Raw genomic sequence first — 57232 nt, forward strand, 5'->3', positions numbered from 1 at the left:
GTCACGGGAATACTGGCGCACAAGGGCGATAACTGTCTGGGGATCCTCGAGGGAGATGACGCTGTCGTCGGAGCACGGTTCGAGCAGGTCCGCGCCGACCCCCGGCACACCAATGTCCGCGTTCTGATGGATGAGCAGATCGTGGCGCGCTCGTTCCCGGATTGGTCGATGGCGTTCCAACCCATCGACCCGCTGATGGAACAGGTTTCGGGCTTCACCGACCTCTTTGTGCCCGGACGGCCGATTGAAGCAACAGCAGCCCGCAGTCGCGTGCGCGGGCTGCTGGAGTGGTTCCGGAAACACCCGCTGGCCCCGCTGACCAGCCGCACAGCAGACGAGGACGAAACGCCACGGACACGCGTGATCAACGGCGCGATCCTGGCGCTGCACGATGACGGCGTCTCGCGGTTCAGCATTGATGTCGCCGCCGCGCACGCGGCAATGTCGCCAGCGCAGGTCCGGGAGCTGTTTCCCACGGAGCAGGCCCTGCTCGCAGCGACGGTTGAACGGTGGTCGCAGGCGATCGCGGCGCCGCTTGTGCCGCTGATGGCTGAGAAGGGCACAGTCGCGTTCCTGCATGCGCTTCTGGCCGCGCAGGCTGAGGAGACCGGCCTCGTCGCGCTCCTGGCGCATAGCCTCGTGTCCGCGGCAGACCCGACAGTCGATGGGGCGGACTACTACCGTTCGATCTACCGGCGCTTCCGAGAGTCGATCCGTGATGGCCTGACAGCGGATGTTCTCGCTGGCCGGGAGCCCGAGACGATGGACCCGGTCCGTGGCGCACAGCAGCTCCTCGCGCTCTACGACGGCTTACGGTTGCAGGCGATGCTGACAGCGGACACGGACCTCGTTGACGCGTTCGATCGCGCAGCAAGCCGGATGCGACGCGGCTGGTCCGAGCAGTACGAGCAGCCGACCTACTGGGACATTCCCGTCGCTGAACCCCGCTAGCGGAAAAGGGCCACCCGTACCGCAGACCGGAGTCAGAGGAACCGTCGGTGCGTCACTGGGGCGTCGGGCGGCACGAGCGGACCTGCATCTGCTCCCCGACTGTTAGCAGATAGTCCACTTTGTGACGCATCCTCGACGTCGGGTGTGCGAATCAGTAGCGTGACCAGCGGACGGTTCTGGACCACGCCATGCGCGGTGCCAGCTCGTCCGGGAGCAAGGGTGTGCCGGCTGTACTGCGTCTGCATGGAGTGGTGTCAGGGGACGGGAAGCACTTGCGCTGAGGGACGCGGAGTGACCCGAACACTTCTCGTCCCTCAGCAAACACCGGGCCGAACCTCATGACGCCGCGCGTCCGTCTGCCCCTCCCGCGGGAAATACCAGCAGGGTAGGAAGAATCGGCACGCGGAACGTCGGCACGGAGTGTGCAGCAGCAGAGCAGCGTCGTCCATGCCGCCGGCCGCGTCGATGAGGTGGAATCGCCCTCAGTGCCGGCCGGTCAGTGCTCCCCACGCGCGGGCGAAGGGGTTCTTCCGACGCTGCCAGCCGTGGTCGGCGAGGACCTGCTTCATCGGGTCGGCAACCCATGAGGACTTGAAGGTGAAGTACCCGCCGTCGTCGGGCCAGTTCCTCGAGCTCATCGACGCCTTGTACAGACCCCCGTCGAGGAGTGTGACGTGCCAGCTCCAGGTGGCGTTGCCGAGGAGGGTGATGCCACCGTCGCCGGCGGGCTGCCCCGACAGGTTCGTCGACCAGGTGCCCGTGATGCGGTCGCCATCTGCGGTCATGGCAATCGGGTGCGCTCCCTGCCCGGTGAGGTCGAGGAGCGCTGCGATGACGTCGGTTTTCGGTGTGGGCTGCACGAAACTCAGTCTGCCCGCAGCGTGACGGAGCTGTCCCACCGTGATCGGCTACGCAACCGATCGACATCGAAGTGTCGTCACAGTCTCCGGGATCCGGGCTGGTATGCAGATACATCGCTCGACGCCCGTCCAACAGGGGGTGGCTATCGAGACGGTGATGGAAGCCGTTGGCTTGGGACCGTAGCTGGGCGACTCCCCGGTCTTCCGCGGACTCGATCAAGAGGGTCACATCACCAACAGCTTCTTCATCACAACGAGTCGCCATCAAGACCGCTAGCAGTACCGTCACAGGATGGAGTACTCGTTCTCGCCGCCGACCGCCTTGGAGTTCAAGACGCTCTACGACGAAACCGGGTGGGCGGACTGGGATCTCGGGCTGTTCGAGCGAGCGCTGGCGGGCAGCTGGGTGGTCTGCGCGGTGCGTGACGACGCCGGATCGCTCGTCGGTATCGGCCGGCTCATCAGCGACGGAGCACTGCACGCGTTCGTCACCGAGATGATCGTCACCGAGCGGGCCCGCGGGACAGGGGTCGGCGGAGCGATCCTCGCGCACCTCGTCGACGAGGCACGGCGCCGCGGTGTCGACGACGTCCAACTCTTCGCCGCCCGCGGTCGGGCGCGCTTCTATGAGCGCCACGGCTTCGAACGTCGCCCAGAGTCCGGGCCGGGCATGGACCTCTCCGACGCCCGGTAGTCGATCCCACGCGAGGCCGGACGTGGTCGGTTTCCTCCTGCTGCGATGCGGCTTGGTGACCTCCCCGCGCCCTGACAGGCGTCACACGGATGGTGCTCGGTCTGCGCTCGGCTCAGGCGCCGCCGCCTACAGTGCAGTAGAGAGTCAGCCACACCGGAACCTCCGGAGCAGCCACTGGCTGGTCAGGAGCACTCATGCGGCACCTCATCTACGGGTATACCTCCGTTTTAGTCAGTGATCCCGTCGCAGACGCAATCCTGGAGTACGCGGCTGCGCTCAGCCAGAGTCGGCTCAGCGACGTCGTGACTGTCCCCACATCGGACTACAGCGGCTTGTCCTCATCGGTCCGGATCCTGCTGGCTTCTGGCATCGCGCTCATGAGCGAACCGGCGCCCGACGATCTGCTGGAAACCGAGGATCGAGCATTCGTCGCTGAGCTACGTACCCGGATCGTCGCCGTCCTCGCAGAGGCTGTCGTCCCGCGCTCTCGGCCGCCGATGTGACGCTCCGGGATGACGATGACGATGACGATGACGATGACGAAACGATGACGGATGGGGAGCGTCGGCATCGCGTGGAGGACGAGCTGACCTTTCTGGAGGTTGCGCTGCGAGTGCAAGGGGCGGGTGTTGCAGCGGATGCCTTCACACGGGCGCGCCGAGTACTTGACGGGACACTGACGCCGGATGAGGCTCGTGCGCAGATCGCCGCGAAGTACGACCGCGACCTCCCCGACGACGACTAGCGCGGAGTCCGCCCTTCGGCGCGGTCCGCGCGAACCAAGGGGGAGCCGTAACGCTGTGCGGCTAGTGGGCCCGCCGACGGTTGAGGTGCGTCAGATCCCAACGTACTTTGGATAGGCCGGGTCGGGTTGGGATCCCGTCGTCACGATGGCCTCCGCGGTATGCGGAGCGCTGGCGCAACGGGACGGCTCGGTAGCGAGGAGGCGTTTAAAGCCTCACGGAAGGCCGGTCTTCAGGTGGCCGCCACAAGACTCTTTTACCCCTCCGTGCGCGAACTCGAGGGGACACCCCGCACCCCGTTTGCGCTGCGGTTCGGCGGCTGCCGCGCTCATGATGCCCTGCCCTCCGGCCAGGAGCAGATGTGACGCTCGAGCAGTCGGAGAGTGCACCACGTCCGACGGGAGCAGCCATGACGAACGAACGCCCGGCTGCTGGGCTGCGTCCGTTGGTGGCGGTCGCGGGTTCGGATACCGGCCGCGCGATCGATGACCTCGCCGGAATGTACGCCGGTCGCACCTGGCACGCAGCTCCCGTCGATTCGAACTACTGGTACAAGTACGTCGCGGTGGGCGATGACCAGATGAGCATCCGCCGCTCCCAAATGCACGGCACCCTCCGCGGCGATGTCGCGGTCGAGGGTGAAGTGGTCGTGCAGTGGATCGACTCGGGAAGCGCCCGCGTGGACGTTGGCCGGGACGAGATGCGCATGCAACCCGGGGTTCCCGTCCTGTTCCCCATCGAGCAGCGATTCGAGATGGAGTACGAGGACTGGGACCAGCGGATCGTGCACCTGAACCGCAACCTCGTCCTCGACGTCGCCGCCGAACGGTACCTTGTCGATGGAACGTTCGCGTTCGACCGGAAAACAGCGCCAACCGACGCCGCTGTGGCGCTGTGGCGGGAATCCGTGGCGACCGCGATGGGGGTCCTTCGCACTGAGGGGGCGCAGTCACTTGCCTGGCATGAGGCGCAACGGAGCGTGGTGCGATCCCTATTCGGCATGTACCGCTTCCACGGCGAGTACGTACCGGCCGGATACGGAGAGGCACGAAGCGCTCGGCTCCGAGCCGCAGTCGACGTGATCCATGCGGATGCCGGCAAGCCGCTCTCGGTCGGTGACATCGCCGAAGCTGCCGGCCTCAGTGCACGCGGACTCCAAGAAACCTTCCAACGAAACCTCGGTCGCACGCCCATGGCGTACCTCCGCGAAGTCCGGCTTCGCCGCGTCCAGGAAGAGCTTCTCCGATCCGAACCGGCTGCAACATCGGTCGCGGTAGTCGCGAGCCGATGGGGTTTCGCACACATGGGACGTTTCTCCGGCGAGTACCTGCGTCGCTTCGGGGAGTACCCCCGCGACACGCTCCGGCGCTAGTCCGGCCAGGCACCCGCTGGAATCGCGACACGTCGGCTCCGCCGGCGGGCTATTCATGCGCGATAGAGACGCAGTCAGGGACGAGACGTTACCCGACTGGCCGGACTCTCGCAGCAAGACTGTCTCGCGAGTGCTCACCGGTCGGACAGCGCACGACGGGGCAAAGCCGATGCTCTCGACCCACTTGCCCAATTTGGGATCGCTGCATGAGGAAACGGTCCCGGCCGCGAGGGCCGGGACCGTTCACTCAGCGATGCGTGATCATCCGTAGACGGATGCGCTGCTCCCGCTGACGCGCAGTCCGAATGCGCCGGAGGCGACGTTGCCGATCGGGCCGATGCCAGCCTTGAAGGTCAGCTCCGCCCATGCCGGGCCCGCCGACGATGCAGTTGCACGACGCAGCTTGGCCGAGCACGAGGCGTCGCCGACCGAGTTGTTGCAGTACGCTCCGCGGACGTCGCGGATCTTGTTGGTCGTGTAGTCGAGGTAGAAGCCGGCATTGCTGACGAAGTCAGAGATCCCGATCTTGCAGTTGGTGTTCCAGCCGCCGGAGGACTTGCACCCCGTCTTCGACGGGTTGAGCCCCAACGTCGTGACACCGCCCGGCCTTCCGGTCGACGCGGGTGCCACGGCATCGGACTCAACCCATCGTTGCGAACCGTCGGCGAACACCTCGACCGACCGGGTGCCTCCCTCGCGGAGGCTCTCGCTCCTCGTGCTGACAGGCGTCGCATCAGTCTGCGAGTCCAGCGGCTGGCCAGCGTTGAGCTTTGCGATGAGGCGATCCTGCACGTCAGCGCTGACGTTCGCACCGTTCATCGTCGCCCTGACGGTCGCCTCCTGCGACGCCGTCAGGAGCTTCGCCTCGGAGGCACTCGCGGGTGCGACGCCCATGAGCACGGAGCCCAGCAGTGCACCCCCGGCTACCGCCGCGCAGACCAGACTCTTGAATTGAGCAATTTGTGGCATGAAACCCCTCCTGAGGAATAATCCGTTTCAGCCATGGACGTGTTATTCGTTCACGTGCGAATCAAGCGAACGACGTCGACGAGCGACAAGCGCTTGCACCCCCCACGAGATGAGCGCCACGACCACGACGAGGACAACGACCGTTACAACGATGTTCAAGTTCCCAAACATGCTGCGAGCGTAGACGAACATCCACGATTTGTCGCGTCCCCTGATGACATCGAATCCGGCGATGTGGCCCCAGTCGCCGCGACTCGATGCCCCACTATTGCACGGTAGGAATGCTGTACCGCCTCCGACTATTGGCTGACTGCGTACCGTCACCTGGCCATAAAAACGCAGCCGGACGACCGCTTCTTGGCGGGCACGCTCGATTCCTGCCCAGCACCAGCGGCGCGTTTCCCCCGATGAGGAGCCCTTGCGGCCTCGTCCTGGGAGGCAGCGGGGAGACCTTGTCCTCCTTTTTGCCGTCTTGTGCAACATCGCCGGATGCGGGACAGTACTCTCCGCCTAATCAATCGGATCTGATGAACTATGTCCGGATGTGGGCTTCCCAGTACAAAGTCGGCGTCCCGCATATTTCTTTGGAGCGCAGATGGTGGGTGTTGCTGCTGCAGTGGACGTCAAGTGCTGCGTATGGGGTTGATAGCAATGCGTGTGGCTTCGCCCGCGCATGGAGGAATACCAGGGGTAGCGACTTGTCGTCGGTGAATCTGCTGACTACGTGCTGGGCCTGGATACTAGTCGCTGTCGCACTGTCATCCAGAAGGCCGGTCGGCGATGAAGATCCTCGCCAGGAGGACTGTCCACAGGTGGCCGAAGGCTGTCAGGGATCGGTGCGGTGCCGACTGATCGGACGTCGAAGACCGCAAGGCCGCAGGTAGTGATCACGACAATGACCGGGACCCAGTGGGGTCAGCTCGACGTGGGTGGGTCGAGCCGCTCCTGACGACCATCTCCGCGAGCGATGCCCAGCGCCTCCGCCGATCGAGCGTGGTGACGCCCTGGGGCGTCACGGCCGTGCACTGTCATGGGGTAGCGCGAGGCACGATACGTGGAGCGCACAACCACGCGAGCACGCAAAGTGCTCCTGCCAGGGCGAAAACCGCCGCGAACGCGCTCGTCGATGCAGCACCACCGAACGCTGCGAAGACGATAGCCATGACTGCAAGCACGATCGACGATGCGGTTGCTTCCGCGATGGTCAGCGCGGAGCTGTTGAAGCCCTGATTCGTCTTGCTTGAATACCCGAGCGTGAGCACGCCGAGCCGCGGGTAGATGAGCCCTATCCCGGCTCCGGCGAACGCCCAACCGACCACGACAACGATGGGCGTCGCGCTGGTGAGCGCCGTCACGAACAGGCATGCAACCGCGGTTCCAAGGCTTGCGGTGCCGATCCTGGCTGCGAGGACATGGCCGATCGTCGGAAACCGCCCCTGCACCCAAGATGCTGCTGACCAGCTCAGGGCAGCCGCCGTGAGCGCCACGCCCGCGAGGGCAGCTGACGTGCCGTAGTGGGAAACCAGCAGGAGCGGCACGTAGACCTCCGCTGCGAAGAAGGTGGCGGCTACTAGGGCGCGCTTGAGTACGACGCTCGGTAAGCCGCGACGGGCACGGAGTGTTCCAGCCGGTAGTAGTGGGCGAAGGGCGATCATCGCGACTACGGCTGCGAGGGACGGCACGAGCCACTGCGTCGGCCCGCGCGATTCCGCGGCAAGGGCGATCACGAGCGCGGACGACGCCGTGAGCATGGCCAGGCCGAGCCGCACGACTTCCGAGCGGCCGATAGAGGCCCGCTCGTCAGGTCCTTGCACAACGCGTGACGCGGCGACGACCAACGGCATCGCCAGCAGGACAAGCGCCACGACTCCGAAAAAGACCCACCGCCACCCAACCGTCTCGGTGAGCACGCCAGCGATGACCGGACCGACGAGCGAAGGGATAACCCAGGCGGTGGCGAAGGCAGCGAACACTTTCGCGTGCAGGGCCTGCGGGTAGATGCGGGCCACGATCACGTACAGGGCCACGGTTATCGCACCGCCAGCCAAACCGTGCACCAACCGGCCGCTGACAAAGACGACCATGCTGGGCGCCAGCGCCACCACTGTGAGTCCTGCCGCGAAGACGACCACGGAGACGATGAGCGCACTAAGCGGATTGCCCCTGTCGGACCAGATGCCAGCGAGCACCATCCCGACCACGCTCACCGCGACAGGACCGGCGAACGCGAACGCGTACAGCCCGGCACCGTCCAGCTCAGCACTGATGATTGGCATGATCGTCGAAACAGCCAGGGCGACGAAAGCGTCGAGCAGCACCAACAGGAACATGCCGATCGTGACCCATCGGAACTGCGGGTCGAACACCCCGATCTCCCGCTGGGCGCCTTCGGGACTCGGTGCGGAGAGCGCTGACGCGGTGTTTTCGTCGCCGGAGGGGGTGGTCATGCCGTCACCGTATGATCTCAACAACGGTTGAGATCAAGAACGCGTGCGACGGCATCTCGGAAGACGATGTGGTTGCCGGGGATCTCGGCGTGGGTGCGGTGTTCGCGACCTTGGGAGCACCCCGAACCGGTGGTGGATCGTCGGTTGGCCCTGATCCGAGTGTGTGCTGGAACGGCGGTTGGTCGCGTCCTCTGCGCAGGAGGCTGACCGCAGGTGGGGGGTCAGCGGTGGCGTTCTCGGAGGCGCACGGTGGGGGCGTTCGGTTCGTTCCAGCGGAAGAGAACGAGATGCCAGAGGTCCGGTCGTTTCCTCGAGGGATCGATCAGACCGGTCGCTCCGACCTCGATGAGACGATCGCGCACCGACCAGGACGCCGGCGTGCCGCCGGCGTCGGCGAGGTGTTGCCAGGGCGCCATCGCGTCGGCGAGGTCGATTCCGATCCGTTCGAGGGCGTTGGGGTCCCGCAGGTCGACGATGCCGGCTGCTTCGACGTCGAGCTCGATGATCTCGAGTGCGCTCGCCCTGGCGTCCCTGTGGGCGATCAGCGCCGCGTCGACGCCTTCGACCGAGGAACTCAGGTACAGAGTGGGTTCATCTGCTCGTGAGTAGCGGCCTGCCGTGCGTGACCCGGCGATCGCGAACTGAGTGAAGCGCGGGTCGATGGCCCGGTAGAACGTCCCACGGACGACAGGAGCGAAGATCGCATCGGCGCTGTTCATCGCATCAGCCTCGGTTCAGCTCGAGGGTCCGGTGAGGGAGCCACCCCTCGTGTCCGTCGGCCTTGCGACACCACACCCAACCGCTCTCGGGATCGTCCCGGACCAGTTGCACGACTTCCCCTTCGGAGGCCGAGATCTCCTGCGTGTCGTATGCAGTGCGCATTCTGGGCGGTGAGCTCGTCATGTCGACGTGACGGGCGGGCACCCACCCACTTCCGTGCCGAGCGGTGACGAACACGAACGCCGGCCACTCGGTGTCGCGCCTGCCGACCGCGACGGTGTCCCCCGCCTCAAACCGGTGCGGAGCTCGATCGGGGACGGTGTGATCAGCGCGCACCCTGCGGTGGGAGGGCGTCGAGAGCGGCGCATGAGGGCAGTCCTGCACGTGGTCACATCCCGGGCCGGAGGTAGTCATCAGGGCTGTCACCGCCGGTCACGGCAGCGAAGATCGACCGCTTGTCCGCCGGGTGCATCGGGTCGTAGAGGACGGTGATGGTTGCACCGATCGTTGGGGCCGAGCCGTGGGGGAATCCGTTGGTGCGCTCGACCCATCGAGCCTTACCCGTGGCGTCGGTGAAGGTGAAGGTCCAGCGGAGGAGCGTGAGCGCCGCATCCGGGGTCGTTGTGCCGCTCACCGCGGTGACGGTCCCGGGAGTCCGGTGTCCAGCCGACAGGAGCGCTGCGACGCGACCGCGCCGGTCACGACGTCCGCGGCGGCCGATGGTGCCCAGCAGGAGAGCTGCGAGTGCCAGTGCGGTGAACAGGGCGGGGAGCCACCAGGCGGATGCGTACCAGACCCACGCGCCGATTCCCCACGCCGTGTCATGGCCGAACTCCGGGTCGACGGCGGTACCGATGCGATCGGGGGCTGCCCAGAGGACGGTGGTGGTCCACCACAGTCCCGCGGCGGCGCCGATCAGCCACAGGCTTCCGGGGCCCGTGCCGGCGAAGTCTGCTGACCTGCCGGTGAAGCGGTGGTTCCATCGCGAGTACACCGCCACGGCGACCACGGATCCGAGAACGGCCGTCGGTGCTGCCCACCATGGATGCTCCGGGTCGGGGGAGTGCGAGAAGACGCTGTTGAGCTGCATCTCCCGGAGCACGCCGGCGAACGATCCGATCGCGTAGCCGGACACCGTGCCCGCACCGACGACGAGGACCGCGCCGACCAGTGTCATCGTCAGTGCGATGGCACTGCCACGCTGACGGGCCTCGCGGTTCCGCCTCGCGGCCGCCGGATCAGTTGTGCTCATGGGCGATCAGTACTGAGCCGGCGTCGAGGAACCGATCACGGCGACTGCGATGAACAGGACCACGTACAGCGCGGTGATGGCCCCACCGACGATCACTGCTCCCAGTGCAAGTCCCCGGCCGTTCTCCGAACGGGACTTCACCTGCGAGAGCGCGACGAAGCCCAAGATGAAGCCGATGAGCGGAGCAAAGAAGGCCAGCACGAGGGACAGGATCGCGAGCGTGTTGGTTCGCGGCGTAGGGGAGTGCTTGGCGGTTGACGAGTGCTGTGTGATGGGCTGCTGAGAAGTCACGGCCGGGACCGTATCGCACCGCTGTTTTTTTCGTGAACTGTCTCGAAAATTATCTTCGGGTGGCGAGAGCGCCGATTTTGTAAGCGCTTCCATCCATAATCTGGGAGCCGCTACCCTCGTCGCGACGGAGCGCGAGGAGTGTGCTCCCCGACGAGGCGAGGACAGGTTCCATGGGGCTGATGGACAAGTACAAGGCGCTCTTCACCGGGCCGGCGATCGACGTCGCGTCGGAAATCGGCAAGTTGCTCCCCGACGGTGACCGAGTACTGGTCCACTGCCAGGTGATCCCGAGCGGCTTCAAGCGCGGTGGTGGTGGTGTCGGCGTCGACGGTCGGCTGATGAACCTCGTGACGTCGGCGGTCGAGACGGCGGTGTCGCGGTCGCAACACATCGGGGGCGAGGAAGGCTCGACCGCACGGAGCTTGCCGAACGAGGCCGGTCCCTACCTCATGGTGATCAGCGAGCAGAACCTGTCGATGTGGGACCTCGGGATGACGGGGAACCAGCTGCCGGCCGAGCACCTCGTGACTGTCCCGCGGTCCCAGGTGGCCTCGATCGTTGACACGGGCAAGACGGCTCAGGGTGGTGTGCCGGTTGCGCGACTCACCTTCGCTGACGGGTCCTTCGCCGACCAGCGGCTGATCAGCAAGCCCGGACCAGATTTCTGGGCGGTCGCTTCGACGGTTTGAGGCCCAGGGGGTGTCGCCGGTCGGCCGATCAATACGACAGCACTGTCTCCCCGCCGTCCGGATGAGGATCGGCTATCGAGACGCCGAGGTTTGCTCGTACGGTGGGCGAATGAGTCCGAAATCACCAGCACCCAGCACCTACTCAAGCTTCGACGCCATCGAGATCGGTTCGAAGGTTCATCTCCGCCTCATTGGAGATGACGAGACGGTCGAACCCCGTTACATCGACGCCGAGCTCATTTCCACACCCACGCCGAATGGCCCGAATCACGAGTTCAGCGCCACGTTCCGCGTCCCCGGCAACCATGTGACGGTGTCCGAGGTCCAGTACAAGGCCTGGACTCGGTACGGCAAGAGATGGTCCTAGGCGCTCTGCGGCTGCGCCCCGTCTGCGATCGGCTATCGAGACACGTCAGATGGCCGCCCCAAACAGATGGGGCACCTGCCCTCTGATGAATCGGTCGATGGGGTCTGCTGTCGATTCAGTTGACTCGTTGATTTAGGCCGCGGGTGCGACCTGTGGGTTGATGATTGCTTCGTACTCGATGGGCGTCAACTTCCCGAGCCCGCGTTGCCGACGCTTGCGGTGGTAGGTGCCCTCGATCCAGTGCACGATCGCGAGGCGCAGCTGCTCCCGCGACGCCCACCGGCGCCGGTTGAGGACGTTCTTCTGCAGGAGCGCGAAGAAGGACTCCATCGCCGCGTTGTCCGCTCACGCGCCGACCCTGCCCATCGACCCCAGGAGCCCGGCGTCAGAGAGCGCCCGAACGAACTTCTTGGAGCGAAACTGGCTGCCTCGGTCGGAATGAATGACTGTTCCGGACGGGTTCCGGCGCGAGATCGCCATCTGCAGCGCCGCAACCGCGAGAGAGGACCGCATCCGGGCGTCGATCGAGTAGCCCACGATGCGGCGGGAGCAGGCGTCCTTGACAGCGCAGAGATAGAGCTTGCCCTCGGCCGTGCTGTGCTCGGTGATGTCGGTCAACCACAGCCGGTCCAGGTCCGGGGCGGTGAACGCCCGCCGGACCCGGTCATCGTGCACCGGCGGGCCCGCTTTCCGGGTCAGTCCCCGTTTCTTGGCATGCAATGACCAGAGCCGCTGCTGCGAGCACAACCGCCACACGCGTCGCTCCGAGACTCGGTGGCCGGCGGCGCCGAGGTCGTCGGCGATGAACCGGTACCCGAACGTCGGGTCGTCGCGGTGCGCATCGACGGCGGCGTTGGTCAGGTGCGCGTTCTCCCAATCACGACGGCTCACCGGGCTCTTTCGCCAGGCGTAGAACGCCTGCTTCGAAAAACCCAGGACCCGGCAGGTCACCGCGACCGGGATCTGGTCGGCGGCGAGTTCCGGACCAGCGGGTACATCATTTTGGGAGGTGCGCTTGGGAGAGATACGCGGCGGCACGGCGAAGGATCTCGTTCTCCTGCTCTAGCAGTCGGTTCCGTTTCCGAAGCTCTCGCAGCTCGACGTTCTCGGTCGTCGTGGTCCCGGACCTGACCCCGTCGTCGATGTCGGCTCGACGCAGCCAGTTCGTCACGGTCCCCTCGGAGATCCCGAAGTCCTTCGCGACCTGCGTCAACGGGATCTCACCCCTTCGCGCGACCGCGATCACGTCGCGTCGGAACTCGTCCGGATAGGGCTTGGCCATGATCGACATCCTTCCAGCGAGGACCGCGTCCCCACAGGTCAGGAGTCAACCGAACCGACAGCAGACCCTCGAGACGCCCTCGACACCGTAGTCACCGAACAGTTCTGCAGCTCAGACTCGTCCAGCCTTCGCATCGGGAACGAGGTGTTCTGTCTTGTCGGCATCAGCGGAATCCTCCGCGGTCATGGGCTCGGTCTTATCTTCGATCTCCTTGGGGAGGGGGAGATCGGATCCCGTCCCCGAGTCGCCTGCCTCAGCTTCGTGCGCCGTCTGCTCTCCAGCAGGTCGGACGAGCAGGGCTAAGGTGAGCGCTCCGGCCATCACCATCCCGAATGTCGCTAGTCCGATGACCACTGCGATCACGAGGTGAAAGAACACCCCGGCAGCCCAGCCAGCCCGACGGAATCGTCGGTCAGACGAGAAGATCGTCGCCATGACGAAGAGCTCGAGGGCAATCGTTCCCCAGGTGATGACCGCTGCACCTGCCGGCGCCGCGAGGAGATCGAGCGCAGGATCGTAGAGCCATTGCGGCGCGCCGAAGGCGGGGTGCTGCATCCAGTACCAGAGAGCCGTCCCCTCGACCCACGGTGTCGAGGAGAACTTCGCTATCGCCGAGTTGGCGTAGACGATCACGAGTTGCGCTGCGATGAGCAGCAGCGCTGTGTTTCCTACAATGTTGACAACCCTGTTCCCCGGGGACGGCGCACCACGCCAAACGAACAGGCGGGTGTCACTGACGCACACTGGGATGAGGAACAGGGTGACGATCGCGGCGAGCTGGTCTCCGCCCTCCATCGGCGTGATGGTCCAGAAGACACTCACAGACACATACCAGTGCAGAACCGCGCTGACGGGCGGGAACAGGCCGAGGATCACGGTGCAGAGAAGGCCCACGCCAATCCAACGCGCGACGTCGGGGTCGTCCGCAAGGCAGAAGAGACCGATGCTGGGGACACCTGAGCACTCCGGCGCTGCCGATGTTGCAGGGTCGGACGAGTGGAACAGAGTCGTTCCCGGGTCCAGTGCGAGGGTCAGCAGCGTCGCCAAGGCGATCAAACTCCTCGCCGGGTGCAGCCACCTGGTCACCGGACTACTAGCAGGGATAAGCCGTTCCAGGAACGTTGATGTTGAAGCTGGGTGTTCCGTCATGACTCGCACTTCACGTTCACAATCCTGATGGACTGACGGTGCTCCCGCGTGAGCTTTCCGTAGGACCACGGAATCGGCTTGACCTTGGCAACGAGGATGTCGCCGCACGTTTCCGGAATCAACGGATTCAGAACCTGCTGACCGTTCACCTCAACCTTGTTTTCTATGACGCAGCTGTCGATGGAGGTACCTGGAGCGCATGAGGTCCATGCTGCTTTCACGGACCCGCTGTCAGGCTTCGCTACCGCAATCCGAGCGATATCACCGTCGACAAGTCGCGCGCCACGATTCAGTCCGAACGCGAACCGCGGAGAACCGCCAGAAATCGGGCTCACCGCCGTCCATCCTTGAGGGCTCTTGCGGTATGCGGTGTAGGTATCTTCCCGAGCGTCACGAGTGAAAAAACCCCACCCTTGTGGCACAAAGGTTCGCACAGTCTGCAGCACCGGATTCGATCCGGCGCTGGACTCGAAGACGCTGGGCTGCATGGTGGCCACGAAGGCCATCACGCCGATTAAGACGCCGCAGCCGAGCGCGATTCGTCGAACGTTCCGTTCGGTGTTGTGCCTTGCAGATGACGACCGGTCGATGTCCTCAGTGGTCATCGCTGCTGCTACTTGACCGCGGACGCGATCTTGGCGACGTACTCGGTGTATCCGAGGTCCTCCGTGCTGTCCGGGTTGATCGACTTCGCGTTCCAGACCTTCGCCTTGGTCCAGAGGACAAAGTGCCCTGCGACGGCGGTCTCGGCGACAACCGCAACGGCGATGCCTCCCACGACGGCGATCTCGACACCCGCGACGCAGACGCAGATAACGCCGCACTGCGGTTGAACCGTGCTTGCCCTCGAAACCTGCGGATAGTCCGACTCGATCGCCTTCGCGAAGGCAGACGTGAGCTGCTTCACGCCGTCGTCGACCTTGTAGGGGTCGCCGCTGCGAATCTGGTCAGCGGCCGCGGCGAGTTCGGAAGAGTGCTCGGCCTCCACGGTGGTCAGCAGCTTGTCCTGCACGTTGGCGATGTCTGCCCGGGAGGCCGCAGAGGCCTTCGACAGTGGCTCGATGTCGGCCGCGTCGGCGAACGCACCCTCGCCGTACAGCACGCCTTCTGCAATCTCCGTGTCGGTGAATTGAGGCGACGCTGCCTCCGCGTGTGCGGCGCTCACCGCGGGGACCGCGGCCAGCGCGAGAGAAGCGATTGCGATCTGCGCAACAAGACTGATCTTCATTGTAATTCCCCCTTGGAACTTTCACAGCAGTCTGCACGAGGTGCGCCGACGGAGTCAAGGGGGCCTCAGGTTGACGGCCTGACCGGCACCTGCGTTAGGTTGTTGAGGGGGAGGCAGATATGAGCAATCCGGGTTGGTTCGCGGCAATCGCCTGCGCTGTCCTCATTTTGGCGGTCAACGCTGCCATCTGGGGAGTGGTCTCAGTGGCAGCCGACGGCTTAGGCCGCAACCATGTTGCGGGCGTGCGCCTTCCTTCTGTCATGCGAAGTGACGAGACGTGGGTCGCCGGTCATCAGGCGGCCCGTAAGGCTGTGCGACCGTTCTTGATAGCGGCAATCATCGTCATTGTCATATCAATTCCGGCCCAGCTGGCGCCCGTCCTCTACGTGGTCCTAATCGGGCTCTCGCTCGCGTGCACCTTGGGCGGTCTCGTTGCGGCCGCAGTGTCCGCCTCACGTGCTGCTCGGCGCGTAACCTCGGCTCCGTAATCCGCGCTGTCGCGACGTGACGGTCGTCAACTGGATGCTCGCGCCGATGTTGTGGTTGTAGCGGTGTGGCGGCCGGTGTTGGGTCGCCCGAATCTCATGCCCTGACGTCGCAACGCTTATCTCCTCGTCGTCATCCAGCTGCAGGGCTTCATGAGTCCGCGCGCGATGATGTCTGCTCCGTCCGCCGCCGGGCGTCCGCAGCTGCCGCCTTGCATCAGAGCAGAACCACCTGTCTACTGTTCAGCGGCACGCTCGCCAGGGGTGAGCGGATGAAGCGGGCGGCCCGAGCAGCCCCGCAGCGCGAGCTGGAGTGCTGGAACGCCAGACCTGAAGGTGAAGGGGAGACATGTCGACCGAGCGGTCAGTAGAGCATCAGCGGGGGCGCCGAGCGGTCCCCTGGCTCTCGTTGGTGGTGTTCCTCGCGATGAGCCTCGGTGGTGCGTGGGTCGTGGTCTCACCCCTTTGGGCGAGTGGCGTCGGTCTTTCGTCGCCATGGGCTGCGGCTCTTCTGCCGGCGATGATGTTCACACCAGCAGTCGCCGTCCTCGTAGTGGGCTTGATCGAACGCAAGCGTCCCGCGGCGGCCGTCCGTGAGCTCGGCATGTGGCCGCTCCGACCCGCCAAGCGGGTTGTGGGGCTGACCCTGATCGGTCTCCTCGGTGTCCCTCTGGTCATCGCAGCTGGCATCGCTATCGCTGCCGTTCTCGGCTGGGTGGATCTCGATCTTCGACACCTGTCGGGCTTCCGGGCGGAGCTACGAGCGTCCGCCGGCGATGCTGCCGACACGATCCCGGTACGGTTCGTCGTCATCATCCAGTTGGTCTCGATCCCCTTCGCGGCGCTCTTCAACGGGGTGCTCGCCTTCGGCGAGGAAGTGGGATGGCGCGGATGGCTCCTTCCGCGACTTCGAGTGCACATGGGAACCTGGCCATCGATCCTCGTTACCGGCGCCATTTGGGGTGCTTGGCACAGTCCGCTGATCCTTCTCGGGTACAACTTCGCGCAGCCAAACATCGCTGGCGTCTCGCTCATGGTGGTCGCGTGCGCAGCGATCGGGACACTGTTCGGCTGGCTTCGCCTACGCAGCGGCTCTCTGTGGCCCTCCGTCTTCGCGCACGGAGCTTTGAACGCCAGCGCTGGCTTGGTCGTACTCTTCTCGGCTGCGGGCCGCGAGCTAAACCCCATCCTTGCCGGACCACTCGGAGTGGCCACGTGGCTCGCAGTAGCCGCCATCGTCGCCGTGCTCGGTGTGTTCCACCAGTTCAAAGCCTCCCGGCTCGGCTCGGTCACGAACCCATCCGCGGAGGTGAAGGAGTGGTTGCGCTGAGATGACCGGTCGGCGGACGGTCGGGGAGTCCCGCAGCGTCACGGATAAGGCGTCTACTGACATAATCTATATTATCGGTTGATCGACGCCGCTGTGGGGAGATGGTGCCGAGCTGTCTGTCCAGGGCCACCGGCGGAGCGGTCCGTGGTTTCTTCGCAACGGAGCGGTCCGTCCATACAGTGGTCCTGCTCATTGCCAGCGAGTAATGGCGGAGCGTCGCGCAGCGAGCTCATGTGGCGTCCGATACATGCAGTGAGGGTGGGGAGCCTGACCGTCCGCGAGAGTAGTAGCGATACGCTCGCGTCGCTCTACGCTGGGCCGGTGCACGCTCGCGCTCGGCTTGTTCTCGTGTCGGTGACCCGGGAGTCTCGGTCGATCGCTCAATTTCGTGCGTTCGTGTCACTCAGCCGCAGGCGTTGCGGTAACCGAGCAGTAACGGAGGGCCGGTGGTGAGGCCTGCGAAGGTGGGAGCAACTGTGCTCATATTCCCCGTGAGTGCGCGGTTGCTTCGGCTCCGCCTAGGTTTTGGCGAGTGGGAACATGGGTTCAAATCCCACCGGTACCGCCACAGGGTTGATTGCACGTCTGGTCTCCAGCGTTTGCAGGTGTGACCCGACAGAAGAGCCCCCGGCTTCGGCCGGGGGCTCTTCTGGTTCTCTGGAGCTGTTCGGTGCTCGATTCCACGGGTCGCTCACGTATTCGTGGCTGCTCGAGCGCTCGGTGCGCCGTCCGCAGCTCGCTTCCGGGCACGCTGAAGCACCCCGGATGCTCCTCGCCCGTTCTCGGGCATGACGGAGCGTCGGGGTGCTGCTGGTCTTGCATGGTTCTGCCGGTTCTGCCGGTGCGTGCCAGCTCATCACGCAGGTGCCGAGGCTAGCTCTGATGGTTCCCAGGGCACCAGGCTCCGCGGCGGCGGGTTCCGCACGTAGCGGGTCTCGCCGATGCGGTCCGGGGCACGCTCGAGGGAGTCGTCGGGCTGCTTCCGCGGCTGGGGTGAGCGGCCCGCGCCGGCTCGTCGTTCCGATTCGTGGCCGTCGTGTTCGAGCTGGATGATGCGTCGCATGTTCGAGGCGACAGCGAAGAGCGCGAGGGCGAACTGTTGTGCGGCGAGCCCGTGCATGGGTCGGCCCGATACGTGTCGAACCACTCCTTGCTGCCGTAGCGCAGCTTCTGCCGCAGCGACCTTCTTGCGATCCGATACCGCTTGTACCTCGACGTAGTCGACGGAGACGGCTCCGAGAGCGAGCGCGGAGACGTACCGAGGTGCGACCACCTGCGACGCAAGCCATTGATCGTTGCAGTGACTTCGAAATCGGTCACGTACAAGGCCATCCCGTGTCTCCCCGCGTTCTATTCACCCTGGCGGTGTGTCCGCTCACGGGCCAACGCGAGCGCGTGTCGCCGCGTGGCGCGTTCTTGTTCGAGCAGCGGCAGCGTGCTGCGTGCCCGTGAGGTACGCCGGCTGTACCTCACCCTCGCGGGTGCTGCTCTCCGCCAGGCGCGGGTGTCCGCGCACAGGGGTCCTGACGAGAGGAAACGAACTCATGACCACGCAGCTCCAGGGGACGCATTGCAGGACCCACTGACGTTCTGCACCTGCGCGCAGGACGTCTGCTCCGGCGTGGACGACGTAGCTGACGGCACGGCCGGATCGTGTTGTTCGTGCCCCTTCCTCGACGGCGAAGCGCCCTGTCCTGCCCGCGAGGAGATCCCTCGCTTCGTGTCGGAGGATGCGCCGGCTCGGCTGGATCCGTATGGCGATCGCGCTCGAGATACCGCTCACCGCGACCCTCCCGCAGATGGTGAGCGACCTAGTTCGTGCTGACGGACAGGTAGTCGGCGTACCACTCCAGATCGGCGACGGACGGCGAGAAGGGAAGTCCAGGGCGGACTCCGGCGAGCTCCCAGAACTGGGCGCTGTCGAACCAGTTGTCGATCTCCAGCATCGACTGCTGGTGGGGCGTGAGCGTCGTGGCGGTGAGCGGTCGGACTCGTGGAAGGAGTCGGTCGGAGATCCACTGACCGATCTCGGCTACGAGGAAGGGGCCGGGAGCGTCGGCGTGCAGCACCCTCTGAGTGCCGAGCGCCTCTGAGGGAGTGGACGCGAGTCTGCTTATGCCGCTCGCGAGATCCCGCACGTTGACCGCTGACACGCGTGCCCGCCATGACCGGGCCGTGCCCTGGCCGACGAATGAGCTCGCGAGGGTTGGTACGACCCAGCGGTCGCCTGCACCCCAGACGAGGTTCGGCCTGATGATGATCGCTCCTGCCCCGAGCAGTACCTCCTCGCCCTCCGCACGGCTGGCACTGACGGCTGATGCGGGGTTCGTCGGAGGGGCGGCCGCACCGCGATGCGGCCCCCTCCCGGTGACCGACGCGGTCGAGACGGCGATCAGGCGTTCGACTCCGGCGGCCTGCGCTGCTCTCGCGACAGTTGCGGCGACCTCGACATTCGAACGACGGAGATCCTCCGGCGTCCCGGAGACCGCGGAGACGCAGTGGACGACGGCGGACGCGCCAGCCATCGCCCTGGTCGTCGATACTGGGTCTCTGAGCTCCGAGCGCCCCACTGTGCGGACGGTCGCCCCGCTGGCTTCGAGCGCGGCGACCACATGGCTGCCGATGTAGCCGGAGCCGCCGGTCACGGTGATGAAGGTTCCGGTCGGCGAGATCGGGTGAGCGCAACGGCTGTCGACTACGCTGGTCATCCGATGTCCCCCAGGTCCGAGCCGGTGCAAGAGCGTGCACTCCAGACACGCGCCGCTGTCGTTCGCGGCGCCGCCGTGGTGTTCGAGCGGCGTGGGTATGCCGGGGCGTCGCTCGATCTCATCGCGGACGAGGCCGGCGTCACGCGCGGCGCGATGTACTTCCACTTCCGTTCGAAGGACGAGATCGCGAACGCCGTGATCACCGAGCAGCACCGGATCGCCCGCGTCGACGCGGAGACCGCGATGGCCAAGGCGTCGTCCGCGGTCGAGGCGATGCTGCTCATGTCCGCCGGTCTCGCCCGCCAGCTCGTCAGCGACGGTGTGGTCAGCGCAGGGATCCGGCTGACGACCGACGGGTCCGCCGCGTCGCTGTCCAACGTGACGCCGTACCGCGACTGGATGGCCACCTTCGAGAACCTCGCCGGGCTCGCCGTCGAGCAGGGCGACTTCCGGCCGGACCTCGACGCTGCCCGGTTCGCCCGGTTCGTCATCCCGGCGTACACCGGGGTGCAGCTGGTCTCGGACACGCTGCACGATCGGCAGGACCTGTTCGAACGGGTGCGGGAGATGTGGGACATCCTGCTCCCGGGCGTCGTCGTGCCCGAGCGGCTCGACGCCTGCCTCGCACTGTTGGCGGTCATCCGGCCGTGACGTGGCTCGGCGTGACCCGCCGTGACGGTTCGGACCGCCCACGGAGCACCGCGCTCGTGCTCACCGCGCCGGACTGCTCGAAGGACACCCGCCACGTGTCGCCGTCGTCCGTCACCGTCACGGTGCACGGCTCGTCGAGCTCGACGACGGCGTCGTAGACGAGCTCCATCGTCGAGAGGTCTCCGGGGCCGCCCGCCGCCGACACCGCCTGTTGCGCGGCGCTGAGGAGCAGCATGCCCGGCACGTGGTCCAGCGGGTGGTCGAACCAGGCGGGCTCCCCGGTGTCAACGACGAGGAGGGAGACGCCTGCCCGGTCGGTCGGGGCGAGGAGGTCGAGCCCGCCACGACGGGACGGGCCGTCGACGCGTGGCGTGACGGGCGTCCGACCGTTCCGGGTCCGCTGGTAGGTGCGTCGATCGATGATCCGCGCGGCGGCGACGGCCTGACCGACCGCGCCGTCCCCGTCCTCGAACGTCGCTTCCAGGGTGAAGGCACTGACGCCGCGCGCGGACCGTCGGACGTCGACGACGCGCGCGTGGATCGAGATCGCCTCGCCGGTCTGCACCGTGCGGGCAGCGGTGCTCAGGCGCATCGACGGCATCAGGAACGCAGCATCGAGCGGCACGCCGAACGCGGTGTGGGCCAGGTAGATCGCGAGCTGCCGGACGGTCTCTGCGACGAGCGCCGGATCGACCTGCCGGGTGCGCCCGAGCAGGCGGTGGTTCCGCGGCCACTGCGCGCCGGCGAGGAAGGTCTCCCGGCCGGTGGAGTAGGCCTCTGTCACGAGCACGTCGGACAGCCACCGCCGGTGTACGAGGTGACCAGGGACGAGCTGCGCGTGGGTCAGGGCGGGAGCAGGAGCAAGGGCAGGAGCTACGAGGGTGGCGGACACGTCGGGTCTCCTCCGGTCGGGTTCAGTTCGGTGAGCGGGACGAGCAACGGCGCTGCTCCGGGATGACCGGGGCAGCGCCGTTGCTGGGTGTGGTCAGCGCAGGAGCGCGGGGCTCACTGCACGACGGGCACGGGGGCGGTCGTCGCCGGCGCGGTGCTCCGGCGTCGGAGCGAGCCGCCGACGAGGACGAGCGCACCCACGCCCGCGAGCGCGGCGCCTGCCCAGAGCGGCGACGTGAAGCCGAGGCCCGCCGCGATGGTGACGCCGCCGAGCCACGCACCGATCGCGTTGCCCACGTTGAACGCCGCGATGTTCGCACCGGAGGCGACCGTCGGGGCGTCGCCCGCGTGTGCCATGGTGCGCAGCTGCAGGCCCGGTGCCGTCGAGAGCCCGACCGTGCCGAGCAGGAGCAGCAGCACGACCGTGGCGATCGGGTTCGCGGCGGTGAGCGCGAACACCACGAGGACGACCGCGAGGACGAGGAGGATCGAGATGAGTGCCGGGTTCAACGCGCGGTCGGCGAGCTTGCCGCCCACGAAGTTGCCGACGAAGGTCCCGGCGCCGAACAGGACGAGCAGCCAGGGCACGGCTCCGGTGCTGAAGCCCGTCACCTCGGTGAGGGTGAAGGCGATGTAGGTGAAGGCACCGACGACGGCGCCGAACGCGAAGACGCTGGCGATCGCTGACACCCAGACCTGGGGACGCCGGAACACCGAGAACTCGGCTCGGAGCGTCGAACCACTCGGCCCCGGGGTCACCGGGACGAGCAGCCGGATGCCGATGAGCGCGACGACGCCGATGACCGTGATCGCCCAGAAGGTCGAGCGCCAGCCCAGCTGCTGCCCGAGGAACGTCCCGAGCGGGACACCGAGCACGTTCGCGGCCGTCAGTCCGGCGAACATGAGGGAGATCGCCCCGGCCTTCTTGTCCTCGGCGACCATGTCGGCCGCGACCACCGCCCCGATGCCGAAGAAGGCCCCATGGCACAGCGCCGCGACGACGCGTCCGATGAGCAGGACCGAGTAGTCGGGTGCGATGGCGGAGAGCAGGTTGCCGAGGACGAACAGGACCATGAGTCCGAGCAGGACCTTCCGGCGTTCGAGTCGGTAGACGAGGGCGGTGAGGGCGATGGCTCCCAGCGCCACGCCGAGCGCGTAGCCCGACACGAGGTAGCCGGCCACGGGCTCGGTGACGCCGGTGTCGGCAGCCACCTCGGGCAGGAGCCCGACGATGCCGAACTCCGTGAGGCCGATGCCGAACCCGCCGAGCGCGAGTGCGATCAGTCCTAGGGGCATGTTGAGGGTCCTTCCAATCAGGGTCGGATGTATTTAACAAGCCTTTCAGCCGGTTTTGTCAAGCGGACGTGTCGAGGGAAGTCGCATTGCTGTCAGCCTGTTCAGGCGCAGGAAGTGCCGTGTTTCCAACCCGTAACGAGCGAGTGAACGATGACGACCGAGTTTGCAAACAATCCGATCAGCCTGTTTTGTTCAACTGCACGTGAGGCACGCTCGCCTCGCGTCGACCAGGGGAGGCAGCACATGGGCATCGAGACGACATCGGAGACCGTCACCACCACCGCCGGAGCCGGCCCGCGCGCGGAGCACACCGCTCGCATCGTGGGGTTCTTCCCGGGCCTGGGGAGCCGGTCGGCGTTCCGCGAGCACGACCCCTTCACCATGACCAGCCCCGCGGTCCGGGACGTGCTCGACGAGGCCGGGTCCGCGTTGCACGACCCACGACCGGGCGACGGTGTGCGCTCGTCAGCCGAGCCACCGCGGGACCGTCTCCGTCGACAGGGATGGGTGGGTGCGGCGTTCCTCGCGCAGTCGATCGCCCTCCACCGGCAGCTCCAGGAGTCCGCGGCCGCGCAGGACACGGACCTGGAGTTCGCCGCCGTCACAGGGGAGAGCTTCGGGATCCTCGTCGCCGCGGTGGCAGCCGGCTCGCTCGGACTGCGCGACGGGGTGCGCATCGCCGAGGCGTTCACGCCGCTCATGCTCCTGGCGTCCGAGGTCGATGCCCCGCCCGCCGAGGCCGACGACGCGTTCCTGTCCGGCCTCCGCCGACACCTCCCCCGGTTCGCGCCCGGGACCCGCCCGGTCCGGGAGCCGGCGCACGTCATCGCCCTGACCGGGGATGCCGACCAGCTCGCGGACCTGCTCGACCACCTGGCCGCAGCGGTCCCGACCACCGACGTCGAGGTGCACAAGCGCTACTCCTGGCGCCAGGTCAACGTGTACGTCCGGGAGGGCTACACCGACCGCTTCCATCGGCTGCTCGAGGAGCACCCCTTCATCGAGGCGGAGCAGCGCAAGGAACCGACGACGTTCCTCGCCCACGCGAGCCGCATGCACGTCGTCCGGGACGCGCTGTCCTCCTGGATGACGGAGCAGGACATCCGCTTCCACGCCCCCCGGGTCCCCGTGGTCGCGAACCACCGGGACGGGATGCTCCGCACCGCCGAGGACGTCCGCGACGCCGTGCTCGCGATGACCGACCGGGTGATGGACTCGGAGGCCACGGTCGCCCGGATCCGGACGCTCGACGCCGACATGGTGCTCGAGATCGGTCCCGGCGGGAAGTCCCTCGACCTCCTCGCGCAGAACGCCGCCGAGACCCCCGCCGCGGCCTGGACCGGTGGCCCCGCCGAGGAACTCCTGGCCGCGATCACCCTGTCCGGACAGCTGCGCGCCACGGTCCGGCGTCTCTCCGAAGCCGGTGGGCGACCCGGCGCCGCGGAGTTCGACCTCCTTCGAACCCTCTTCCGCACCGCCGCCGGCTCAGACTTGCACGACCGCTGGATCCGCCGGGTCATCGGCTCCACGATGGACAGCGTCGCCGACCGTCCGCGGAACGACGGGCTGGCGGGCCTCCGGCGCTTCCTCGAGGTCTTCCGCGCCACCCACGCGCACCGCAACGACATCGACGTCGCCGCCGGTGAACTCGTGCTCCGCGCCCGGGTCAAGAAGCGCCTGACGGGGAACGCGGATCGGCTCGGGCACGCCCGGACCGAACTCGAGGTGCTCGACGCCGCCGGTGGGTCCTCGGTCCGCCACCTCGACGGCCCGTCGCACGCGGAGTCACTCGTGTTCCACTTCGAACGCCCGCTCGACACCGGGCCCGAGGACCTCACGCGTACCCTCCGGCGGCTCGTGCGCGCGCAACCGCTCGCGGAACGCGTCCACGCCGACCTGGTACGCGCGGTGGCGACGTCCGCTCCGGAGGTGGGCCGTGCCTCCCGGCCGTCCACCGGCCCCTGGAACACAGCAGCCCTCGCGCTCGTCGCGCACCGCGTCGCGCTCTTCGAACTGGTCCGCACCTTCCGTCCCGCGCTCCTCGCTCAGACCGACCACCACCTCGCGGGCAGCGACCGGCCGGGCTGGTTGATCGCGCTCGCCGTTTCGGGCGCTGTCCCGGCGGCCGACGTCGTCCCGCTCGTCGCACGCTCCCTCCGGGACCCGGAGGGCCGCGACCAGGACGCGCTCGCGGCGGACCTGGCCGTCCTCGCCGACCGACTCGTCGGCGCGACCACCCCGGTGCTCTCACCGGACGGCATCCCGCTGACGACACGGCGCGAACTCCTCGACGCGACCCGGGCCGTGATCGTCGACGGCGCGCTCGACGCACCCGAGCGTCGCATCCAGCTGAACGGCGTGTGCCTCGTCGTCTCGCTGGGGTCGACCCTCCCGTCCTGGCGGGTCCGCACCGTGCCGCACCGCGCCGACGTCGTCTCCGTGCGGAGTGCCGGCGAGCTCTGGCGACGGGGCGAGAACCCCGCGCTCGACGACGCCGAGGAGCGCGCCGCGCTGACCCGCTCCGCCGAGCACGAGCAGGTCCTCCGCTACGCACAGCACCGCAAGATCCTCAGCAGCACGGTGAACGCGTACATCGAGCCCGGCGAGACCGTCGTCGGCTTCGGTGCCGGTGGCAGCGAGTCCATGACGATGTTCATCGAACGCGACGACGCCCCGGGCCGCCGGGTCCGGAAGGTGCTGTCCGACGCGCTCAGCACCGTGAGCTGGGACCCCTCCGGCACCGGTGTGATGCTCCCGCCGTTCGCGAAGGCGCAGAAGCAGGCCGAGTACCTGCAGGCCCTGCCGCCGACGCTCAGCCGGGTGTTCCCGTCGGTCGGCGACGTCGTGGCGCGCGAGCTGCCCGTCCCCGCTCACCTGCGAACGGACACGGACGCGTTCCGCGAGGTGATCTACGAGATGACCTACGTCCCCGGTGAGGAGGTGAGCCGGTGGGTCGAACGGACCAGCCCGCCGGTCCAGGTCGTGGCCCGCGTGTACGAGGCGATCATCGGGGTGCTGCACCGTGACGTCCACTCGGTCGGGCGGGTGCCCGCACCTGGCGACACCGTCGAGGAGCAGTACCTCCGGAAGATCGAGGACCGCCTCGCGCTGTGCCGGCGGACCGCGCCGTCGACCTTCGGACCCGGGCTGCTCGACAGCGACCACATCGTCGTCGACGGCCAGCGGCTCCGGAACGTCGGTCCGCTGCTCGCCGCGCTGCGCGAGCGCCCGGACTGGCTCGCCGTGCTCGAACCCCGGGTCCACGCGCTGGTCATGGGCGACACGAACACCGAGAACGTCAAGCTCGCCGACACCGCACCACTCCGGCGCGCGCAGGCGCTCATCGAGGGCGGCGCCGACCAGGCGGCGATCGACCGGGCACTGGCGGAGATCACCCCGGAGACGATCGGCGTGATGTTCCTCGACCCCCGCGCGATCGGGTTCCGGAGCGACGGCGGCTCGACGCGGGACGACCCGATGTACGACAACAAGCCGTGGCACAACTCGATCGGCCGGTACGACGAGATGCACTACGAGCAGTTCGACCTCGAGGTCGCCACCGCTGCGGACGGCAGTCCGACCGTCGACGTCCGGTTCCACGAGGGGAACCCGTACGAGCGCGCCTACCGTGGCATGGCCGACTACTTCCCGCAGGTGATGGGTGCCGTCCACGGGTTCGACGAGCACGGCGACCCGACCATCCCCGACGACCCGTGGTGGCTCGTCCGGTTCGTGTTCACGATGGGCACCCACTTCACCGCCATGCCGCCGTTCCACTTCCTGCCCGAGATCGACGGCACGCTCATCGACTCGCCGCTGAGCCAGCGCCGGCCAGTCGCGATCTACGCGGAGGGGATCAAGTGGTTGAACGCGGCCGTGGAACTGCTCGAGAGGACGAGGACCGAGTTCCTCGGGGTGCCGATGCCGCCGGTGGCGGCCGCGTCGGACGCGGTCGCGTCGGCCGCGTCGGTCTCGCCTGCATCCGCGTCCGTGTCCGTGGACGAGGAGGGCGCGCGATGAACGCCACCGCCGGCCTGGAGCCACGAAACCGGTCCGCAACGCTCGGACCGCTCGGCATCGAGTCGCGTCTCATCGCCACCCCGTGGAGCAGGATCGTCCGCGGCATCGGCCTCGGCCAGCGTCCCCAGCAGTACGACCCGGCGGACGCGGCACGCATCCGCCGGACGTTCGACCTGCTGCGACAGCGGGTCCCCGCCGCGACCGGCTACACGGCGTTCGCGCACCTGCTGTCCGACGTCGTGCTCCGCGCTTGCGACCCGAGCGACCCCGCCGACGACCGGACCCTCGCCGCGGGGTTCACCCGGGCACTCGAGGCCGGGCGGGCAGAGGAGAACGCCTACTACCGCTTGATGGCCGGCTGCATCACGATCGAGGCCGCGGCGAAGTGCGGGCTCTCCCGCCTCGTCGTCGGCCCGGACGCCCTCGTCCGCCCGACACCCGGGTACGCGGACGTCGCCGACGAGGTGCTCGCGATGGTGGACGACATCCGTCCCGACGGGATCGCCGACGAGAACGCCGGACGCCACGGCGACTACGAACGGTTGTCCGCGTCCTCCGCGGCCTTCCTCGCCTTCTGGCACCTCGGGCTCGGCGACCGACTCGTCACCGAGGACCGGGACCACATCGGGGAGGCGCTCACCCTGATCGCTGGTGTGCCGTCCCCGTTCTTCCGGGGTCGAGGCGGCTCGGTCCTGCTGTCGGCCGTCTCCGTGCTCGGTCACGCCGAGCGCGCGGCCCCGGTCGTGACCGAGGTCCTCGAGGTCCTCGACCGAGCCGACGAGATCGGCGTCGAACCCTCGTTCCCGAGCCCGATGTCACCCGCATTCCCGCGCATCTACCCTCTCGTCACGATGCTCAACAGCATCGCGGTGTCCGGGTGGGACCGCGGGGACGTCGACGCCCGGTTCGCCGAGGCGGTGGCCCTGTACGGTCGCCTCGGCACCGAGGAGCGCACGCACATGGGGCTCTACTTGCTGCTCGCCGCGCACGGAGCAGGCCGTACCGCCCTGGTTGCGCCGGACCTCGACGCCTTCATCGAGGACCTGCTCGGATCGCACCATCGCATCGATCCGGGAGCCGACTACTTCCTGTCCGGGATCTCCTACACGTACCTCGTGCAGACCGCGTTGATGACCGGGCGACGGGACCTCGTCACCGACGAGATGGTCGACCGGATGGTCCGAGCGTTCCGCTACCTCGAGAGCGATCCTGCCGGACGTGCCAACCGCCCCTACCCGTTCGCGTACGCGATGACGGCCCTGGCCGAGATCGGGCAGGTCGAGCGCTGCTTCACGGCCTCGGAGCACTACGGCGGGATCTCGGCTGTCGAATGGGTCGTGTCACGGATCTCACCTGATGGGCGAGACGAAGGCAACCGACTGTTCATGCTTGACCACGCGCTCATCAACTGGGCGCTCCGGCAACGCGGCCTCGGTGCGCCCGAGCCGCGGGCGCTGGGCGGGCGCTGGAGACTTCCATGAATGTCTGCGCGCAACGCCGACGCTGGTCTTTCGATCGTTCGACCTCGCCGGCGAGCCCGTCGGCGAACCCCTGCACTCGCTGCACCCAGCCGGCCATGGCCCCGCGCGGCGTTGCTTCCTGGTCGAGCATCATCGAGGCGTAGACGATGTTCGGCAACGAGGCCGTGTCCGTCCCAGGGGAGAGTCAGCGAGGCGTCGATCAGGGACCCTCGCCGATGCCCATGCGCTCGGGGCTTGCTCCGAGTAGACAGATCAGCGCGGGGGAACTGCAGCGTGGTCAGGAACCTGGGACGCTTCGCGGGAGGACGACGAGGGAACCGCTGCCCCGTCGCTCGCGACACCTGCGCTCGGCAGGCGGTGAGGGGAACGAATGGCCAACTCGACCACACGCAGGGGACTCATCGCCGGCGGCGTGGGAATCGGCCTCGCCGGGATCCTCGCAGCGTGCAGCGGCGGGACACCAGCGCCGACGCCGTCCCCGACGCGGACCCCCGGGGAGAGCGGCTCGGCGACGCCGGGGAGCAGTGCACCTGTGACGGGTGCCGGCCCGGACAGCTGGGACGCCCTGGCCGCGGCGACCACCGGGGCGCTGCTCCGGCCCGGCGTCCGCGGCTGGGATGCGGCACGGGTGCTGGAGAACCCACGGTTCGACGACGCGGACCCTCGCGGGATCCTCCGTGTCGCGGACACCGACGACGTCGTCGCCGGGCTCGCCTTCGCGCGGAACACGCACACCCCGGTCGCGCTGCGGTCCGGCGGGCACTCGTACACCGGGTGGTCGGCCGGTGGCGCCGCAGGGACGGAGGTCCCACGCTCGCTCGTCATCAGCACCGCGGGGCTCGACGACGTCCGGGTGTCCGGTGAGTCGGTCACGATCGGCCCCGGCGCGCGACTCGCCGACGTCTACGCCACCCTCGACCGGGCCGGTCGGGCCATCGGGGCGGGGTCCTGTCCGACCGTGGGCATCGGCGGCCTGACCCTCGGCGGCGGTGTCGGCGTGCTGGTCCGCTCGTTCGGTCTGACCTCGGACCAGCTCACCGGGGCCACCATCGTCACGGCGGACGGGACCGTGCACGAGGTCTCCGCGACCCGTGAACCGGACCTGTTCTGGGCGTGCCGCGGTGGCGGTGGAGGCACGGCCGGCGTCGTCACGTCACTGACCTTCCGGACCCAGCCCGCGCCTCCCGTCCTGCTGTTCCGGATCACCTTCCCGTGGTCCGCCGCAGCTGCGGTCGTGCGCGCGTGGCAGGACTGGGCGCCGACGGCGGACCGGCGGTTGTGGTCGACGCTGAAGCTCCTGGGCGGTGCGCGGCACACCGGAGGGCCGTCGGTCGCGGTCTCCGGCGTGTGGACCGGGCCGGAGTCCGGAGCGGACGCCTCCGTCGACGGGTTCATCGCCGCGACCGGTGTGACCCCGACACAGCACACCGCGGACGAGACGACGTACGGCGAGGCGATGCGGCGGCTCGCCGGCAAGCCCGTGCGGGTGTCCGAGGCGGCGACGTCGTCGATCGGCACCGCCGCGCTCACCGCTGCGCAGATCGCGGTCCTGGTGCAGCAGGCCGAGCGAGCCGGATCGGTGGCCGGCATGGTCGAGGGCGGTGTCTCCCTCGACGCCCTCGGCGGCGCGGTGTCCGACATCGGACGGACCGACACCCCGTTCCCGTGGCGGTCCGCGCTGTGCACGGTGCAGTACACGGCGGTCTTCGCCGACGGCACCGACCCGGCACCGTTCGACCGGTACGTGCGGGGGTTCCGGTCGGCGATGCGCCCCGCGTGGGGCAACGCCGCCTACGCGAACTACTGCGACGCGGCGATCACCGACCCGTCCGCGTACTTCGACGTGAACACCTCCCGCCTGCACCGCATCGCCGAACTGGCCGACCCGGACGGGGTGTTCGCGCAACCGCACTGGGTCTGACGTCGGATGGGCTGCACCGGGGTCGTCCGCCGCGCTGCGTGTCGACCCGCGCGGTGCTCAGCCGCGGCGGCGGAGCGTGCGACCGGGCAGGACGGTGCCGCGGAGGGAGCGGTGCTCGACCGGCCGGTCCGGGTCGTCGATGTGCCCGACGACGAGTTCGATGGCCTGCTGCCCGATCTGCTCCACGGGCTGTCGCAGCGTCGTGAGACCGATCCAGTCCGCCGAGAGCGGGAACACCCCGTCGAACCCGGTCACCGAGAGGTCCTCCGGCACGCTGATCCCCCGTCGGGCGAGGGCGTCGCAGAGGTCGAGCAGGAGCCGGTCGGTGGGGCACATCACGACGGTCGCGCCGGATCCGCGCACCGCGTGGACGACGTCCCCCGCGATCTCGTCCGGCGTCCGGGCGAAGCCTGCGCCGACGGCGATCGCCGTGCGGCCGCGTGCGGCGACCCGATCGAGCATCGCCGCGGTCCTGGCGTGCTGGGTCAGTGCGTCCCCGACGGGCACGGTCAGCACGACGACGGTCCGGTGCCCGGCATCGACCACGACGTCGGCGATGTCCGAGCCGCCTCCGACCTCGTCGCAGTACACGCTCGACAACGCCGGGTGGAGTTCCGGACGGCCCGCCACGACGGTCGCGAGGCGGGGCGCGAACTCGGCGATCTCCGTCGCGGGCATCAGACCGCTGCAGACGACCAGCCCGTCGACGCGCATCGAGACGAGGGCGGCGAGCGCTGCCTTCTCGTCCTCGACCCTGCCGACGCCGGTCGTCGTCACCATCCGGTAGCCGAGCTCGGACGCGCGACGCTCCATCACGGCGTGCAGGGCGGCGTAGACCATCGACGACGCATCGCGGACGAGCATGCCGATCGTGTGCGTCCGACCGCTGACGAGGCCGCGGGCCATCGCGTTCGCCACGTACCCGAGCTCCGCGACCGCGCGCTCGACGCGGTCGCGGGTCTGGTCGGAGAACCGGCCGGAACCGGAGAGCACGCGGGAGACCGCGGACTTCGAGACGCCGGCGTGTGCCGCCACGTCGACGATCGTCGGCTGCTGGCCCCGTCCCCGCGGTCGTCGTGCGGCGTCGGCGGTCACCGGCACACCGGGCGGGGGACGGCGTGACGGGAGGTGGAGCTGGTCTGCGTGTGGATGCGCACGCCGTCATCTTCGCAGGCCGGGCGCGCAGGCCGGGCGCGCAGACCGGGCGCGCAGACCGGGCGCGCGGGCCGTGCGCGCAGGCCGTGGGCGCGGGCCGTGCGCGCAGGTCGGGCGCGCAGACCGAGCGCACAGACCGTGCGCGCAGGCCGGGCGCTCGCGGGTCGGATGCGGGCTCGCCGTGCGCCGGCGACCCGGGTCCTCGCCCGGACACCCTCGAGGCTGAACGATCCGCACGCTCTCGTTCACCCGGTCGTGATCGGACGAGTACCGCGCGTTCACCCGGTGTGATCACACTCGACCACGGCGCGGGAACGTTCCCACATCGGGATCCGGCCGTGCAGCCCCGTCCTTCTCGGCAGGCCCCACGAACCAGGAGACAATCGACGTGAAGACCAGAGCACTCGTCGGCATCGCGATCGCGGCAACCGCCGCCGTCGTCCTGTCCGGCTGCGTCCAGAGCGCGAACGCCTCGAGCGACGACGCGAGCACGGGCACCACGAACCTCACCGTGTTCATCAGCGGCGACACCAACGTCCAGGCCCTCTGGGACGGCTCGCTCATCCCCGCGTTCGAGAAGGCCCACCCGGACGTCCATCTCTCGACGAGCATCGACCTGCACGGGCAGCACGACGCCCAGACCCAGGCGAACCTGACGACCGCGGTCAAGGCGGGCAGGACCGTGGCGTACGACCTGGTGGACGCCGGCTGGGTCGCCACCGTCGGCAAGGCCGGGCTCCTCGCCACGGTCGACGCCAGCGCGATCCCGAACCTGGGGAACGTCCCCGGGGCGACGAAGCGCCAGGGCGGCGACGCCGCGATCCCGTACCGGGCATCGAGCGTCCTGCTCGCCTACGACACGAAGAAGGTCGCCGACCCGCCGAAGACCCTGGACGCCCTGCTCGCCTGGATCGAGCAGCACCCGGGGGAGTTCGCGTACAACTCGCCGGCGTCGGGCGGTTCGGGCGGTGCGTTCGTCATGACGGTGCTGGCGAAGTACCTGTCGAGGTCGGAGCAGGCGACGATGCAGACCTCGTACGACAAGTCGCTCGAGTCGAAGTGGGACGAGGGCTTCCGGACACTGAAGGACCTCGGCCCGTCGATGTACCAGAAGGGCGTGTACCCGAACGGCAACGACCAGGTCCTGCAGCTCCTCGGCTCGGGACAGATCGCCATGGCACCGGTGTGGAGCGACCAGTTCATCACCGCGCAGAAGGCCGGCACGATCGGCAAGGACGTCGCCTTCACCCAGATCTCCGACCCGTCGTTCACGGGGAGCGCGAGCTTCCTCGGCATCCCGAAGACCGAGCCGGAGGCGAAGAAGCAGGCCGCGGAGGAACTCGCCGACTTCGTCCTGTCGTCGACGGGGCAGCAGCTCGTCGCGAGCGCCGTCTCCGGGTACCCGGTGGTCCCGCTCGACTCGCTGCCGAAGTCGGTCGCCCAGCAGTTCGCGGACGCTGACCCGTCGACGTTGCGCCTCGGGTTCCAGAGCCAGTTCGCCGCCGACGTGAACGCGGCGTGGGACGCGAAGGTCCCGCAGTGACGCAGGTGACCGACCGGGAGGCCCGTGGCGGCTCCGCCACGGCCGTCCCGTCCGCCACGTCGCCGGCTCCGGCAGGCCGCACCGGCACGCCGCGGACCGCGCGTCCGCAGGTCGGCAGGTCCTCGGACGAGCGCCGCCGACGCCGGCGTAGCGCCTGGACCGGGCTCGCGCTCGTCGCCGCTCCCGTGCTCGTCGTCGTGCTCTTCGTCGGCGTCCCCGTGGTGAACGCCGGGCTGTTCTCCCTGGGGTCGACCGGCGGCCTCAACCAGGCGCTCGCGGACATCGGGCAGGACACCGTGCACGGCTTCTCGTTCGCGGTCTACGGGGCGCTGCTCGGCGACCCGGTCTTCCGCCGCGACCTGGTGGCCACGCTCGGCGTGACCGCGCTGTCGACCGGCCTGACCGTGGCGCTCGCGGTCGTCGTCGCGGTCGCGCTCCGGCTCCGTGGCGGTGTGGTCGGATCGGCCCTCAGCGTCCTGTCGGTCGTGCCGATCTTCGTACCGGTCGTCATCGCGAGCTGGTCGGTGCTGACCTTCACGGACGGCCAGGGGTTCGTCCGGAGCCTCGGCGCGCAGGTCGGGCTCGACCTGCCGGTGTGGGGGTACACCCTCGTCGCGGTCGTCTTCGGCAGCGTCTGGACGAGCCTGCCGTTCGCGGTGCTGATGATCGCGGGTGCGCTGCAGGGCGTGCCGGACGCGCTCGTCGACGCGGCCCGGGACGCCGGCGCGGGGACGTGGCGGGTGGTGTGGCGGGTGCTGCTGCCGATGGCGTCGACACCGCTCGTGGTCGCGACCACGTTCACGGTGATCGGGGTGCTCGGTTCGTACACCGTGCCGTACTTCACCGGCCCGAACGCCCCGTCGATGCTCGGTGTCGACATCGCGAAGTACTTCCAGGCGTACGACCGCCCGCAGCAGTCCACCGCGATGGCGTTCGTCGTGTTCGCCTTCGCCGCCGCGGCGAGCGTCTTCTACATCCGCTCCACCGTGCGGGCGAACGCGCGGGAGCTGGGGAAGGGACCACGATGATCCGCCGATCCACCGGGACCGTGCTCGTGTGGGCGGCCGCCCTCGTGCTCGCGGTGTTCATCGCCGGTCCGCTCGTGTGGCTCGCGGCCCGCGCGTTCGCGACGAGCTGGACCTACCCGAACCTGCTGCCGGACGGGTGGACGCTGCACTGGTGGACGACGGTCCTCGACGACCCGGGCCTCGCAGTCGCGGTGCAGAACTCGCTCGTCCTCGCCCCGCTCACGGTGGCCATCGCGGCCGTGGTGTGCCTGCCGGCGGCGTGGGCGATCAGCCGCATCGACTTCCCGGGGCGGCGGGCGGTGCTCGTCGGGCTGTTCGCGACGAACGCGTTCCCGAAGATGGGCCTGTTCGTGACGATGTCCGCGATGTTCACCGCGCTCGACCTGATGAACACCGTGACGGGGATCCTCATCGTGCACGTCCTCGGCTGCGTCGTGTTCATGACGTGGTTGCCCGCCGCCGCGTTCTCCGCCGTCCCGCGCTCCCTCGAGGAGGCCGCGCGCGACGCCGGCGCCGGCCGCTGGCGCACGTTCCTGCGCGTCACGCTGCCGATCGCCTGGCCGGGCATCCTCGTCGCCGTGGTGATGTCCTTCCTCGCCTCGTTCGACGAAGCGCAGGGCACGTACCTCGTCGGCGCCCCCACCTACATGACGATGCCGACCGAGATGTACTCGCTCGTCCTCAACTCGCCGCGCCAGGTCTCGGCGGTGTTCGCGATCGCGCTGAGCATCCCGTCCGTCCTGCTGATGACCCTGGCGCGGAAGCACATCATGGGCGGCCGCCTCGCGGACGGCTTCCAGATCCGGTGACCGACCCGGCCCGCACGACCCGATGACCGACACGACCACCCAGAAGGGCGACCACATGACGGACGCACCCCTCCTCGCGGACCGCGCCCCGCGCCTCCCGGCCGGTTCCCCCGACCCGGCGGAGGACCGCAGCGCGTCCACCGGCCTGACGGTGCACGGCCTGCGGAAGACCCTCGGCGGACGTGCCGTCGTCGCCGGTATCGACCTCGACGTCGCGCCGGGCGAGCTCGTCTCGCTGCTCGGACCATCCGGCTGCGGCAAGACGACCACGCTGCGGATGGTCGCGGGCTTCCTCGACGCCGACGCGGGCTCCGTGACCATGGGGGGACGGGACGTCACCCGACTCAGGCCGGAGCGCCGACCGAGCGCCATGGTGTTCCAGAACTACGCGCTCTGGCCGCACATGACGGTCACGCAGAACGTGGCGTTCCCGCTGCGGACGCGGCGGGTGCCGAAGGCCGAGACGGCCGAGCGGGTGCGTGTCGCACTCGAGCTCGTCGGGCTGACGCACCACGCGCACGCGAAGCCGACCGCGATCTCCGGTGGTGAGCAGCAGCGCGTCGCCCTCGCCCGTGCGGTGGTCCAGGAGCCGGACGTGCTGCTCCTGGACGAGCCGCTGTCGAACCTCGACGCGAAGCTCAGGGTGAGCGTCCGCGACGAGATCCGCCGCATCCAGCAGCGCCTGGGCATCACGACCGTCATCGTCACGCACGACCAGGACGAGGCGCTCAGCATCTCGGACCGGATCGCGGTCATGCACGAGGGGCGCGTCGAGCAGATCGCGACGCCGGAGACCCTCTACGCGCGTCCGTCGACGCTGTTCGTCGCGGGCTTCATCGGGGCGACGAGCACGGTGACCGGCCGGTTCCTCGCCGGGACGGCCGCAGGGCACGGCGCCGACGACACGGTGCTCGTCCGTCCCGAGCAGGTGACGCTCTGCGCGGACTCCCCGCTCCGGGCGACCGTCTCACGGGTGCTCGTGCGCGGTCACTTCTCCGAGGTCGTGCTCGCAGCGGACGATGCCGAACTGCGCGCGTACGTCAGCGGACCCGCTCCCGCGCTCGGCAGCGAGACCGGGGTCCGACTGGGCGAGGTCCTGGTCTACCGCGACGGGCTGCTCACCGAGGTGGTCCGGTGAGCGCGTCGGGCGCGGTGCGTGTGCAGCGTCGCGCGGGCACGATCGAGGGGCCCGGAGTCCGTCCGCCACGGCTCGTCGCACACCGCGGTGCGCCGCGGGTCCGGCGGGAGAACACCCTGCCGGCGGTCGCGGCTGCGGTGGCGCTCGGCGCGGAGACCGTCGAGGTCGACGTCCGGCGCACGGCCGACGGGGTCGCGCTGCTGCTGCACGACGAGACGCTCGACCGGCTGTGGGGCGATCCGCGCCGGGTCGAGGAACTCCCGTGGAGCGACGTCGCGCGGCTCGGGGACGACCGGGACCGCGTCCCGCGACTCGACGAGGTGCTCGACCTGCTGCGCGGGGGCACCACGACCCTGCTCGTGGACGTCACGAGCGTCGCGGACGCGGTCGTCGCGGCGCGGACGGTGGCGGCCCACGGAACACCGCCCGCGGTCGCCTGGTGCGGTTCCCGAGCGGCCGTGACCGCGGTCCGCTCGGTGCTGCCCGACGCCGACGTCTGGCTCGCCTGGGCGTCACTCGCCGGACCCACGGCCGACGACCTCGACGACCTCGCGCCGTCGACGCTGAACCTGGACCTGGCGTTCCTCACCCCGGACGTCGTGACGGCGGCCCACGCACTCGGGCTCCGGGTGGCCGTGTGGACGGTCGACGAGGCGGCGCCGGCGGCCTGGGCAGCTGCCCTCGGCGTCGACTCGATCACCACGAACGACCTGCCGGCGGTGCGCGCGGCGTGCTCGGCGGGCCAGACCGCCGTCCCACCGGCCGTCGAGGACGCGGTCGAGGACGCCCGGGTCCTCGAGGGAGCCCGAGTGCTGGCCCGCTCGATCGCCGACGAGGTGGTCGTCCTCACCCGGACGCACCCCGTCGGCGAGGTCGCCGCGAAGGCGCACCCGGCAGACCTCGTCACCGACGTGGACCGACGGGTCGAGCAGTTCGTGCGCGGACGCGTCCGTTCCGCCTTCCCCCTGCACGGCTTCACGGGCGAGGAGTTCGGGACCAGCCCCGGTGATCGTCACCACTGGTACCTCGACCCCGTGGACGGCACGACGAACCTGGCGAACGGTCTGCCGTGGACGGCGCTGTCGCTCTGCCTGGTGCGAGCCGGTCAGCCGGTCGTCGGCGTGGTCGCGGACCCCTGGCGTGGGGAGGTGCTCGAAGCCCAGCGCGGCCGGGGTGCGGTGCTCGGCGACCGGCGGCTCCGGCTCGACCGGGAGCCGCGCACCCTGGTCGGCACGGTCGTCGGGACCGAACTCGACGGGCACCGGCCCTGGCCCGGCATGGACGCCTTCCTGCACGCCCTCGCGGACCGGTCCTGCACGCTGCGGATCCAGGGGTCGGGCACGCTGACGATCGCGCAGGTGGCCGCCGGGCGCGGCGTGGGCGGATGCGTCGGGGCGTTCTCGCCGGTCGATCACGGTGCCGCGGTGCTGCTCGTGCACGAGGCCGGGGGAGTGGTGGTCACCCGGTCCGGGACGGTCGCGGACGGCTTCCCGCCCGACGGCGAACCGTTCCTCGTCGCGCACCCCGGCGTCGTGGACGAACTCGGCGACCTGTGGCGCGCGGCCCTCGACACCGCCGGGTGACGACTGCTGTCGGAGTCGCCGCGCGGGTCCTGCTGCCGGCGCGCACTCCTCAGCTCGGTGGCCGGGGGCGATGCCCGCTCCTCGTGGGTGGACCGCGTGTCGGCGACCGGGCGCGGCGTCCGCACCGTCGCGGGCCGACACGGCGCGGTACCGCGAGCACCTCACGACCTGATCGGGTACCGACCGCGCTGCCGCCGCGGCCCCAGCCGAGCGGCGACGGACCCGCGGTCCTCCTTCTTGGGGACCGTTAGCTGGCAGTTTCCAGGCAAGGGCAACGCGAGCCTTCCAGGGCTCTCAGCACCGGCACTACGTTCGCCGTAACCCGGTCCGAGGTGGACCAGGTCGGACGGCGGGGGGCCGCTCACAGGGGTTCCTCCGCGCTTACGAGAAGGAGAATCGCCATGTCACCGACCGCCGTGAACGAGCTCGAATCCGCACTGTCCGCCCTCGAGGACTTCGGCGCATGGGACGTCGTCGTCCCGGACACCGCGGAAGCAGCGATGACCGTCGAGCGTCAGGACGTCATCGAGATCACGAGTGAGTTCTCGACGCTGGGCGGTAGCCGCCCGCGCCAGATCTCCTGAGGATCGGACGTGGCGTGCCGACCATTCGGTGCGCCACGTCCTGCTCAGCCGCGTTCACTCCTTCTCACACGAAAGCCTGCCGTGGACCTCCTCACACGAAAGCCTGCCGTGGACCTCCTCACACGAAAGCCTGCCGTGGACCTCGAACCGATCGTGTCCCCACCGAGCCGGTCGATCTTCGACCTGATGCGTGCGCTCCCGACGCCCGCCCTCGTGTACGACATCGACAACCTCAAGCGCTCGCTCGCTCGGATGCTCGAGGACGTGGCGCTCCTGACCAACGCTCGGTTGAACGTCGCCCTGAAGTCTTGTCACACCCCTGCTGTGCTCCGCCACCTGGCCGAGGCAGGCCTCGGGGCTGATTGCGCCTCGCCGCGCGAAGTCGAACTCGCCGTCGAGGTCGGGTTCCCCGAGATCTCGGCAACCGGACCGAGTTTCACCGATGCGGGCGCACTCCAGGTCCTCGCCGACAACGGAGCCGTCCTCGACGCGACGTCCGTCGACCAGCTGGCGTTCGTCGGCGCCTGCCGACCGGGGTCCGACGTGGGACTGCGCCTCCGTCTGCCGATCCCGGACTCCTTGGACACACCGAACTCGTTCGGCTCGAACAGCCGTTTCGGGGTGATGGCGACGGACCCTGCCGTCCACGGCGTCCTCCGCGCGCACCGTCTCACCGTGACCCGCCTGCACCTGCACACCGGACAGCTGTCTCCGCGCCTGTTCCTCTGGGAACTCCGCTACACGCTGACCGTCGCCGATTCGATCCCGACCGTCGCGCTCATCGACTTCGGCGGCGGCTTCTACGACTTCTACGCTGACCGTGCGGCTGCTCGGCGCGCGCTCCAGGTCGCTGAGGCGATGCTCGAGGACTGGCGGGCGAGGACCGGGCGCCCGATGGCGATCCGTTTCGAGCCCGGTGCTGCGGTGCTCGGACCGCACGGCTACCTCCTGGCCACCGTGCAGTCCATCGAGACCGACCACCCCGAGTACGCCGCTGATGTGCTCCAGATCGACACGTCCGCCTGGAACTACGCGCCCTGGCACCTGCCGGTCGTCGTTCCACTCGAGGAGCCCGACCGCCGGCCCCGGAAGCGTCAGCTCGTCGCAGGCAACACGCTGTACGAGAACGACTTCTTCGGCATGACCGGGAGGAACGAGCCGCCGTTGCTCGACGTCGCCGCGATGGAGGTCGGTGAACGTCTCGTCCTGACGAACGCCGGTGCCTACACGATGACGAACCGGCGCGACTTCAACCTGCTCGGCACCTTGCAGGAACACCTCGTCGACGACGGGACGGTCGCGACGGTCGCCGGACCGGTCGGCCCCGCGCGATGACGGGCACGACGGCAGCGCTGGAACTCGAGCACGGGTTGCTCCAACGCGTGCTCGACGAGAACCTGGAGATCGAACCGTCTCGACTGCGACGGATCTCGGACGTCCTCGGCGCGGGTGCAGACCACGGCGACGATCGTGATCGAGAGCGCTTCCTGCACGAGCGGTTCCTCGAAGTCCGTCGTGTCCTCCGAGAGCAGGCGGACCAGGCTGTGGTAGACCGGTTCGCGAGCCCGCCGTCCGGCGCTGGCGCAGCCACGGACGTCCCCTACGGCTACGAGCGGAGCGCACCGAGCACGTCGCTGGATGCGAAGCTCCTCGACGGCGAGACCGCGTTCGTCGGCTGGACCGTATCCGGCGTCGTGTGCAGTAGCGGGATGGCTGCACTCGGGCTCGCGCTCCACGTGGCCACGTACGACTTCCGCGCGGAGTCCGGGAGGCTCCCGAGTGTGGCGGTCCTCGGCGACTACTTCGAGACGGCGATGCTCGTGGAGCTCCTCTCGACGTCGTTCGCCTCGTGGACGCACTGCACGTCCCTCGACGAGCTCGTCGAGGCGAAGGCGGACGTGGTGGTGATCGAGCCGGTGCGCTACAACTGGGGCCTCGATGCCGTGGACTTCGAAGCGCTGACGAGGGAATGGACCGCCGGCCGTGGTCCGCGGACCATCGTCGTGGACTCGAGTCTGACGCCGAGCGCGTGGCCGAAGCGGCAGTTCCTCGCCGCGATGGCCGAGTCGGCCGCGGCAACCGTGATCGAGGCTCGTTCGGCGCTCAAACTCGACCAGTTGGGCCTGGAACTGGCGAATGCCGGAGCGGTCGTCGTCCACCGCAACGACGCGGTCCGCCTGGCGCCGACCGACCCGCAGATGTTGGTGAACGCCCGGGCCGTCCTGGGTGCAGCACTTCCCGCACGATCTGCGATCGCCCTCGAGAACTCGTTCTTCCTCGACTCGGCATGGCGTCGGACCCACGTCGCCCTCGTCACCGAGAACAACGCGTCGTTCGCTCGGGAACTCGCGCGCGGACCCGGACTGTTCAGCGCTGTTGCCCATCCATCGACAGCGTCGACATCGGCCGGACGGAGGACCGGGGCGGTCAAGGTTGCGCCGTTCACGGTCCTCCGGCTCGAAGAAGACGACGTCGAGGACTACCGCCTGCTGCTCGGGGTCATCCGGACGGAGATCACCAGGCGTGGCATCGACCTCCAGTTCGGAGCGAGCTTCGGTTTCCGGGGCCACCGGCACGAGACGATCATCCCGGCGAAGCGCGATCTCCGCTGCCTGCTGAAGGTGGCGATGGGCGCACGCCGCGGCCCGGCGATGAACGACGTGATCGCACTGTTCCGGGAGCTGCACGAGCTCCGGACCATGGACGTCGTCCGGAGGGCCTTCCCCGGGGCTCGGCCCGTGGAGCTGGCGTTGTGAGCAGAACATGAGAACCAAGGCAACCCTCCGTGTGATCAGCAGTCTGCTGCGAGGCCACCGACGCGCTCTCGTCGTCCTCATCGTGCTGGCGCTCGCCGGCACCCTTGCGGAGGCCTGCCTCCCGATCGGACTGGGCCAGGTCGTCAACGGGATCGAACGCGGACGCTTCGACATCGTGCTCGTCGCATCCGGTGTCCTCGCACTGGTCGTGGTCGCCCGCGTCGCGTCTTCGGTGGTCGCGCACGCGGTCGGACGCAACGCCGAGATCGACGTCGCGATCACGCACAAACAGCAGGTCGGCGCGCACCTGGTGCGACACCGGTCCGTCATCGGCGAGGAGATCCAGCTCGGTGACGCGGTCGAGACGGCCGAGACCGACACGGACACCATCGCCGGCGTCGTCGGGGTCACGCGATCGTTGGTCGTCTCGACCCTCACCTTCGTGGCGATCAGTGTGTACCTGATCACGAACTCGTGGATCATCGGCGGCGCCATCGTCGTGGGCGCGTCGTGCATCGCGCTCTTCCTCCCGGCACTCGTCGGCGTGCTCGAACAGCCCCTCGAGGAGCACCGGGCCAGATCAGGTGCCGTCGCCGGGCTGGCGGCTGATGCTGCGAGCGGACTGCGCGACCTGCGGGGGATCGGTGCTGAGGACGTATTCCTGCAGCGCTTCCACGATGCCTCAGCCGCGATGCGAGCCGCCGGGCTGCGCGTCGCTCGCCGACGTGCGCTCATCTCGGGCGTGCAGGTCGCAATCCCGAGCGCATTCGTCCTCGTGATCCTCGGCATCGCTCTCTGGCAGTTCCGGACCGGGGAGCAATCGGCGGGCGATCTCGTCACCTACTACGGGCTCGGAGTGTTCCTCGTCGGGCCGGTCGGCTCCTTCGTCGCGGCCTGGAACGAGATCCCCGCCGTTGCGGTGGCAGTCCGGCGCGAGCGAGCCCTGCTGGATGCGGGAACGGCTCCCCGGTCAGGCCGAGACGGCACCCCCGAGGGCATGCTCCTCGACGAGGCCTCCGGGCTCGTCGTCCACCCGGGCGAGTTCGTCGTCGTCACCGGCGGACGACCGGCGGCGCTGCGCTCGCTCGCGGCTCGCCTCGTCGGGGACGAAGACGTGCCGTCCGTCTCGGTGGGCAAGACGACCTGGGCTGTGTGGGACGAGCGCGCGGCGAGGCGGCACGCCGTCTTGCTCGACTCCGACGCGCGACTCGTCTCGGGGAGCGTGCGGGAGATCATCGGCGCCCAGGACGACGACCACGCGCGTGCTGTGCTCCGGGCAGCGGCCGCGGACGAATTCGTGGGGTCCGATCTCGAACGGGAGATCAGCGAGGGCGGTCGAGACCTCTCCGGAGGACAGGTGCGCCGCCTCCTCCTCGCACAGGCGCTCGCCGTCGATAGCGAGATCCTCGTGTTGGTCGAGCCCACACGATCACTCGACCTCGTGACGGAGCACCGTGTGGTGGATCGTCTCGCCCGACACCGAGCCGGCCGAACGACGGTCGTGTGTACGCAGACGCCCGTTGCCTTCGGAGTCGCCGACCGTGTCGTCACGGTCAGCACGCCGTCCTCGGACAGCGACGGCTCGTGGCGCGTGGAACAGGGATCCGTGGCACTGATCGAGCAGGAGCACCGATCGTGAACAGCCCCCTGTTGGTCGCCAGCCCCTCGGACACGTGGCGGTCGGTACGCCGTGTCATCGGCAGTCACCGAGGACGCCTCGCCCGCATGATCGGCTGGCACACGCTCGCGGTGGGTGCTTCGGTCCTGGCGCCCGTGCTGTTCGGCCGGCTCATCGACGACGTCACGTCGGCGGGCTCCTGGTCGAACATCACGACGTTGTTCCTCGTGCTCTGCGGTGTCCTCGTGATCAGGACCGCGCTCGGCGTCGCCTCCCAGGGTGCCTCGTGGAGGTTCGGCGAGGACGTGTTCGCGCAACTCCGGGACGAGGTGGTCGAGGGCGTCGTCCGGCTCCCGCTCCGCGTGACGGAACGCGCAGAACGAGGAGAAGTCCTCGCGAGGACCTCGAACGACGTGGACGCAGTGTCCGAGGGCGTCCGCATCGGCCTCCCCGAGGTGCTGGTGGGACTCTTCACCGTCCTGTTCACCACGACGGCGTCGTTCTTGCTCGACTGGCGGGTCGCACTTGCTTCGCTCGTCGGGCTGCCCGTGCTCGTGCTCTCCACACGGTGGTACGTCCGCAGATCACAGTCGGCGTACGAGACCGAGTTGCGCAGTCACGCCCGGTTCAACGGGAGCGTCCTGGAGACCGCGACTGCGTCGCGGACGCTTCGGCAACTCGGCACCGGGGACCGCCTCCTCCGTCGTGTCGAAGCCCGAGCGAGCTCCGTCAGAGCAGCCGAGCGAGCCACCCTCGGCCTGCAGTCCCGGTGGTTCCCCGTCGTCCAGCTCGGCTACTACCTCCCGTTCGCTGTCGTTGCGGCATGGGGCGGATGGCTCGCGCTCGAAGGGCAGGTGACCATCGGCACCGTGGTGGCGATCGCCCTCAACGTCCAATTGATCGTGGACCCGCTGGACGACCTGTTGTACTGGTCCGACCAGCTGCAGCTCGCCTGGGCCGCCTTCCGCCGTATGGCGGGAGTCTCCCGTCCGACAGCACCTCGCCGGACCTCCCCGCCCGCTGAGCGCCCCGCGGCGCGCAGTGGATGCACGATCCGCTGCGACCGCGTCCGGTTCTCCTACGGCGACGGGGACGACCCCGCGGTTTCGGACGTCGACCTCGTGATCGGTCCCGGCGAGCACCTGACCGTCTTCGGGCCCTCTGGGGCAGGAAAGACGACGTTGGGCCTGCTGCTCGCCGGAGCACTCGAACCGGACGCAGGGCATATAGAGGTGGTCGGTGACGGCGAGCGCCACCCGGTGCGGATGTTGGTGAGTCAGGATCCCCACGTCTTCACGGGCACGGTCCGCGACAACCTCCTCCTCGCAGCAGGGTCAGCGACGGACGTCATGCTGCTCTCCGCCCTCGCAGTCGCAGGAGCGTCCCTGGATGCGTCGGCCCTCGACGACGAGATCGACGCCGAATCCGTCGACCTCGTCCACCTGCAACGCATCGCCATGGCGCGCGTCGTGCTCAGGGACCCCGACCTGGTCGTCCTCGACGAATCGACGTCGCACCTCTCGGACGGTGATGCCCGGCAGCTGGAGCAGGACATGGCCGGGGTGTTGCAGGGACGGACGGTTGTGACCATCGCCCACCGGATGAGCGCTGCGCTCGACGCGGACCGAGTCATCACGGTCGAGCACGGACGGATCGTCGAGGTCGGGCCACCCGCGGAACTCCTCGCCGCGGGAGGTCAATTCGCCGAGCTGCACCAGCAGTGGACGGAACGAGTGGAGAACGAGCGCCGATGAACACCGACACCGATGACGTCCTCGCCGTCGACCAGAGCTTCGTCGCGAGGCCGGCAGAAGGCGGTGGAACGGTGACGCTCTGGTCACCCGAGGCAGGCACCGAGCTGCGACTGGGTCGGAGTGCGCAGGCGCTCCTGGCGCGGTTCGCCGTACCGACGTCGGCGAAGGCGGTGCTCAGCACGGTCCCGGACACGGCACGCGACGCTGCCGAGCGCGCGATCGAGTCCCTGGTCGCCGGAGGAATCCTCCGCTCTCACGCTGTCACGGCAGATCCGGGGGGCACGCAGCGAGGGCTCTTCGGGGCTCCGGTGACGTCACTCGCGAAGGCTCTGACCGATCCCGCACTCGACATCGTCGCGGTCGGGATCGAGTACGACGCCGGTGCATCCGCGCGGAGTGGGTCGAAGACGGGACCAGATGCCATCCGCCGGGTCGCTGCGAGCATCTACGCGCCGAACTCGGATCGCGGGATGTGGGACCCGGCCGTCGGCCGTCGGATCCTGGACGGCGTCCGCATGGCTGACATCGGGAACCTCGGGGATGTCGTCCAGATGCGCAACGGCCCGGTGCTCGATCGACTCGCGGGGGCCGTGGAAGCGATCGCGAGTGCACGGAAGGTCCCCGTCGTCCTCGGAGGGGACCACTCGATCACACACGCAGTCGTGCGCGGGCTCCTGTCCGCGGTCGACGGCGGACTCGGCCTCCTGCACTTCGATGCGCACACCGACTACTTCCGACCGGCGCACGGAGACTGGCGTTCGTCACTGCACCACGGCAACGTCATGAGTTGGGTCGCTGGAGAAGCACGCGTGGAGCGGATCGCACAGTTCGGGATCCGTCAACGAATCGACGACGACCCCCAGGCCGACTCGTCGAAGACCGTCGTCTGGGGCGGGCGTTCGGCGCTCGCCGCCGATCTCGACGAGCTCCTGGACAGCGTTCCTGCTCACCTCGCCTGGCACGTGACCATCGACGTCGACGTCCTGGATCCCGCCTTCATGCCGAGCACGGGTACCCCGGTTCCCGGGGGGTTCTCGCATCTCGAACTCACCGACCTCATCAGCGCCCTCGTGTCGCGGCGACGGATCGTCGGCGTCGACGTCGTCGAGCTGATCGGTGAGGGCGAAGGCGCCCACCGATCGGCGCTCGCGGCAGCGGACCTCCTGGTCCGGACGCTCGACGCAGCGTTCAGCTCGCGGGCGTCTCCTCGTTGAGGAAGGGCGTCACCCGCCCGGTCCGGTGGTCGTCGCGCAGGATGGCGTACGCGACCGAGTCCCGAGCCTCGCCCTCGTCCACGGGCCAGGTCCGCCGGTAGTGCGCTTCCTTCACCCACCCGTTGCGCACGAGGATGCGACGCATCGCGACGTTGTCGTCCCGGGTCTGCGCTTCGATCCGGTCGACCTCCGGGAACGACGCGAAGACGTACGTCGCCAGGGCGCTCAGGAGCGGCGCGCCGTGACCCCGCCCCCGAGCCCGTTCGGCAAGACGTACGTCGATCAGCGGTGCGTCATCGTCGAGGTCGTCGAGTACGACCACACCCTCGGCGACACCGTCGATCCCGACGCTGAGCAGCGCGTGGTCCGGGCCAGCATACGCGCCGTCGGAGATGCGCTGTTCGACCGACTCGCGGCTCGGAGCACTGGAGACGTGGAACGGGAACCGGTTCGAGGTCAGGAACGTGATCAACGACTCCCGGTCCCTCGCCTGCGTCGGGTCCAGCGGGCGGAACGTCATCTCCATGCACCGACCGTACTGCCACGTCGAACGGCACCCGTGGGTATCGACCCGTGTCGCGGGGCGGGAGGTGTGTCGCTGGGCCGAGCTCGTACGCGATCTGGCCGCTAGCGCACCCGTACGGGGCTCGCGCGCGTACGCGAATTCGTTGGCGAACCGGCGGTCGACTTCCGCGGTTGTCTGAGGATCAGATGCGGACCGCCCGACGGCTGTACGAGCAGCGCACCACCTGGCCGAGGGGTGCTGCAGGAGGTTCGAGTCGGCAGCAACATGCCCGCGGGCGCAGCGCTCGGGGGCGCCCTCGTGTCCGTGCCGGGGTCGTGGCGATGGGTTCGAATCCACCGGTACCGCCACAGAGGACCCCCGCGCCGGGGGGGTCTTCTTCTGCCTGCGGACGGCCCTGGTCTGGCTGTGGTGCTCCGTCAGACGAGGAGTCCGACCGTGAGGACGACCAGGCCGATGAGCACGAGCCCGGCGGGCAGCGTGTTGCGCATGCGGCGCTGCGCGCCGGAGGTCGCTGCCGATGCTGCGGCGACGATCGAGGATGCTCCTCCGGCGTAGATCAGGACGAACGCTTCCGGGAAGTAGCCCAGCACGTGCGTCACGAGGCCGGCGATCACGATGACGGATCCCGTGATGGTGTGCACGCGTGCGGCGACGGCCCGTGGCTCCGTTCCGCGGAGGTCCAGGAATGCGGAGACGAGGCTCCAGATCGAGGCCGTCGAGAGGACGGCACCGCTGATCGAGACGATCGCGGCGTCGATGACGGTGACGTCCACGTTCTAGGCTCCGCTCGTCGTGGTAGCGCTCACGGCAGCCCCGCGGGGTCCACCGAACCAGGTCCGGAGTGCTGCCCGGACGTCGGTGGGGTCGGTCTGCGACCACGCCACGAACCCGTCGGGTCGGATCAGCATCGAGGACAGTCCGCTCCCGCGGGCGAGTTCCACGTGCTCGACACGGTCTGTCCACGGGGCTGCAGCGTCGCGCAGGCTCCCGTCGGCGTCGATCAGGACGGGACGTGCGGCGTGGAGCAGCGCGGGTACGCGGCTACGGGTGCCGTCGACGAGGGTGAGCTGTGCGGACGCGGCGAACCAGCCGGTGGGGCCGTCCGGATCTGTGGGACCCATCTCGTAGCGGACGTCTGCGCCTGCGAGCAGGTCGGCGATGCGCCGCACGGTGCCCGTGTCGGTGAGCAGCTCGGCGAAGAGGGCGCGGAGGACGGTGACGTCGGACCCGGGAGCCATGAGCGCCGTCTGCGCCTGCGTCTGCATGAAGACCCGTTGCCCGAGCGGTCGGCGTTCCGTCTCGTAGGTGTCGAGCAACCCTGCCGGAGCTGTTCCGGCGACGTCGGCGGCGATCTTCCACGCGAGGTTCGCCGCGTCCTGCAGTGCGAGGTTCAGGCCGGGGCCTCCTGCTGCTGAGTGGACGTGGGCAGCGTCGCCGAGCAGGAACACGCGTCGGTCGCGGTAGCGGTCGGCGACACGCGTGTTCCTGCCGGACAGGCGACGCAGCAAGGTGGGCTTCCCCTCCGCGGGCGGTGCGAGGGCGATGCGGACGCCGAGGACGCGTTCCAGGCTGTCCTCCATCTCGGTCAGGGTCATCGCCGCTCCGTTGCCGGGCGAGCTCTCCTCGGGCTCGTCCTCCCACTCCGCGGTGTAGACAAGCGGGTGCTCCGGGTCGTGGAGCGCGATCGTCGCGACTCCGGTCTCGGTCCGGTGGAACGCTGCTGCGATCTCGCCGAGTCCGGCGACCCGCACCCTTCCCGGGCCGGCTGCGATCAGGTCGTCCGTCGGGGCGATCAGTACCGTGCGGTCCACCACGTGGCGATCGGTGTTCCCCGGGAAGCCGATGCCGGACTGCTTGCGGACGGTGCTCCGCGCCCCGTCGCTCCCGATCAGGTACCGACCCGACAGTGTGCTCTCGACCTCGGTCGTGGTGTCGACGACGGTGATGTCGACACGGTCGTCGTGCTGTCGGAAGGGCCGCAGGTCGATGCCGCGGCAGATCTCGACGCCCAGCTCGGCGGCGCGGTCGTTCAGGACGCGCTCCAGGTCGCGCTGGTTGATGTGCAGCAGGTACATCGGGTTCCGCTCGCCGAGCACGTGCAACGGCAAGGGAAGTGCGCCGAAGAAGAAGCTCGGAGCCGGACACGGCTCAGCTGCCCCTGCGCAACGCTCGAAGAGGCCTCGGTGGTCGAGCAGACGGACCACCTGGCCGGTGAGGCCGTGCGCCTTGTCCCACTGGTCGATCCCGGGGAGGCGTTCGATGACCAGCGGGTTCGCGCCCGCGAGCTTCAGTTCGCAGGCGACGAAGACGCCCACGGGGCCGCCACCGATGATGAGGGCGTCGTACATCGAGAAGAGCCTGTCCGGAGGAGTGGGTGCGGGGTCACACATGGAGGCGGTCGAAGCCGCTTCCGAGTCGTTCGAAGGCTTCGACGAGCATCGGCTCGAGCGAGCCCGTCTGGCTGCTCGCCGCCCAGGACTGCAGGGTGGACAGCAGGGTGGAGAGCGCGGCCGCCGCCACCGCCCCCGGTAGCGGGTCGTCGCGGTCGATCCCCAGTCGCGTGGCGATCGCGTGCGCGAGGACGGTGTTCGCTGTTCTCGCGCCACGATCGACCGCGGACTGCATGTCGGGTGTCGCGAGCACGGCCACGAGGCTGCTGCGGTCCTCCGGAGAGGAGTCCGGCGCCCCGTGCGTCCGGTAGGGAGCCAGCAGTGCCGCGGTGACCGCGTCCCACAGCGGCTCGTCGTGAGGGCGCTGTGCGAGGTCCGTCGCCGCGGCCCGGACCCGTTGCACGTGGCGGTCGGCGATCGCGTCTTCCTTGCTGGAGAAGTAGTTGCCGAACGTCCGCCGGGAGACGCCGACCTCCTGGACGATGTCCTCGACACGGACGTTGTCGAGGCCACGCTTGCGCGCCAGCAACACGGTCGTCACGCTCAGTTGATCGCGGAGCGCCGCCTTCTTCTGGTCGCGGAGGGAAGAGGTTCCTGCCATGTCCCCACCGTAGCTGCTTCTTGCCCATTGGGCAAGAATGCCCACTGGGCAACGTCGACGAGAGTCCACGCGGCCCGATGGCGGATCGGCCGTCGTTGCGAGGGGCGGAGGTCTACGGGCGGACTGCGCGCGGCGGTAGGAGTTCGGCGCACACCACCCCAGGACGGGGGTGCTGCACAGCTCCGGTGCTCGGCGCCGCCCGGAACCGCTCTACGGTGTGAGGACCCGAGTCGACGAGCCGGGCTGGTGCTCCTCGTCGTCACCCCTCCTGACCCGAACAGGCCTCCCTTGCGTCAACGCCCTCAGAGGCGCGCCGTCGTGCGCGTCCGCACCATCCTCGCCGGCTTCGCCGTGGCGGGTCTCGCCGGACTCGCGATCGTCGGCGCCGACGTCACCGTGGCCGGTGCCGCCGCCCCGGCCCAGACGACCTTCACCGACCAGACCTTCCGAGGTACCGATGCCGGGACCGGCTGGGTCCTCCCGTCGACGCCGGCAGCGGCGAACGGCAACAGCGCGTGTCTGACCGCCGCGCCGCGGGCCTCGTCGCCCATCCCCGGCTGCGGCGCGGTCCAGGCGGCCGGCGCCGGCGCGCTCCGGCTCACCTCGACGGCACAGGCGCAGATCGGCGCGGTCGGCGCGAAGCAGGCGGTCCCCACGGACAAGGGCCTCGACGCGTCGTTCACGACCTACCAGTACAACGGCAGCGGCGCGGACGGCATGGTCTTCTACCTGGCGGCGACCGACCCGTACAACCCCGCCGTCCCCACGCGGACCGGGTACACCGGCGGTTCGCTCGGTTACGCCGCGTACCCGGCAGGTGGGGCCGAGGGGCTGCAGCACGCCTACCTCGGTGTCGGGTTCGACACCTACGGCGGCTTCGCGGGCAACTACACCGGCTGCGTCGGTGACCAGAGCCGCGGCGGCGCGAGCAACTCCGTGACCGTCCGCGGCGCGGGCAACGGGTACTCCGGCTACTGCGTGGCCTCCGTCACGCCCGCTGCCGGCTCGCTCCGCGGCTCCGTCTCCACCGATCGCAGCGTGGTCGCCGTGCCGGTCGAGGTCGTCGTCAACCCGACGACGTCGGCGCTGTCGGCGCGGAAGAACCCGAGCGTGTCGGTGCCGGCCGGGCAGTACGCCGTCATCTTCACGAGCCGTGGCGCCGGGCAGCAGGTCGTCACGGGCGCCCTGCCGAAGCTGGACCCGAACGGCAACGTCGCCGGTGTCGACCCGTCGTGGGTCGACCCGGCCACCGGCTACCCCTACAAGCTCACCTACGGCTTCACGGCCGGCACCGGTGGTGCGACCGACGTGCACGAGGTCACCGACCTGGTGGCGACGACCGCCGCCGGCGCGGTCCCCGTCCTCACGGCGCGGACGGGAGGCGCGACCAGCGTCGCCCACGCCGGTTCCGGCACCGTGACGGTCACCCCGACGGTCTCCGCCGACGGCGGTTCCGAGACGCGCGCCGTCCGCACCACGACCACCTTCCCGGCCGGCGTCACGCCGTCGGCCGACGGCGCGTCCGGTGACGGCTGGACCTGCTCCGTCTCCGGCCAGGTCGCCTCGTGCGAGCAGGCCGCGGCCGCCCGCACGGCGGGCACCGACCTGCCGACGCTGACGATCCCGTTCACGGTGACGGGCACCGCCCGCACCGCCACGGTCTCGACGATCGTCTCGTCCATCGACGCCGAGGCGGTCACGGTCACCGGCAGCGTCACGGTCGCCCCGCAGGCCGCGACGGTCGCGGTCGACGACACATCCGTCTCCGTCGGCGACGACGCGACGCTCCGTGCGACGGTCGCCTCGTCCGAGACCACCGGGGCCACCGTGCCGACCGGCACCGTCCGGTTCACCGCGACGACGACCGGGGCAGCGCTCTGCGACGCGACGCTCACCGCCGGTGTGGCGTCGTGCACGCTGACCGCACCGGACGCTGGCACCACCGCGATCACCGCGACGTACCTCGGCGACGCCGACCACGCGACCGCCCAGGGCACGGGCACGCTCCTCGTGTCGAAGCTCCCGACCGCCGTCACCGCGACGTCCCCGGACGCCGCGCAGCCTGTGGCCGCCGGTGCCCCGGTGACCCTCCGGGTCGGCGGGATCGTCCCGCGGAGCAGCGGCCCCGCTCCGACCGGCACGGTCGAGTTCCGTGAGGCCGGCCGGGTGCTCTGCACCGTCACGCTCCCGGACTCCAGCTGCGAGGTCGCGTCGCTCGCGTCCGGACGCCACCGCATCGTCGCCGTGTACTCCGGTGATTCCGCGTACGCCGCGTCGACCTCGGACGAGCTCGTCGTGACCGTGCAGGACGCGGTCGTCGTGACCGTCCCGGGCACGCCTGCCCCGACGACCGCCGCGCCCGGCGCGACACCGTCGTCCTCGGCGGCTGCGCACGCTGCGGCTGATGTCCACGGTCTGGCCTTCACGGGCTCGACCATCGCGCTCTGGACCGGCACCGCACTCGCGGTCGCGCTGCTCCTCGCCGGCGTGGTGCTCCTCCTGGTCCGGCGGACCCGGCTCGGGCGGAACTGACCCCGAGCGCGACAGGGAAGGACCCGCCGAGCGACGCTCGGCGGGTCCTTCTGCTGTTCGTGGGCAGTGGGTCTCGTCCGAGCACGACGGTGTCGACGTCGACGTCGACGTCGACGTCGACGTCGACATCGACATCGTCGAGTCGATCGGTGGAAGCGAGGGCGCTCACCGATCGGCGCTCACGGCAGCGGACCTCCTGGTCCGGGCGCTCGACGCAGCGCTCAGCGCTCGGGGGTCTCCTCGTTGCGGAAGGGCGTCACCCGCCCGGTCCGGTGATCGTCGCGCAGGAGGGCGTACGCGACCGAGTCCCGAGCCTCGCCCTCGTCCACGGGCCAGGTCCGCCGGTAGTGCGCTTCCTTCACCCACCCGTTCCGCACGAGGACGCGACGCATCGCGACGTTGTCGTCCCGGGTCTGCGCTTCGATCCGGTCGACCTCCGGGAACGACGCGAAGACGTACGTCGCCAGCGCGCGCAGGAGCGGCGCGCCGTGACCCCGCCCCCGGGCGCGTTCCGCGAGGCGGACGTCGATCAGCGGTGCGTCGTCGTCGAGGTCGTCGAGCACCACCAGGCCCTCGCTGACCCCGTCGATCACGACCCTGAGGAGCGCGTGGTCCGGGCCGGCGTAGGCACCGTCGGCGATCCGCCGTTCGACCCACTCGCGGGTCGGCGTGGTCCTGACGTGGAACGGGAACCGGTTCGACGTCAGGAACGTGGTCAACCACTCCCGGTCCGTCTCCTGTGTGAGGTCCGTCGCGCGGAACGTCAACTCCATGCACCGACCGTACCGACGCCTCCGACGCCCCGGGGAGCAGGGCAGGCGATCCACGACGAGCGGCCCGTCCTCGACGCCTGACGGGCCGAGCGTCGCCCCGCGCCGCCCGGTGGCGCAGGTCCCCCGGCGACCCGGCCCCGCTCCGCGATCAGCCGTGGTCCGGTGACGCGATCCGCCGCGCGGCGTCGACCACGAAGCGTCGGCGGGCGGCGCGTTCCTCCTGGTCGTCCGCCCCGGCACCGGTGATCATCGCCGCGAGCTGCGGAACGGTCTGCCACCAGGCGGCCAGCGCGATCAGCGCGAACACGAGGTGTCCCGGGTCGACGGACGGGTCGAGCACGCCGCGACGCTGGGCATCGGCGAAGCGCGCGACCTTCTCCTGGTAGTGCTGCGTGCGGACCTCGGCACCGGCGGGCGGGCCGCTCTGCAGGCCCTCCCACTGCAGCAGCCGGCCGAGTTCCGGGTGCTCCGCGTGGTAGTCGAACGTCGCGCCCGCGAACTCGCCGATGTCGTCCAGTCCGGCGCCGGACAGACCCACCGCGGCGGCGAGTCGCTCGAGTTCGCCGGTGAGCACGAGGTCCCAGAGCGCTCGCTTGTCGCCGAAGTAGCTGTAGAGCCGCTCCTTGTTCACCCCGGCCCGAGCGGCGACGGCGGCGACGGTCGTCCCCTCGAACCCGTGCGCGGCGAACTCCGTGCGTGCGGCCTCGCGCAGCCGACGCTGTGTCCCCTCGACGTCCCATGCCACCGGACCAGGGTACCGACGCGGCGGTTGGCGATCGGCACGAGGAGGCGTATTCTCCAACCACACCGTTGGAGTTGGAGAAGGGGAACACCCATGCACGGACCAGACCACCTGCCGGAGGCACTCCAGCTGCCCGGACCCGGGACGATCGCCGTCGTCACCGGTGCGAACAGCGGCATCGGACTCGAGATCGCGCGCCAGCTGCTCGAGCACGGGGTGACCGTGTGGATGGGCGCGCGCGACGCGGAACGGGGGCGACGCGCCGCTGCCGAGCTCGGCGCCGGAGCGCGCGTGGTCCAGCTCGACGTGACGGACCCCGCGTCGGTGGCGGCCGCCGCGGCACACGTCGGAGCGGTGGACGTCCTGGTGAACAACGCCGGGGTCAACCCCGGTGGTGAGGACGTCACGGGGACGTCGCTCGACCAACTGCGGACGGCCTACGAGACGAACGTCTTCGGCCTCGTCGCCGTGACCCAGGCGTTCCTCCCTGCACTGCGCGAGTCCGCGCACCCGCGCATCGTGAACGTGTCGAGCGGTACCGGGTCCCTGGCGTGGACCGGTGGCCCGAACCCGCAGTTCGACTGGGAGCGCACGCGGGGCGGCGGCCTGGCCTACCGGAGCTCGAAGACCGCCGTCAACGCCATCACCGTGCTCACCGCCCAGGCGGTCGGCGACGGCGTCAAGGTGAACGCGCTCGCGCCCGGCCTGCGTCGGACGAACCTCGTCGCGGACATGGACGTGGGTGGTGCGCCGGCCGAGGCCGCCGCGGGCGCGCTCCGGCTCGCGTTCCTGCCGGACGACGGTCCGACGGGTGCGCTCTGGTCGTGGGACGGGAGTCGCGTGCCCTGGTGACCGCGGCAGCCGGCAGCCGGACGGGAGGCGCGGTACCGGGCCGACCCGCACCTCCGGTCCGGCAGGTCCACGGGACGGGAGGCGCGGTACCGGGCCGACCCGCACCTCCGGTCCGGCAGGTCCACAGGACGGGAGGCGCGGTGCCGGGCCGACCCGCGCCTCCCGTCCGGTGCGTGCGCACCCGGCGGTGGCCGACCCGCCCGGACCGCGCCTGCTCAGTCCGTGACCGGCGGCTCCGCCGCCGCCCGCGCCGCCCGCACGATCCGCGGCAGCGCCGCGTACCGGCGCTCCTGGTACAGCCCGTGCAGGACGAACAGCACGAGCACGGCCGCGACCCCGACGCCCACCGACACCGGGACCGGTGCGAACCGGACCACGAGCGCCACGCCCCCGGCGCCGGCGACCATCGAGTTCACCGCGCCGATCGCCGACGACAGGGTCGAGAACACCCGCCGCCACGACGCCGTCCCGCCGATGTCGAGCATCTCGTTCGGGGCATGCCCGCGCACCGGCATCGGGAAGTACCGCTCGGCGCCGGGCAGGAGCCGCCGGTGGTACCGACGGATCTGCTGCAGGGCGGCGAGGGCGGCGACGTCCTCGAGCGAGGTCTCGACGAGGCGGACGTACGTGAACACCCCGAGCAGGAACACGATCGGCAGCACCGCGGCGAGGAACACCACGGCGAAGGGCGTGTCGGCGAGGAACCCGAACGCGACGAGGCTGCTCGAGAGCGTCGTCAGGTAGATCGACGCCCTCGTGCCCGACTCCGACACGGTCGCGTTCCTCGCCGACTCGAGGACGAACTGCTCGTTGAGGAGCGCCGAGAAGAACGCGCTCGTGCGGTCCGGCAGGTGCGCGGCGGAGTGCCGGGCCTCCGGGTGCCCGGTGGCGTGCCGGGTCTCGGGGTGCTCGCCGGGTTTCCCGGTGGTGTGCCGGGTCCCGGGGTCCTCGCCGGTGTACCCGGTGTCCGGGTGCTCGGCGTCCTGCGGCTCGTCCATCGGTCTCCCGGTCAGGCGCCGTGGCGGACCGCGGCGAGCACCGCGGCGGCGACGGCGTCCGGCTGTGACACCGCGATCGCGTGCGATGCGCCCGCGAGCTCGGTGACGCCGACGAACCCGGCGCGCTCGGCCATCCAGCGGTGCGACGCGACCGGGATGTTCCGGTCGTCGTCGCCGAACACCGACCACGACGGCAAGGTCGACCACGCGGCGCTCGCGGCACCGAGGGGTTCGCCGAGGGCGCCCTCGGTGACGGGGCGCTGCGCGACGGCCATCGCGGCCGCCTGTGCTGGCTCGACGTCGTGGGCGAACTGCTGGTGGAACCGCGCCGGGTCGATGCGGAACTCGGTGCCGCCGTCGGTGAGCGGCGTCGGCACGAGGGTGTCGCCGAGCGTGCTGCCCGGGAAGCGTCCGGCCAGGTCGCCCGCGCTCTCGCCGGGGGCGGGGACGAACGCGCCGACGAACACCAGGGCGGTGACGCCGTCGAGGTCGGCCGCGGCCTGCGTCGCGACCATGCCGCCGTAGGAGTGGCCGACGAGGACGACCGGACGGTCCAGGGAGCGGACGAGGTCGACGAGGGCGCCGGCGTCGGCGCGGACGCTGCGCAGCGGGTTCGCGAACGCGACGACGTCGACGTCGGCCGCCGCGAGCTGCGCGGCGACGGCGTTCCAGCTCGACGAGTCGGCGAAGGCGCCGTGCACGAGGACGACGGCCGGCGTGGTCGGCGTGGTCGGCGCGGCGGGCGTCATGCTCGGCTCGCCAGGGCTGCGGAGAGGTGGGCGACGGCTTGGGTGACCGCGGCCTTGGCCTGCGGGGTGTCGTGCATGCTGTTCACCATCACGAAGTCGTGGATGATCCCGCCGTAGCGGACGGCGGTCACCTCGACGCCCGCGCGGCGCAGCTTGGCCGCGAACGCCTCGCCCTCGTCGCGGAGGACGTCGGCCTCGCCGGTGACGACGAGCGTCGGCGGGAAGGTCGCGAGCTGCTCCTCGGTGGCGCGGAGCGGGGACGCGGTGACCTCGGCGCGCTCGGACTCGCTCGTCGTGTACTGGTCCCAGAACCACTTCATGCCCTCGCGGGCGAGGAAGTAGCCCTCGGCGAACTGCTCGTACGACGGGGTGTCGAACGACGCGTCGGTGACCGGGTAGAACAGCACCGCGCCGGTGAAGGACACGTCGCCGCGCTCGGCCGCCATGAGGTTCAGGGCGATGGCCATGTTGCCGCCGACCGAGTCCCCCGCGACCGCCATGGTGCTGCCGTCGAGGCCCTGCTCGGCGCCGTGCTGGACGACCCACTGCGCGACGGCGTAGGACTGCTCGTTCTGCACCGGGTAGCGGTGCTCGGGCGCACGGTCGTACTCGGGGAACACGACGGCCGCGCCGGTGCCCACCGCGAGGTCGCGGACCAGGCGGTCGTGGGTGTGGGCGTCGCCGAACACCCAGCCGGCACCGTGCGTGTAGAGCACGACCGGCAGGACGCCCGTCGACCCCTCCGGCTTGACGATCCGCACGCGGACCGAGCCGGTGGGCCCGCCCTCGACGGTGGTCCAGGTCTCGTCGACCTCGGGCTTCCAGACGGGGGAGTCCTGCACGCCGTCGACGGCCGCGCGACCGTCCTCGGGGGCGAGCTGGTACAGGAACGGCGGCTCGGCGGTCGCCTCGACGAAGGCCTGCGCGGCGGGTTCGAGGGCGATGCCTCGGGGGTTCGCGGTGGTCATGGTGCTTCCTCTCCAGGTGGGTGGGGCGGGGACGGTCGGGCGAGCGCGGCGGGGCCGGGTCGCGGGGCGACCGTGCTGGGCTCGGGGCGGTCAGGCGACCGCGGTGGCGGCGTCGACGATGAAAGCGACGACCTCGTCGGGGTGCGACAGCATGACGAGGTGCGGGGCGTCGAGCTCGACGACCGAGCGGAAGCCGCCGCGCTCGTAGCCGAACCGCTCGACGGCCGGGTTGATGGTGTGGTCGGCGGCCGAGACGATGCCCCACGCGGGCTTCGTCCGCCAGGCGGCGACGGGGGCCTCCTCGCCGAAGGCCAGGGCCGCGAGGGGGCGCTGCGAGACGGCGAGGACCTCGGTGGTCCGGCGGTCGACCCCGGCGGCGAAGACCTCGGGGAACGCGGCGACGTCGACGGAGACGTCCGTGCCGTCCTCGGCGCCGGGCACAGGGAAGGGCGTGTAGACGAGGTTCGCCGCGAGGTCGGAGTCCGGGAAGCCGCCCTGCAGCGCGCCGAGGCTCTCGCCCTCGTCGAGCGCGTAGCCGGCGAGGTACACGAGCCCCACGACGTTCTCGGCGGCGCCGGCGACGGTGATGACCGCGCCGCCGTACGAGTGGCCGACGAGCAGGACGGGGCCGTCGATCTTCTCGACGACCGAGCGGACGTACGCGGCGTCGCCGAGCAGGCTGCGGTTCGGCACCGCGGGCACGCGGACGGTGTGGCCCTGGTCGAGCAGGGCGCGGGTGACCGGGGCGTAGCTCGCGGAGTCCGCGAACGCTCCGTGGACGAGCACGATGGTGGGTGTCGACATCGACGTTCCTCTCTGTCGTGGTGCTGGTGCTGGTGTCGGGTGGAGACCCGGCTGCTCCCGCCGGTGCGTCGACCCGCGGACGTCCCGAACGCTAGGGAGCGACCGGGGCGCCCGTCGTGGCCCCGCTGCGGTCACCCTCGCCGCAGCCGCGCGGACACGGGGGAGGCGGCGCGGATCTAGGTACCCCGCGCCCCGGATCTAGGTCGTCGACGGCTTGGGTCGCTCGTCGCCGCTGCCCTACCGTCGAGACCGGGAGGGAGGCCGCACCGTGGACGACGAGACCGTGCAGCTCGGGGCGGACGAGACCGTGCAGCTCGG

52 protein-coding genes and 1 pseudogene (2 of these 53 running past the window's edge) are annotated in these 57232 nt (G+C 69.6%); 27 read left to right on the forward strand and 26 right to left on the reverse strand.

Annotation, left to right across the window (positions count from 1 at the left end; all coding sequences use genetic code 11):
• Positions 1–951 carry the 3' portion of a BLUF domain-containing protein gene (locus tag QOL15_RS01385; protein ID WP_065961105.1) on the forward strand. Its footprint begins 102 nt before the window's first position, so only the last 951 of its 1053 coding nucleotides appear in the window; the start codon falls outside the window, past its left edge; it ends in the stop codon at positions 949–951.
• A gap of 482 nt (positions 952–1433) precedes the next feature.
• Here QOL15_RS01385 and QOL15_RS01390 read toward each other — a convergent pair whose 3' ends face one another.
• Positions 1434–1811 carry a hypothetical protein gene (locus tag QOL15_RS01390; RefSeq protein ID WP_139197609.1) on the reverse strand — a complete coding sequence of 126 codons (378 nt, stop codon included), beginning with the start codon at positions 1809–1811 and terminating at the stop codon, positions 1434–1436.
• A gap of 292 nt (positions 1812–2103) precedes the next feature.
• Here QOL15_RS01390 and QOL15_RS01395 point away from each other — a divergent pair, with 292 nt between their 5' ends.
• The 4 genes from QOL15_RS01395 (at position 2104) to QOL15_RS01410 (ending at position 4620) form a co-directional block, all read left to right on the forward strand.
• The gene (locus QOL15_RS01395) at positions 2104–2505 is read left to right on the forward strand and encodes a GNAT family N-acetyltransferase (RefSeq protein WP_065961110.1); all 402 of its coding nucleotides are present in this window, start codon (positions 2104–2106) and stop codon (positions 2503–2505) included.
• 194 nt (positions 2506–2699) lie between these two features.
• A complete protein-coding gene (locus tag QOL15_RS01400; protein ID WP_065961112.1) occupies positions 2700–3008 on the forward strand; it encodes a hypothetical protein in 309 nt (102 codons plus the stop codon).
• A gap of 71 nt (positions 3009–3079) precedes the next feature.
• The gene (locus QOL15_RS01405) at positions 3080–3250 is read left to right on the forward strand and encodes a hypothetical protein (protein WP_171898729.1); all 171 of its coding nucleotides are present in this window, start codon (positions 3080–3082) and stop codon (positions 3248–3250) included.
• Between the two features lie 407 nt (positions 3251–3657).
• Entirely contained in the window at positions 3658–4620 is a 963-nt protein-coding gene (locus QOL15_RS01410) for an AraC family transcriptional regulator (RefSeq protein WP_083230108.1), read from the forward strand.
• A gap of 261 nt (positions 4621–4881) precedes the next feature.
• Here the strand turns inward: QOL15_RS01410 and QOL15_RS01415 are convergent, their stop codons facing one another.
• The 6 genes from QOL15_RS01415 to QOL15_RS01440 form a co-directional block, all read right to left on the reverse strand.
• Positions 4882–5514, reverse strand: coding sequence for a hypothetical protein (locus tag QOL15_RS01415; protein WP_305405138.1), 633 nt, complete (start codon positions 5512–5514; stop codon positions 4882–4884).
• Between the two features lie 1103 nt (positions 5515–6617).
• On the reverse strand, positions 6618–8036 hold the full coding sequence (locus tag QOL15_RS01420; protein WP_083393933.1) for an MFS transporter: 1419 nt from the start codon (positions 8034–8036) through the stop codon (positions 6618–6620).
• Positions 8037–8257: 221 nt separating this feature from the next.
• A complete protein-coding gene (locus QOL15_RS01425; protein ID WP_065961120.1) occupies positions 8258–8755 on the reverse strand; it encodes an RES family NAD+ phosphorylase in 498 nt (165 codons plus the stop codon).
• A gap of 4 nt (positions 8756–8759) precedes the next feature.
• A complete protein-coding gene (locus QOL15_RS16640; RefSeq protein WP_083230110.1) occupies positions 8760–9170 on the reverse strand; it encodes an SH3 domain-containing protein in 411 nt (136 codons plus the stop codon).
• Positions 9145–10008, reverse strand: a complete 864-nt coding sequence (locus QOL15_RS01435) for a DUF3592 domain-containing protein (RefSeq protein WP_065961127.1) — start codon at positions 10006–10008, stop codon at positions 9145–9147. The genes QOL15_RS16640 and QOL15_RS01435 overlap by 26 nt, the downstream gene beginning before the upstream one ends.
• A gap of 6 nt (positions 10009–10014) precedes the next feature.
• On the reverse strand, positions 10015–10299 hold the full coding sequence (locus tag QOL15_RS01440; protein WP_216093108.1) for a DUF4190 domain-containing protein: 285 nt from the start codon (positions 10297–10299) through the stop codon (positions 10015–10017).
• 140 nt (positions 10300–10439) lie between these two features.
• On the opposite strand from QOL15_RS01440, the gene QOL15_RS01445 reads away from it, so the two are divergent.
• Complete coding sequence (locus tag QOL15_RS01445; RefSeq protein ID WP_065961130.1) at positions 10440–10988, forward strand: hypothetical protein; 549 nt, start codon at positions 10440–10442, stop codon at positions 10986–10988.
• 109 nt (positions 10989–11097) lie between these two features.
• On the forward strand, positions 11098–11355 hold the full coding sequence (locus QOL15_RS01450; protein WP_065961132.1) for a hypothetical protein: 258 nt from the start codon (positions 11098–11100) through the stop codon (positions 11353–11355).
• A 132-nt stretch (positions 11356–11487) separates the two neighbouring features.
• Here the strand turns inward: QOL15_RS01450 and QOL15_RS01455 are convergent.
• The 4 genes and pseudogenes from QOL15_RS01455 to QOL15_RS01470 form a co-directional block, all read right to left on the reverse strand.
• A pseudogene (locus QOL15_RS01455) lies at positions 11488–12637 on the reverse strand (IS3 family transposase).
• Positions 12638–12748: 111 nt separating this feature from the next.
• Positions 12749–13786 carry a sporulation-delaying protein SdpB family protein gene (locus QOL15_RS01460; RefSeq protein ID WP_083230115.1) on the reverse strand — a complete coding sequence of 346 codons (1038 nt, stop codon included), beginning with the start codon at positions 13784–13786 and terminating at the stop codon, positions 12749–12751.
• Positions 13783–14391 carry an SdpA family antimicrobial peptide system protein gene (locus QOL15_RS01465; protein ID WP_139197416.1) on the reverse strand — a complete coding sequence of 203 codons (609 nt, stop codon included), beginning with the start codon at positions 14389–14391 and terminating at the stop codon, positions 13783–13785. The genes QOL15_RS01460 and QOL15_RS01465 overlap by 4 nt, the downstream gene beginning before the upstream one ends.
• 8 nt (positions 14392–14399) lie before the next feature.
• Complete coding sequence (locus QOL15_RS01470) at positions 14400–15014, reverse strand: hypothetical protein (protein WP_065961135.1); 615 nt, start codon at positions 15012–15014, stop codon at positions 14400–14402.
• Positions 15015–15133: 119 nt separating this feature from the next.
• On the opposite strand from QOL15_RS01470, the gene QOL15_RS16645 reads away from it, so the two are divergent.
• Together QOL15_RS16645 and QOL15_RS01475 are read left to right on the forward strand one after the other, a co-directional pair.
• Positions 15134–15502: an SdpI family protein gene (locus QOL15_RS16645; protein WP_083230116.1), complete on the forward strand. Its 369-nt coding sequence runs from the start codon at positions 15134–15136 to the stop codon at positions 15500–15502.
• Between the two features lie 409 nt (positions 15503–15911).
• Positions 15912–16829: a CPBP family intramembrane glutamic endopeptidase gene (locus tag QOL15_RS01475; protein ID WP_253181590.1), complete on the forward strand. Its 918-nt coding sequence runs from the start codon at positions 15912–15914 to the stop codon at positions 16827–16829.
• Between the two features lie 856 nt (positions 16830–17685).
• On the opposite strand, the gene QOL15_RS01480 is transcribed toward QOL15_RS01475, so the two are convergent.
• Positions 17686–17949 carry a hypothetical protein gene (locus QOL15_RS01480; RefSeq protein ID WP_071246608.1) on the reverse strand — a complete coding sequence of 88 codons (264 nt, stop codon included), beginning with the start codon at positions 17947–17949 and terminating at the stop codon, positions 17686–17688.
• Between the two features lie 691 nt (positions 17950–18640).
• Positions 18641–19537, reverse strand: coding sequence for an NAD(P)-dependent oxidoreductase (locus QOL15_RS01485; RefSeq protein ID WP_071246607.1), 897 nt, complete (start codon positions 19535–19537; stop codon positions 18641–18643).
• 3 nt (positions 19538–19540) lie between these two features.
• On the opposite strand from QOL15_RS01485, the gene QOL15_RS01490 reads away from it, so the two are divergent.
• Positions 19541–20188 (forward strand): ScbR family autoregulator-binding transcription factor, encoded by a 648-nt coding sequence (locus QOL15_RS01490; RefSeq protein WP_071246606.1) that lies wholly within the window; start codon positions 19541–19543, stop codon positions 20186–20188.
• Here QOL15_RS01490 and QOL15_RS01495 read toward each other — a convergent pair.
• A complete protein-coding gene (locus QOL15_RS01495; protein ID WP_083393931.1) occupies positions 20175–21080 on the reverse strand; it encodes a ScbA/BarX family gamma-butyrolactone biosynthesis protein in 906 nt (301 codons plus the stop codon). The two genes, QOL15_RS01490 and QOL15_RS01495, sit on opposite strands and share 14 nt — an antisense overlap.
• Positions 21081–21193: 113 nt before the next feature.
• Complete coding sequence (locus tag QOL15_RS01500) at positions 21194–22375, reverse strand: MFS transporter (RefSeq protein WP_065961147.1); 1182 nt, start codon at positions 22373–22375, stop codon at positions 21194–21196.
• Positions 22376–22618: 243 nt separating this feature from the next.
• Here QOL15_RS01500 and QOL15_RS01505 point away from each other — a divergent pair, with 243 nt between their 5' ends.
• The 3 genes from QOL15_RS01505 (at position 22619) to QOL15_RS01515 (ending at position 29797) form a co-directional block, all read left to right on the forward strand.
• The gene (locus QOL15_RS01505) at positions 22619–26395 is read left to right on the forward strand and encodes an ACP S-malonyltransferase (protein WP_071246603.1); all 3777 of its coding nucleotides are present in this window, start codon (positions 22619–22621) and stop codon (positions 26393–26395) included.
• Positions 26392–27876 carry a hypothetical protein gene (locus QOL15_RS01510; RefSeq protein WP_217640988.1) on the forward strand — a complete coding sequence of 495 codons (1485 nt, stop codon included), beginning with the start codon at positions 26392–26394 and terminating at the stop codon, positions 27874–27876. Before QOL15_RS01505 ends, QOL15_RS01510 begins: the two co-directional genes overlap by 4 nt.
• Before the next feature lie 532 nt (positions 27877–28408).
• The gene (locus QOL15_RS01515; protein ID WP_175473823.1) at positions 28409–29797 is read left to right on the forward strand and encodes an FAD-binding oxidoreductase; all 1389 of its coding nucleotides are present in this window, start codon (positions 28409–28411) and stop codon (positions 29795–29797) included.
• A 57-nt stretch (positions 29798–29854) separates the two neighbouring features.
• Here the strand turns inward: QOL15_RS01515 and QOL15_RS01520 are convergent, their stop codons facing one another.
• Positions 29855–30832, reverse strand: coding sequence for a LacI family DNA-binding transcriptional regulator (locus tag QOL15_RS01520; RefSeq protein ID WP_175473822.1), 978 nt, complete (start codon positions 30830–30832; stop codon positions 29855–29857).
• Between the two features lie 508 nt (positions 30833–31340).
• On the opposite strand from QOL15_RS01520, the gene QOL15_RS01525 reads away from it, so the two are divergent.
• The 11 genes from QOL15_RS01525 to QOL15_RS01575 all read left to right on the forward strand — a co-directional run bounded on the left by QOL15_RS01525 (position 31341) and on the right by QOL15_RS01575 (position 44979).
• Positions 31341–32495 carry an extracellular solute-binding protein gene (locus tag QOL15_RS01525; protein ID WP_071246598.1) on the forward strand — a complete coding sequence of 385 codons (1155 nt, stop codon included), beginning with the start codon at positions 31341–31343 and terminating at the stop codon, positions 32493–32495.
• Complete coding sequence (locus tag QOL15_RS01530) at positions 32492–33523, forward strand: ABC transporter permease (protein ID WP_254784096.1); 1032 nt, start codon at positions 32492–32494, stop codon at positions 33521–33523. Before QOL15_RS01525 ends, QOL15_RS01530 begins: the two co-directional genes overlap by 4 nt.
• Positions 33520–34332, forward strand: a complete 813-nt coding sequence (locus QOL15_RS01535; RefSeq protein WP_071246597.1) for an ABC transporter permease — start codon at positions 33520–33522, stop codon at positions 34330–34332. The genes QOL15_RS01530 and QOL15_RS01535 overlap by 4 nt, the downstream gene beginning before the upstream one ends.
• Before the next feature lie 22 nt (positions 34333–34354).
• Entirely contained in the window at positions 34355–35470 is a 1116-nt protein-coding gene (locus QOL15_RS01540) for an ABC transporter ATP-binding protein (protein WP_083393929.1), read from the forward strand.
• A complete protein-coding gene (locus tag QOL15_RS01545) occupies positions 35467–37053 on the forward strand; it encodes an inositol monophosphatase family protein (protein WP_083393928.1) in 1587 nt (528 codons plus the stop codon). The genes QOL15_RS01540 and QOL15_RS01545 overlap by 4 nt, the downstream gene beginning before the upstream one ends.
• A gap of 401 nt (positions 37054–37454) precedes the next feature.
• The gene (locus QOL15_RS01550) at positions 37455–37637 is read left to right on the forward strand and encodes a hypothetical protein (RefSeq protein WP_065961152.1); all 183 of its coding nucleotides are present in this window, start codon (positions 37455–37457) and stop codon (positions 37635–37637) included.
• 135 nt (positions 37638–37772) lie between these two features.
• Positions 37773–38972 (forward strand): hypothetical protein, encoded by a 1200-nt coding sequence (locus QOL15_RS01555; protein ID WP_065961153.1) that lies wholly within the window; start codon positions 37773–37775, stop codon positions 38970–38972.
• Entirely contained in the window at positions 38969–40393 is a 1425-nt protein-coding gene (locus tag QOL15_RS01560) for a hypothetical protein (protein ID WP_065961155.1), read from the forward strand. The genes QOL15_RS01555 and QOL15_RS01560 overlap by 4 nt, the downstream gene beginning before the upstream one ends.
• Positions 40394–40400: 7 nt before the next feature.
• A complete protein-coding gene (locus QOL15_RS01565; protein ID WP_083230120.1) occupies positions 40401–42032 on the forward strand; it encodes an ABC transporter ATP-binding protein in 1632 nt (543 codons plus the stop codon).
• Positions 42033–42118: 86 nt separating this feature from the next.
• Positions 42119–43765 carry an ABC transporter ATP-binding protein gene (locus QOL15_RS01570; protein ID WP_083393927.1) on the forward strand — a complete coding sequence of 549 codons (1647 nt, stop codon included), beginning with the start codon at positions 42119–42121 and terminating at the stop codon, positions 43763–43765.
• Positions 43762–44979, forward strand: a complete 1218-nt coding sequence (locus QOL15_RS01575; protein WP_071246595.1) for an arginase family protein — start codon at positions 43762–43764, stop codon at positions 44977–44979. Before QOL15_RS01570 ends, QOL15_RS01575 begins: the two co-directional genes overlap by 4 nt.
• Here QOL15_RS01575 and QOL15_RS01580 read toward each other — a convergent pair.
• The 4 genes from QOL15_RS01580 to QOL15_RS01595 form a co-directional block, all read right to left on the reverse strand.
• Complete coding sequence (locus tag QOL15_RS01580; protein ID WP_065961162.1) at positions 44954–45505, reverse strand: GNAT family N-acetyltransferase; 552 nt, start codon at positions 45503–45505, stop codon at positions 44954–44956. The genes QOL15_RS01575 and QOL15_RS01580 overlap by 26 nt on opposite strands.
• 416 nt (positions 45506–45921) lie before the next feature.
• A complete protein-coding gene (locus QOL15_RS01585) occupies positions 45922–46278 on the reverse strand; it encodes a hypothetical protein (RefSeq protein ID WP_071246593.1) in 357 nt (118 codons plus the stop codon).
• A gap of 3 nt (positions 46279–46281) precedes the next feature.
• The gene (locus QOL15_RS01590) at positions 46282–47853 is read right to left on the reverse strand and encodes an FAD-dependent monooxygenase (protein WP_071246591.1); all 1572 of its coding nucleotides are present in this window, start codon (positions 47851–47853) and stop codon (positions 46282–46284) included.
• Positions 47854–47887: 34 nt separating this feature from the next.
• Entirely contained in the window at positions 47888–48496 is a 609-nt protein-coding gene (locus QOL15_RS01595; RefSeq protein ID WP_065961168.1) for a TetR/AcrR family transcriptional regulator, read from the reverse strand.
• Positions 48497–48814: 318 nt separating this feature from the next.
• Here QOL15_RS01595 and QOL15_RS01600 point away from each other — a divergent pair, with 318 nt between their 5' ends.
• Complete coding sequence (locus QOL15_RS01600) at positions 48815–51028, forward strand: Ig-like domain repeat protein (RefSeq protein WP_071246589.1); 2214 nt, start codon at positions 48815–48817, stop codon at positions 51026–51028.
• Positions 51029–51249: 221 nt separating this feature from the next.
• Here QOL15_RS01600 and QOL15_RS01605 read toward each other — a convergent pair whose 3' ends face one another.
• Both QOL15_RS01605 and QOL15_RS01610 read right to left on the reverse strand, forming a co-directional pair.
• On the reverse strand, positions 51250–51801 hold the full coding sequence (locus QOL15_RS01605) for a GNAT family N-acetyltransferase (protein WP_065961171.1): 552 nt from the start codon (positions 51799–51801) through the stop codon (positions 51250–51252).
• Between the two features lie 148 nt (positions 51802–51949).
• On the reverse strand, positions 51950–52546 hold the full coding sequence (locus QOL15_RS01610) for a TetR family transcriptional regulator (protein WP_071246587.1): 597 nt from the start codon (positions 52544–52546) through the stop codon (positions 51950–51952).
• Between the two features lie 90 nt (positions 52547–52636).
• Between QOL15_RS01610 and QOL15_RS01615 the strand changes: the two genes are divergently transcribed.
• Entirely contained in the window at positions 52637–53395 is a 759-nt protein-coding gene (locus QOL15_RS01615) for an SDR family NAD(P)-dependent oxidoreductase (protein ID WP_071246585.1), read from the forward strand.
• Positions 53396–53610: 215 nt separating this feature from the next.
• Here the strand turns inward: QOL15_RS01615 and QOL15_RS01620 are convergent, their stop codons facing one another.
• From QOL15_RS01620 to QOL15_RS01635, 4 genes are all read right to left on the reverse strand, one after another.
• A complete protein-coding gene (locus QOL15_RS01620) occupies positions 53611–54393 on the reverse strand; it encodes a hypothetical protein (RefSeq protein ID WP_071246584.1) in 783 nt (260 codons plus the stop codon).
• A gap of 11 nt (positions 54394–54404) precedes the next feature.
• Positions 54405–55142, reverse strand: coding sequence for an alpha/beta fold hydrolase (locus tag QOL15_RS01625; protein ID WP_071246582.1), 738 nt, complete (start codon positions 55140–55142; stop codon positions 54405–54407).
• Complete coding sequence (locus QOL15_RS01630; protein WP_071246580.1) at positions 55139–56110, reverse strand: alpha/beta hydrolase; 972 nt, start codon at positions 56108–56110, stop codon at positions 55139–55141. The genes QOL15_RS01625 and QOL15_RS01630 overlap by 4 nt, the downstream gene beginning before the upstream one ends.
• Before the next feature lie 90 nt (positions 56111–56200).
• Positions 56201–56914: an alpha/beta fold hydrolase gene (locus QOL15_RS01635; RefSeq protein ID WP_071246578.1), complete on the reverse strand. Its 714-nt coding sequence runs from the start codon at positions 56912–56914 to the stop codon at positions 56201–56203.
• A 268-nt stretch (positions 56915–57182) separates the two neighbouring features.
• Here QOL15_RS01635 and QOL15_RS01640 point away from each other — a divergent pair, with 268 nt between their 5' ends.
• Positions 57183–57232, forward strand: partial view of a helix-turn-helix domain-containing protein gene (locus QOL15_RS01640; protein ID WP_175473821.1) — the beginning only. 892 nt of this gene lie beyond the right edge of the window; only the first 50 of its 942 coding nucleotides appear in the window; the start codon lies at positions 57183–57185; its stop codon lies beyond the right edge, outside the window.

It is taken from the genome of Curtobacterium sp. MCBA15_012 (assembly GCF_001864935.2).
Lineage (GTDB): Bacteria > Actinomycetota > Actinomycetes > Actinomycetales > Microbacteriaceae > Curtobacterium.

What these genes read in the sequence shown, in the direction of transcription:
- QOL15_RS01500 (WP_065961147.1), bottom strand. Translation starts at nt 22,375, where the DNA reads ATGCCCCTAGGACTGATCGCACTCGCGCTCGGCGGGTTCGGCATCGGC.
- QOL15_RS01635 (WP_071246578.1), bottom strand. Translation starts at nt 56,914, where the DNA reads ATGTCGACACCCACCATCGTGCTCGTCCACGGAGCGTTCGCGGACTCC.
- QOL15_RS01540 (WP_083393929.1), top strand. Translation starts at nt 34,355, where the DNA reads ATGACCGACACGACCACCCAGAAGGGCGACCACATGACGGACGCACCC.
- QOL15_RS01560 (WP_065961155.1), top strand. Translation starts at nt 38,969, where the DNA reads ATGACGGGCACGACGGCAGCGCTGGAACTCGAGCACGGGTTGCTCCAA.
- QOL15_RS01580 (WP_065961162.1), bottom strand. Translation starts at nt 45,505, where the DNA reads ATGGAGATGACGTTCCGCCCGCTGGACCCGACGCAGGCGAGGGACCGG.
- QOL15_RS01575 (WP_071246595.1), top strand. Translation starts at nt 43,762, where the DNA reads ATGAACACCGACACCGATGACGTCCTCGCCGTCGACCAGAGCTTCGTC.
- QOL15_RS01620 (WP_071246584.1), bottom strand. Translation starts at nt 54,393, where the DNA reads ATGGACGAGCCGCAGGACGCCGAGCACCCGGACACCGGGTACACCGGC.
- QOL15_RS01480 (WP_071246608.1), bottom strand. Translation starts at nt 17,949, where the DNA reads ATGCACGGGCTCGCCGCACAACAGTTCGCCCTCGCGCTCTTCGCTGTC.
- QOL15_RS01435 (WP_065961127.1), bottom strand. Translation starts at nt 10,008, where the DNA reads ATGAGCACAACTGATCCGGCGGCCGCGAGGCGGAACCGCGAGGCCCGT.
- QOL15_RS01535 (WP_071246597.1), top strand. Translation starts at nt 33,520, where the DNA reads ATGATCCGCCGATCCACCGGGACCGTGCTCGTGTGGGCGGCCGCCCTC.
- QOL15_RS01410 (WP_083230108.1), top strand. Translation starts at nt 3,658, where the DNA reads ATGACGAACGAACGCCCGGCTGCTGGGCTGCGTCCGTTGGTGGCGGTC.
- QOL15_RS16645 (WP_083230116.1), top strand. Translation starts at nt 15,134, where the DNA reads ATGAGCAATCCGGGTTGGTTCGCGGCAATCGCCTGCGCTGTCCTCATT.
- QOL15_RS01465 (WP_139197416.1), bottom strand. Translation starts at nt 14,391, where the DNA reads ATGACCACTGAGGACATCGACCGGTCGTCATCTGCAAGGCACAACACC.
- QOL15_RS01510 (WP_217640988.1), top strand. Translation starts at nt 26,392, where the DNA reads ATGAACGCCACCGCCGGCCTGGAGCCACGAAACCGGTCCGCAACGCTC.
- QOL15_RS01590 (WP_071246591.1), bottom strand. Translation starts at nt 47,853, where the DNA reads ATGTACGACGCCCTCATCATCGGTGGCGGCCCCGTGGGCGTCTTCGTC.
- QOL15_RS01395 (WP_065961110.1), top strand. Translation starts at nt 2,104, where the DNA reads ATGGAGTACTCGTTCTCGCCGCCGACCGCCTTGGAGTTCAAGACGCTC.
- QOL15_RS01550 (WP_065961152.1), top strand. Translation starts at nt 37,455, where the DNA reads ATGTCACCGACCGCCGTGAACGAGCTCGAATCCGCACTGTCCGCCCTC.
- QOL15_RS01485 (WP_071246607.1), bottom strand. Translation starts at nt 19,537, where the DNA reads ATGACCAGCGTAGTCGACAGCCGTTGCGCTCACCCGATCTCGCCGACC.
- QOL15_RS01630 (WP_071246580.1), bottom strand. Translation starts at nt 56,110, where the DNA reads ATGACCACCGCGAACCCCCGAGGCATCGCCCTCGAACCCGCCGCGCAG.
- QOL15_RS01460 (WP_083230115.1), bottom strand. Translation starts at nt 13,786, where the DNA reads ATGACGGAACACCCAGCTTCAACATCAACGTTCCTGGAACGGCTTATC.
- QOL15_RS01470 (WP_065961135.1), bottom strand. Translation starts at nt 15,014, where the DNA reads ATGAAGATCAGTCTTGTTGCGCAGATCGCAATCGCTTCTCTCGCGCTG.
- QOL15_RS01605 (WP_065961171.1), bottom strand. Translation starts at nt 51,801, where the DNA reads ATGGAGTTGACGTTCCGCGCGACGGACCTCACACAGGAGACGGACCGG.
- QOL15_RS01625 (WP_071246582.1), bottom strand. Translation starts at nt 55,142, where the DNA reads ATGACGCCCGCCGCGCCGACCACGCCGACCACGCCGGCCGTCGTCCTC.
- QOL15_RS01505 (WP_071246603.1), top strand. Translation starts at nt 22,619, where the DNA reads ATGGGCATCGAGACGACATCGGAGACCGTCACCACCACCGCCGGAGCC.
- QOL15_RS01595 (WP_065961168.1), bottom strand. Translation starts at nt 48,496, where the DNA reads ATGGCAGGAACCTCTTCCCTCCGCGACCAGAAGAAGGCGGCGCTCCGC.
- QOL15_RS01490 (WP_071246606.1), top strand. Translation starts at nt 19,541, where the DNA reads ATGTCCCCCAGGTCCGAGCCGGTGCAAGAGCGTGCACTCCAGACACGC.
- QOL15_RS16640 (WP_083230110.1), bottom strand. Translation starts at nt 9,170, where the DNA reads ATGACTACCTCCGGCCCGGGATGTGACCACGTGCAGGACTGCCCTCAT.
- QOL15_RS01415 (WP_305405138.1), bottom strand. Translation starts at nt 5,514, where the DNA reads ATGGGCGTCGCACCCGCGAGTGCCTCCGAGGCGAAGCTCCTGACGGCG.
- QOL15_RS01425 (WP_065961120.1), bottom strand. Translation starts at nt 8,755, where the DNA reads ATGAACAGCGCCGATGCGATCTTCGCTCCTGTCGTCCGTGGGACGTTC.
- QOL15_RS01450 (WP_065961132.1), top strand. Translation starts at nt 11,098, where the DNA reads ATGAGTCCGAAATCACCAGCACCCAGCACCTACTCAAGCTTCGACGCC.
- QOL15_RS01565 (WP_083230120.1), top strand. Translation starts at nt 40,401, where the DNA reads ATGAGAACCAAGGCAACCCTCCGTGTGATCAGCAGTCTGCTGCGAGGC.
- QOL15_RS01420 (WP_083393933.1), bottom strand. Translation starts at nt 8,036, where the DNA reads ATGACCACCCCCTCCGGCGACGAAAACACCGCGTCAGCGCTCTCCGCA.
- QOL15_RS01400 (WP_065961112.1), top strand. Translation starts at nt 2,700, where the DNA reads ATGCGGCACCTCATCTACGGGTATACCTCCGTTTTAGTCAGTGATCCC.
- QOL15_RS01615 (WP_071246585.1), top strand. Translation starts at nt 52,637, where the DNA reads ATGCACGGACCAGACCACCTGCCGGAGGCACTCCAGCTGCCCGGACCC.
- QOL15_RS01570 (WP_083393927.1), top strand. Translation starts at nt 42,119, where the DNA reads ATGATCGGCTGGCACACGCTCGCGGTGGGTGCTTCGGTCCTGGCGCCC.